This is a genomic window from Herbiconiux sp. VKM Ac-1786 (assembly GCF_015350805.1).
Classification (GTDB): domain Bacteria; phylum Actinomycetota; class Actinomycetes; order Actinomycetales; family Microbacteriaceae; genus Herbiconiux.
The window spans coordinates 505,479-561,154 of sequence record NZ_JADKSG010000002.1 but is presented as its reverse complement, the minus strand read 5'-3'; the positions used below and the strand labels follow the sequence as shown (position 1 = coordinate 561,154).

Genomic DNA, 55,676 nt, shown 5'->3' with positions numbered 1-55,676 from the left:
GCTCGCCTGCCTCGAGGCGGTCGAGCAGCTGCTTCTTCTCGGGGTTGGCGGCGGCCCAGGCGTCGAAGCCCTTCTGCCACTCGGCGCGCTCCTCGGAGCCGCGCTGGAGCGCCTTGCGGGTGTGCTCGATGACGTCGTCGTCGACCTGGAAGTGCTGCTCAGGGTCGAAGCCGACGACCTCCTTGAGACCCTTCAGCTCGTCGGCGCCGAGCGCCGAGCCGTGGATCTTGCCGGTGTTCTGCTTCTTCGGCGACGGCCACCCGATGATGGTCTTCAGGATGATCAGCGAGGGCTTCGAGGTCTCGGCCTTGGCCTCCTCGATCGCGTCGAAGAGGGCCTGCACGTCTTCGACGTACTCGCCCGTCTTCTTCCAGTCGACGACCTGCACGTGCCAGTGGTAGGCCTCGTAGCGGGCCTTGACGTCCTCGGTGAAGGCGATGTTCGTGTCGTCCTCGATCGAGATCTGGTTCGAGTCGTAGATCGCGATCAGGTTGCCGAGCTGCTGGTGGCCGGCGAGCGAGGAGGCCTCGCTGGTGACGCCCTCCTCCATGTCGCCGTCGCCGGCGATCACGTAGGTGAAGTGGTCGAACGGGCTGGTGCCGGGCTGCGCATCCGGATCGAACAGACCGCGCTCGAAGCGCTGGGCGTAGGCGAAGCCCACCGAGGAGGCGAGGCCCTGGCCGAGGGGGCCGGTGGTGATCTCGACGCCCTTGGTGTGCCCGTACTCGGGGTGGCCGGGGGTGAGCGAGCCCCAGGTGCGGAGCGCCTTGAGGTCGTCGAGCTCGAGACCGTAGCCGCCCAGGTAGAGCTGGATGTACTGCGTCAGCGACGAGTGGCCCACGGAGAGGATGAAGCGGTCGCGACCGAGCCAGTCCTGATCGGCGGGGTCTTTGCGCATGACCTTCTGGAACAGCAGGTACGCGGCCGGGGCGAGGCTGATCGCCGTGCCGGGGTGCCCGTTGCCGACCTTCTCCACGGCGTCGGCCGCGAGGATCTTGGCGGTGGTAACTGCTTTGTCGTCAATGGGTTCCCATTGGAGTGTAGCCACGAGGAAAATCGACCCCTTCTCGAGTGTGCGAGCCAGTTCCCGGCCCGGGTTCTCCAATCATATCGAGGCGGACGGGCGCAGCCGTTCGATCCAATAGACTTGGTGCCGGGGATAGCGACGGTCACGTAACGAGGAGTAATGGACGTAGCGGTAGACGGCCGGGTGGCCGAGCGGCAGATCAGCCCGATGGACAAGGTGCGGGGCTACATCTCCCTCACCAAGCCACGGGTGATGGAGCTGCTGCTCGTCACGACCTTCCCCGTGATGATCCTGGCGCAGGGCGGGATCCCGAACCTCTGGCTGGTGCTGGCGACGCTCGTCGGCGGCGCGCTCTCCGCGGGCAGCGCCTCGGCGTTCAACTGCTACATCGACCGCGACATCGACCGGCTGATGGATCGCACCTCGCAGCGCCCGCTGGTCACCGGTGTGCTCTCCGACCGCGAGGCCCTCGTCTTCGCCTGGGCGACCGGCGTCGTCTCGATCGTCTGGCTCGCGCTCACCACGAACCTCCTCGCGGCCGGCCTCGCCCTGGTCGCCATCCTCATCTACGTGCTGCTCTACACGCTCGTGCTGAAGCGCCGCACCCCGCAGAACATCGTCTGGGGCGGCACCGCGGGCTGCATGCCGGTGCTCATCGGCTGGGCGGCCGTCACGAACTCCCTGTCCTGGGAGGCGCTGATCCTGTTCGGCATCATCTTCCTCTGGACCCCGCCGCACTACTGGCCGCTGTCGATGAAGTACCGCGACGACTACAAGACCGCCGGCGTGCCGATGCTCGCCGTCGTGCGCGGCCGCGTCGTCGTGGGCCTGCAGATCGTGCTCTACGCCTGGGCGATGGTGGCGTGCTCGCTGCTGCTGATCCCGGTCGGGCAGATGGGCCTCGTCTACACCGCGACCGCGATCATCGCCGGCGCCTGGTTCCTCTACGAGTCGCACCGCCTGTACAGCCGCTCCATCCGCGACCTCAGCATCAAGCCGATGCGCGTGTTCCACGGCTCGATCACCTACCTCACGCTGGTCTTCCTCGCCGTCGCGATCGACCCGCTGCTGCCGTTCTGATGCCCACGCCGTTCAGCTGGCTCGCCGCCCGCGTGACGTTGACGCCCCGCGCCCTGCGCTGGGGCACGACCGCGGCGCTCGTCGTGAGCATCCTCATCATCGTCACCGGCGGTGTCGTGCGCGTGACCGGCTCGGGGCTCGGCTGCCCGACCTGGCCCACCTGCGACGGCTCCTCCATCGCCACCACCCCCGAGCTGGGCATCCACGGCTTCATCGAGTTCGCCAACCGCGCGCTCACCGGCGTGCTGATCGTGGCCGTCGGCTGGGCGATCGTCGCGGCGCGGCTGCAGAAGCCGCGCGTGCGCAGCATGACCCGCCTGGCCTGGTCGCAGTTCTGGCTCGTCGTCGCCAACGCCATCGCCGGGGGAGTGACGGTGCGCACCGACCTGAACCCCTGGGTCGTCGCGATGCACTTCGTGATGGCCATGGCGCTGCTCACCACGACGACGCTCACCTGGCACCGTGCGCATCGCGGCCAGTCCGCCGCGGTGACGTTCCCGCGCGGCGTCGGCCTGCTGGCCTGGGTGCTCGTCGCCGTCACCGCCGTGCTGATCATCGTCGGCACCCTCGTCACCGGCACCGGCCCGCACGCCGGCGACTCGGCCGACGTGCCGCGCATGCCCTTCGTCTGGGAGCACGTGACGGTCGCGCACGGCGTGCTCGGCACGCTCTCACTGGTGCTGGGCGTCGCCCTGCTGGTGCTCGTCTCCAAGGTTCCGGGCGCCACGCTCGCCCGCCGCCGCGCCGCCACCTTCGTCGCCGTCGTGCTGCTGCAGGCGGTGCTCGGCGTCGCCCAGGCACTGCTCGGTCTTCCCGAGTGGATGGTCGTGCTGCACCTGCTCGGCTCGGCACTGGTCTGGGTCGGTGCGCTGCGCGTGCTGCTGGACGTGCATCCGCAGCTCTGGGCCCCGCCCGCACCCAGCACGTATACAATGAAAGATCAGGAACCCGCCCTCAAGGCGTGAGTCCCCCTCCCGACACACAATCTGCTCCGAGTCCGCGAATCGACGGGCATTTCGGTGTGACGATGGAATGTCGAAGACCTCTGCCCGGTTGAACCCTGGGCAGGAGCAGGTCGCCAGCTGCAAGGAATGGAGTCAGCCATGTCAGACGTATTGATCGACCGGCCAGAACTCGAGAACCTCGGCGTGTACGAATTCGGCTGGTCGGACTCCGACACGGCCGGCGCGAGCGCGAAGCGCGGCATCAACGAGGCCGTCGTCGAGAACATCTCGGCGCTGAAGAACGAGCCCGAATGGATGCTCAAGACGCGCCTGAAGGCGCTGCAGATCTTCGGGCGCAAGCCCATGCCCACCTGGGGAGCCGACCTCTCGGGCATCGACTTCGACAACATCAAGTACTTCGTGCGCTCCACGGAGAAGCAGGCCACCACGTGGGACGACCTGCCCGACGACATCAAGAACACCTACGAGAAGCTCGGCATCCCCGAGGCGGAGCGCCAGCGCCTCGTCTCCGGCGTGGCCGCGCAGTACGAGTCCGAGGTGGTGTACCACCAGATCCGCGAAGACCTCGAGGCCCAGGGCGTCATCTTCATGGACACCGACACCGCGCTGCGCGAGCACCCCGAGTTCTTCGACGAGTACTTCGGCTCGGTCATCCCCTCGGGCGACAACAAGTTCGCCGCGCTGAACACGGCCGTCTGGTCGGGCGGCTCGTTCGTCTACGTCCCCAAGGGCGTGCACGTCGAGATCCCGCTGCAGGCCTACTTCCGCATCAACACCGAGAACATGGGCCAGTTCGAGCGCACCCTGATCATCGCCGACGAGGGCTCGTACGTGCACTACATCGAGGGCTGCACGGCGCCGATCTACAAGAGCGACTCGCTGCACTCCGCGGTCGTCGAGATCATTGTCAAGAAGAACGCCCGCGTGCGCTACACGACCATCCAGAACTGGTCGAACAACGTCTACAACCTCGTCACCAAGCGGGCCATCGCCCACGAGGGCGCGACGATGGAGTGGATCGACGGCAACATCGGCTCCAAGGTGACGATGAAGTACCCGTCGATCTACCTCGCGGGCGAGCGCGCCAAGGGCGAGACGCTCTCGGTGGCCTTCGCGGGCCCCGGCCAGCACCAGGACGCCGGCGCGAAGATGATCCACATGGCGCCGTACACCCAGTCGTCGATCGTCTCGAAGTCGATCGCGCGGGGCGGTGGCCGAGCCGGCTACCGCGGTGAGGTGCGGGTCGACGCGAACGCGCACCACTCGGCCAACACCGTGCGCTGCGACGCGCTGCTCGTCGACACGATCTCGCGGTCGGACACCTACCCGGCCATCGACATCCGCGTCGACGACGTGCAGCTCGGTCACGAGGCCACGGTCTCGAAGGTCTCCGAGGAGCAGCTGTTCTACCTCATGTCCCGGGGTCTCCCCGAGGACGAGGCCATGGCCATGATCGTGCGCGGCTTCATCGAGCCGATCGCCCGCGAACTGCCCATGGAGTACGCCCTCGAGCTCAACAAGCTGATCGAGATGGGCATGGAAGGCTCCGTCGGATGACCGTCCCGCCCCTCGTGCACCCGGGCACCCTCGCCCAGCCGACCACCCGGTCGACCCCGCCGAAAGGAAACGCAGGCTAGATGGCCCTCGCTTCACCGTCCGTCGTTCCCGTCCAGACGCGATCGGAGCGGCCCTCGTCGACCGACGTGACTGACTTCCCCGCCGTCACCGGCCGGGAGTTCGAGTGGAAGTTCGCACCCCTCGACCGCATCCGTCCCCTCATCGAGGGCGTGCTCGACGGCAGCCCCGTCGCCTTCCAGTACTCCGAGTCGGCGGGCACCACCGTCGAGTGGGTCGACCGCGCGACCGCCGTGGTCGGCGTGGCCGGCACCCCGGAGGACCGGGCCTCGGCCAACGCCTGGGGCGCGGTCGAGAAGGTGCTGCAGATCCGGGTCACCTCCGAGGAGGCCGAGGAGCTGCTGGTGCGCCGGGAGCACTTCGACCAGAACCCGCGCGCGGCGCACGTCGTGATCGAGGCGCTGCCGAACAGCAGCGGAACGGTCATCCTGGAGCATCGCGGTGACGCCGACCTCAGCGAGAACGTCGAGATCGTCGTGGGGGAGGGCGCCCAGCTCACCGTCGTGACGGTGCAGGAGTGGAACGACTCGGCCGTGCACGTGTCGAGCCACTTCGCCACCGTGGGGCGCGACGCGAACCTGCGGCACGTGATCGTGTCGCTCGGCGGCGGTGTCGTGCGGGTGAACCCGTCGATCCACCTCGCGGGCCAGGGCTCGTCGACCGACGCGTTCGGCCTCTACTTCGCCGACGCCGGACAGTACCTCGAACAGCGCCCGTACATCGACCACCAGGCCGCCAACACGCGCAGCCGGGTCAACTACAAGGGCGCGCTGCAGGGCGCGAAGGCGCACACGGTGTGGGTCGGCGACGTGCTGATCGGCCCGCACGCCGACGGCACCGACAGCTACGAGCAGAACCGCAACCTGGTGCTGAGCGACGGCACGCGCGCCGACAGCATCCCGAACCTCGAGATCGAGACGGGCAACATCGTCGGCGCCGGGCACGCCTCGTCGACCGGGCGCTTCGACGACGAGCAGCTGTTCTACCTGCAGTCGCGCGGCATCTCGGAGGAGGAGGCGCGACGCCTCGTCGTGCGCGGGTTCCTCGCCGAGATCATCACGCAGATCGGCTCGCCGGCACTCGAGGAGCGGCTGACGGCCGCGGTCGAGGCCGAGCTGGTCGAGGCCGAGGTGGTGCGGGCTGCGGCCGGTGTCGCGTCCGATGCAGCTGCCGCCGCTTCTGCCGATGCCGCTGCCGCGGGTGCCGCCTCGTGAGCGCCGAGAAGGTCTGCGCGATCGACGAGGTCCCCGTGAACCAGGCGCTGCGCGTGGTCGTCGGCGGCGTCGCGATCGCCCTGGTGAAGGACTCGGCGGGGGAGTGCCACGCCATCGGAGACACCTGCACCCACGGCGACATCTCGCTGGCCGAGGGCTTCGTCGAGGACGACACCCTCGAGTGCTGGGCCCACGGCTCCAAGTTCTCGCTCGAGACGGGCAAGCCGCTGACGCTGCCCGCCTACGAGCCCGTTCCCGTCTTCTCGATCGAGGTGGTCGACGGGGACATCTACATCGACCCAACCGTGACGAAAGTGATTGATTAGCATGTCGGTTCTGAAGATCGAAGACCTCCACGTGAGCGTCGAGACCGAGCAGGGGACCAAGCAGATCCTGCGCGGCGTCGACCTCGCGGTCGGCGAGGGCGAGACCCACGCCATCATGGGCCCGAACGGCTCGGGCAAGTCGACGCTCGCCTATGCGATCGCCGGCCACCCGAAGTACCACGTCGAGGGTGGCTCGGTCACGCTCGACGGCGTCGAGATGCTCGACAAGTCGGTCGACGAGCGCGCCCGGGCCGGGCTGTTCCTCGCGATGCAGTACCCGGTCGAGATCCCGGGCGTGTCGGTGTCGAACTTCCTGCGCACCGCGAAGACCGCGATCGACGGCCAGGCGCCGGCGATCCGCGGCTGGATCAAGGACCTCGACTCGTCCATGACCGCGTTGCGGATGGACAAGTCGTTCCGGGAGCGCAACGTCAACGAGGGCTTCTCGGGCGGCGAGAAGAAGCGCAACGAGATCCTCCAGCTCGAGCTGCTGAAGCCCAAGTTCGCCGTGCTCGACGAGACCGACTCCGGTCTCGACGTCGACGCGCTGAAGATCGTGTCGGAGGGAGTGAACCGGGCCAAGGAGAACACCGGCCTGGGCATCCTGCTGATCACGCACTACAACCGCATCCTGCGCTACGTGAAGCCCGACTTCGTGCACGTGTTCGTCGCGGGCAAGGTCGCCGAGCAGGGCGGCCCCGAGCTCGCCGTGCGCCTCGAGAACGAGGGCTACGATCGCTTTCTCCAGGGCGCGAACGTAGGATAACGGTATGGTCACGACACTCGAACCGAAGCTCTTCGACCAGGTCGAAGAGGCTCTCAAAGACGTGATGGACCCTGAGCTCGGCGTGAACATCGTCGACCTCGGCCTCATCTACGACCTCAACTGGGACGACGAGCAGAACGCGCTCGTCATCTCCATGACGCTCACGAGCGCCGGCTGCCCGCTGACCGACGTGCTCGAGGAGCAGACGGCCGAGGCGCTCGACGGCGTGGTGGAGCAGTTCCGCATCAACTGGGTGTGGATGCCGCCGTGGGGCCCCGACAAGATCACCGACGACGGGCGCGACATGATGCGCGCCCTCGGCTTCTCGATCTAGCCCCGCGCTTCACGCACGTCTCGCGGCCCCCGACCTCCTCACGGAGTCGGGGGCCGCGTCGCGTGCGCGAACCGCTCCTCCACGACCAGCCCTCGCGGCTCGTCCACTCACAGCTCGGCCTAACGGCCTCCGGCCCGCAGGGTAGCGTGGAACTCTGGCCCGATGCAGAGCACCATCGTCGAAACCCTGTCCCGGTACCGCGGCGTCGCGCGCGTGTCCGAGCTCGCTGCGGACGGGCACCCTTCGGCGGCGATCGACCGCATCGTGGCCCGGGGCGGGCTCGTCCGGCTGCGGCGAGGATGGGTGGCGCTGCCCGACGCCCACGGCGACGTCGTGCGAGCCGCCCGCCTCGGGGGAGTGCTGAGCTGCGTCTCGGTGCTGCGACCGCTCGGCGTGTGGACGGGCGAGGATGCTCGGCTGCACCTTCAGGTGCGCCGGCACTCCCACGTGCCCGATCACGGCGCCGACGTCGTGACGCACCGGCACCACGGCCTGGGTGTGCGACTGCCACGCGGTGCCGCCGACTCGGTCGAGTCGGCACTCGTGCACGCGGCGCGGTGCCTTCCGCGCCTGGATGCGATCGGCGCCCTCGACTCCGCGCTCAACCGACGGCTCGTCTCTGAGTCCCGCCTCGCCGTGCTTCTGGCCGAGCTGCCTCGCTGCTACCGCTCCCACCTCGACTTCGTCGACGGGGCGGCCGAGTCGGGGTTGGAGTCGCGGGTGCGGGTCGGTGTGCGCGCCGTGGGAATCGGCCACCGCGTGCAGGTCGAGATCGACGGCGTCGGGCGGGTGGACATCCTGATCGGCGAGCGGCTGGTCGTCGAGGTCGACGGAAGCGCCTGGCACTCGGGGCACGAGGCCTTCGTGGCCGATCGGCGCCGCGATCTGGCGCTCGCCCGCCGAGGCTATCTCGTGGTGCGGCTGAGCTACGCGCAGGTGATGCACGGGTGGCCCGCGACGCTCGAGGTGCTGCGGGGGATCGTCGCTCGGGGCGAACACCGGTGGGCGGCTCGACACGGTCGGAGCCTCGCGCACGCAGGGCGGCCGCCGGCCCCGTGAGGAGGTCGGCGGCCGCTGTGGGTGCGTCTGCGCGGGGCTACTTGCGGCGGGAGGTGAGCTTCCAGGCCAGGGGGATGATGCCCGCGGCGAGGAGCGTCTTGACGATGCCGCCGACGATGAAGGGGTAGAGGCCCGCCTCGAGGGTCTGCGAGAGCGTCAGGCCGAGCGAGGCCGCGAGCCAGGGGAGACCGACCGCGAAGGTCACGAGGGTGCCCGCGGCGAAGGAGGCGACGGCGCCGAGCACCTTGCGGTCGAAGCTGCGCTGCGCGAGCCAGCCGGTGAGGCCCGCCGCGATGACGAAGCCGATGATGTAGCCGCCCGTGGGCCCGGCCACGACGTGCCAGCCGGAGGCGGCCTCGCTGAACCACGGGACGCCCACGATGCCGAGAACGGCGTAGACGGCGAGGGAGACCATGCCGCGCAGGGCGCCGAGCGTCGAGCCGACGAGCAGCACCGCGAGGGTCTGCCCGGTGATCGGCACCGGCCAGAGCGGAACGGAGATCTGGGCGAGCAGGCCGGTGAAGGCCGCGCCGCCCGCCACGAGCATGACGTCGGTCAGGATGCTGCGGCTGACCAGGCGGTCGGCGAGGGTGGGGCGGCCGAGAGCAGAACGGCCCGGGGCCGCAGTGAGGGAGGACATGGAAATATACTAGAGAGATTCCCCCTCCCCCCGCGTTGTGGCGACGCAACGAAAGAATTGGATATCTCTGTGCTCAGCGTTACTGACCTCGCGATCCGGGTCGGCGCACGAACCCTCATGGAGGACGTGTCGTTCCGAGTCGGTTCCGGCGACAAGGTCGGGCTGGTGGGCCGCAACGGAGCGGGCAAGACCACTCTGACCAAGGTCCTCGCCGGTGACCTCCAGCCCGCCGAGGGCGCCGTGCAGCGCTCGGGCGAGCTCGGCTACCTGCCGCAGGACCCGCGCTCGGGCGACCCCGAGGAACTGGCGCGCACGCGCATCCTGAACGCCCGAGGGCTCGGCTCGCTGCTCGAGGGCATGCAGGAGTCCTCCATCGCGATGGCGAGCGACGACCCGAAGGTCAGCGCCGCCGCGATGAAGAAGTACGGCAACCTCACCGAGCGCTTCGATGCGCTCGGCGGCTACGCGGCCGAGGCCGAGGCGGCGTCGATCGCGAGCAACCTGAGCCTGCCCGACCGCATCCTCGACCAGCAGCTGAAGACGCTCTCGGGCGGCCAGCGGCGCCGCATCGAGCTCGCGCGCATCCTCTTCTCGGATGCGGAGACGCTCATCCTCGACGAGCCGACGAACCACCTCGACGCCGACAGCGTCGTGTGGCTCCGCGAGTTCCTGAAGAGCTACAACGGCGGCTTCATCGTGATCAGCCACGACATCGAGCTGGTCGGCGAGACCGTGAACCGCGTGTTCTACCTCGACGCCAACCGCCAGGTCATCGACATCTACAACATGAACTGGCGCAACTACCTGCGTCAGCGCGCCGCCGACGAGGAGCGCCGCAAGAAGGAGCGCGTCAACGTCGAGAAGAAGGCCGGCCAGCTGCAGATGCAGGCCGCGCGCTTCGGTGCGAAGGCCTCGAAGGCCGCCGCCGCGCACCAGATGGTGGCGCGCGCCGAGAAGATGCTCTCCGGGCTCGAGGAGGTGCGCGAGGTCGACCGCGTGGCGAAGCTGCGCTTCCCGACCCCGGCGGCCTGCGGTCGCACCCCGCTGATGGCGTCGAACCTCTCGAAGAGCTACGGCTCGCTCGAGATCTTCACCGCCGTCGACCTCGCGATCGACCGCGGGTCGAAGGTGGTCATCCTCGGGCTGAACGGTGCGGGCAAGACGACGCTGCTGCGCATCCTCGGCGGCGTCGACAAGCCCGACACGGGGCAGCTCGAGCCCGGCCACGGCCTGCGCATCGGGTACTACGCCCAGGAGCACGAGACCATCGACGTGAAGCGATCGGTGCTCGAGAACATGGTCTCCGCCTCACCGAACCTCACCGAGACCGAGGCGCGGCGCGTGCTCGGCTCGTTCCTGTTCACCGGCGACGACGGCCACAAGCCCGCCGGGGTGCTCTCGGGCGGCGAGAAGACGCGGCTCGCGCTGGCGATGATCGTGGTCAGCGGCGCCAACGTGCTGCTGCTCGACGAGCCCACGAACAACCTCGACCCGGCGAGCCGTGAAGAGATCCTGGATGCCCTCGCGCACTACGAGGGAGCGGTCGTGCTGGTCAGCCACGACGAGGGCGCGGTCGAGGCGCTGAACCCCGAGCGCGTGCTCATCCTGCCCGACGGCGTCGAAGACCACTGGAACAAGGACTACGCCGACCTGATCTCGCTGGCATAGCGGCCACGGTCTAGCGCGGCAGGGCTAGCGGGGCTGCGACTCCGAGTCGAGGATCTCGTCCTCGACGTCGGCGTCGCTGCGCTTCGCGGCCCGCCGGCGCTCGCGCTCGGCCGCGCGCTCCTGCTCCTCGGGGTCGTCCTCGTTCAGCCGCCGGAACTCCTGCCGCACGATGTAGCCGAGCCCCACGAAACCGAGCAGCCCGAAGCAGAACCACTGGAACGTGTACGACAGGTGCGCACCCTCGTCGGGCGTCGGCTTCGGCATCGCCATCGGCCGGGAGGCGGGCGCCGGGTCCTCCGACGCCATCAGCCCGTAGGCGCCCGTGTAGGTCGGCAGCTCGAGCTGATCGGCGATGCGCGGCAGCTCGATCGTCGCGATCTGCCCGGGCACGGCACCGCGGCCCGCGAGCTCGGGCTCCCCGGCCTTCAGTCGCGCGACGACGGTGACGGTGCCCGTCGGGGCCGCCGGCACCACGTCGGGCACGTCCTGCGTCTGGCCCGTCGGCACCCAGCCGCGGTCGACGACGAACACGTCGCCGTTCGCGAGCCGCAGCGGCACGAGCACGTCGAAGCCGACGTCGCCGCCGAGCGGCCGGTTGCGCACCAGCAGCTGGTCCTCGACGAGGTACTCGCCGGTCATCGACACGGTCAGCCACTCCTGCGACTCGTCGTAGGAGTCGAGCTCGGGCAGCACCGAGGTGAGCGGCGTGGGGGAGGCGTCGAAGTTCGTTTCGACCCGGTTGATCTCGGCCACCGCCTCGTCGCGGCGGGCGAGCTGCCACATGGCGAGCAGTACGCAGACCAGCGCGAAGACGATCGTGAGGGCGAGGTAGCCGGCCCAGCGCCGCGAGAGCAGGAAGCGCCACCCCGTCATACGGGCATCACCTCGAGCGGGAAGTCGCGCGCGGCGAGGAACTCCCGCAGGAACTCCTCGTGCTCGTCGCAGGCGAGCCACACCTTGCGCCGGTCGTCAGAATGGATGCGCGGGTTGCGCCATTCGATGCGGTGCGACGCCCGAGCGCGGCAGCCCGCCCGCGAGCACTCCTCGGGGGAGGGCTCGAGGCCGAGCGAGATCACGACCGGGGCCCGTCTCCGGGAACCGGGCGGTACACCTCGATCGCCGTGGGCTGCTCGTGGCGCTGGATGTTCGAGGTGCCGACGTTGCCGAGCACGACGGCGAAGTAGGGCAGCAGGATGGCCCCGGCGGCGCAGACGGCCAACCACCAGCCGTGCACGAACAGCATCAGCACCAGGCAGAGCACTCGGATCGACATGGTGATCAGGTATTTGACCATGCGGGCGTGCCGCTCGGCATCGGGTGACGGCGGCAGACTCGTGAGGGACTGCTGGCTGCTCTTCATGGTCACCTCAGCCTACGCTTCTCCAACTGCTTCTAAGCTGGTATCCGGCCGATTGCCCCGACGGGTTCGCCGGCCGTCTCCTGCCCCGCCCCATCCCGTGAGGACCAGCTCTCCGTGACTTCTGCCACCACCCCCCGAACCGTGCTCATCACCGGCGGAAACCGCGGCATCGGCTATGCCATCGCCGAGGAGTTCGTGGCCCAGGGCCACCGCGTCGCGGTGACCTCGCGGACGGGGGAGGGCGGCCCCGCCGGAGCGCTCACGGTGAAGGGCGACGTCACCGACTCGGCCTCGATCGACGCCGCGTTCAGCGAGGTCGAGAGCGAGTTCGGCCCGGTCGAGGTCGTCGTGGCGAACGCCGGCATCACCCGGGACATGCTGCTCATGCGCATGGGCGAGGACGACTTCACCAGCGTCGTCGACACCAACCTCACGGGCGCCTTCCGCGTCGTCAAGCGCGCCTCGAAGGGCATGCTCAAGGCACGCTTCGGCCGCATCGTGCTGATCTCGAGCGTCGTCGGACTCTACGGCGGCCCGGGCCAGGCGAACTACAGCGCCTCGAAGGCGGCGCTCGTGGGCTTCGCCCGCTCGATCTCGCGCGAGCTCGGTGCCCGTGGCATCACCGCCAACGTCGTGGCCCCCGGCTTCATCGAGACCGACATGACCGCCGAGCTGCCCGAGGCGCAGCAGGCCGAGTACAAGAAGTCGATCCCGGCCGGCCGCTACGGCTCGGCCGCCGAGGTCGCGAAGGTCGTCGCCTGGATCTCGTCCGACGACGCCGCCTACATCACCGGTGCCGTCGTGCCGGTCGATGGCGGTCTCGGCATGGGCCACTGATCGTGACACCGCACCTCGTGGTGCTCGACGTCGACTCGACCCTGATCGAGAACGAGGTCATCGAGATGCTCGCCGACTGCGCGGGCCGGCACGCCGAGGTGGCCGCGATCACCGAGCGGGCCATGCACGGCGAGCTCGACTTCGCCGAGAGCCTGCGCGCCCGGGTGGCGCTGCTCGAAGGGCTCAGCACCGACTGCTACCGCGAGATCGGCGAGCAGATCGTCGTGACCGCGGGCGTGCCCGCGATGATCGCCGGGCTGCACGAGCAGGGCAGCCTGGTGGGCGTCGTCTCGGGGGGCTTCCACGAGCTGCTCGACCCACTGGCCGAGGGTCTCGGGCTCGACCACTGGCGGGCGAACCGCCTGCACTCGGCCGACGGCCGGCTGACCGGCGCGGTGAGCGGCCCGATCGTCGACCCGCAGAGCAAGGCCGATGCGCTGATCGAGTGGGCCGACGCCCGCTCGATCCCGCTCGCCCGCACGGTCGCCGTCGGTGACGGCGCGAACGACCTCCGCATGATGGAGATCGCCGGACTGTCCGTCGCGTTCGACGCGAAGCCCGTCGTGCGGGCCCAGGCCGACGTCATCATGGACGTGCGCGACCTGTCGCAGCTGCTCCCGCTCCTCGGCCTCCGCGGCTAGCCGAGCGAGGCAGGCGGATGCGCGGCCGATCAGCCGCGCATCCGGAGACCTGCTAGGGCAGCACCCGCTCGCCCTTGCCCACGACGGTGATGCCCGAGTCGGTGACCGTGAAGCCCCGCTCGCGGTCGCGCTCGGGGTCGACGCCGATCTGGGCCCCGGCCGTGACGACGACGTTCTTGTCGAGGATCGCCCGCCGCACCACCGCATCCGGCTCGACGTGCACGCGGTCGAAGAGCACGGACTGCTGCACGAGGGCGCCGGAGTCGACCGTGGTCCACGGCCCGACGACGCTGCCCTCGACGCGGGCGCCGGAGATGAGGCAGCCGAGCGAGACGATCGACTCGACCGTGACCCCTGGGTTGCCCTTGGAGTCGCGCACGAACTTCGCCGGCGGCGAGTTCAGCTGCTGGGTGAAGATGGGCCAGCGCTCGTTGTAGAGGTTGAACACCGGCAGGGCCGAGATGAGGTCTTGGTGGGCGTCGTAGAACGACTCGATCGTTCCCACGTCGCGCCAGTAGTACCGGTCGCGGTCGGTCGACCCCGGCACCTCGTTGCGGTTGAGGTCGTAGACCGCCGCGTTGCCGCGCGCCACGAAGTCGGGGATGATGTCGCCGCCCATGTCGTGGCTGGACTCGGGCCGCTCGCCGTCGCGGATGACGGCGTCGATCAGCTGGTCGGCGTCGAACACGTAGTTTCCCATCGAGGCGAGCACCTCGTGCGGCGCGTCGTCGAGCCCCACCGGGTTCTTCGGCTTCTCGAGGAACTGGCCGATGCGGGTGGGGTTGGCCGGCTCGGTCTGGATGACGCCGAACTGGTCGGCCAGCTCGATCGGCTGGCGGATCGCGGCGACGGTCGCGCCGGCGCCGGAGTCGATGTGGGCCTGGATCATCTGCCCGAAGTCCATGCGGTAGACGTGATCGGCACCGACCACGACGACGATGTCGGGGTTCTCGTCGCGGATCAGGTTGAGCGACTGCAGGATGGCGTCGGCCGAGCCGCTGAACCAGCGCTTGCCGAGCCGCTGCTGCGCGGGTACCGAGGCGATGTAGGAGTTCAGCAGGCCGTCGAGGTGCCAGGTCTGCGAGACGTGGCGGTCGAGCGAGTGCGACTTGTACTGGGTGAGCACGACGATCTGACGGAGCCCGGAGTTCACGAGGTTCGACAGGGCGAAGTCGATCAGCCGGTAGCCGCCGCCGAAGGGCACACCGGGCTTGGCCCGGTCGGCGGTGAGGGGCATGAGGCGCTTGCCCTCGCCACCGGCGAGGACGATGCCGAAGATCTTCTTTGATGGTGCCATGGGACAAACCCTACTGAGGTTTCGTCGCAGGCGTACTACGGTTCGACTATGCGAGTCGATGTGATCACCAAGGAGTATCCGCCCGAGATCTACGGAGGGGCCGGCGTGCACGTCGCCGAGCTCGTCAAGGGCCTGCGCGCCCATCTCGACGTGGCCGTGCGCTGCTTCGGCGCGCCGCGCGACGAGCCGGAGGTCTACGCCTACCGGGTGCCCGCCGAGCTCGAAGGCGCGAACGGCTCGCTCTCCACGCTCGGCGTCGACCTGCAGATCGCCGACGCGGTCGCCGGCACCAGCCTCGTGCACTCGCACACCTGGTACGCCAACGCGGCCGGCCGGCTCGCCGCTCTGCTGCACGACGTGCCGCACGTCGTGACCGCGCACTCCCTCGAGCCGCTGCGCCCCTGGAAGGCCGAGCAGCTCGGCGGCGGCTACCGCATCTCGTCGCTGATCGAGAAGACGGCGTTCGAGTCGGCGGATGCGGTGATTGCCGTCTCGAACGGCATGCGCCGCGACATCCTGCGCTCCTACCCCGCGATCGACGAGTCCCGGGTCGTGACGGTCTACAACGGCATCGACCTCGAGCGCTGGAAGCCGAACCACGACACCGCGGTGCTCACCGAGCACGGCATCGACCCCGACCGCCCCACCGTGGTCTTCGTCGGGCGGATCACCCGGCAGAAGGGCCTGCCCTACCTGCTGCGCGCGCTCGCACTGCTGCCCGCCGAGGTGCAGGTGGTGCTCTGCGCCGGCGCACCCGACACCCCGGCCATCCTCGAGGAGGTCTCGAGCGCCGTGCGCACGCTGCAGGAGACGCGCTCGGGCATCGTCTGGATCGACGAGATCCTGCCCCAGCCCGCGCTGACCGCGATCCTCACCGCCGCGACCGTGTTCGTCTGCCCGAGCGTCTACGAGCCGCTCGGCATCGTGAACCTCGAGGCGATGGCCTGCGGGCTGCCCGTGGTGGGCACCGCCACCGGCGGCATCCCCGAGGTCGTCGACGACGGCGTCACCGGGCTCCTCGTGCCGATCGACCAGCTGCAGGACGGCACCGGAACCCCCACCGACCCCGACCGCTTCGTCGCCGACCTGGCGCGCGCCCTGACCGAGGTCGTCTCCGACCCGGTGCGCGCGAAGGCGATGGGGGAGGCCGGGCGCGCCCGCGCCGAGGCCGAGTTCAGCTGGGGCGCGATCGCCTCCCAGACCGCCGACATCTATCGCTCATTGGTCAAGTAGACGGCTGTCGCTGGGTAGGCTTGGAGCATGCCCAATGTGCTCGATTTCGAAGACGTTTCGGTTGTCCGCGATGGGAATCAGATCCTCAGCGGCGTGAACTGGAAAGTCGACGGCGATCAGCGCTGGGTGGTGCTCGGGCCGAACGGCGCGGGCAAGACCACGCTGCTGCAGATCGCCGCGGCGATGAACCACCCCTCCGAGGGCACCGTGCAGGTGCTCGAGGGCACGCTCGGCGAGGTCGACCTGTTCGAGCTGCGTCCCCGGGTGGGTTTCGCCTCGAGCGCGATGGCGCGTCGTTTCCCGGCCAACGAGACCGTGCTGAACGTCGTGCTCACCGCGGCGTACTCGGTCACGGGCCGCTGGAACGAGTCCTACGAAGACATCGACCTCCGCCGCGCCCAGCGCGTCCTGAACGAGTGGAAGCTCGACCACCTCGCCGAGCGCCTGTTCGGCTCGCTCAGCGACGGCGAGCAGAAGCGTGTGCAGATCGCCCGCTCGGTGATGACCGACCCCGAGCTGCTGCTGCTCGACGAGCCGGCCGCGAGCCTCGACCTCGGCGCCCGCGAGGAGCTGCTGCAGCTGCTCGGCGGCTACGCCTCGGCCCCCGAGGCGCCCGCGATCGTGATGGTCACCCACCACGTCGAGGAGATCCCGCGCGGCTTCACCCACGCCCTGCTGCTCGGCCCTGACGGCATCGTCGCGACCGGTCCGCTCGGCGAGGTGCTCACCGCCGAGAACCTCGGCTCCGCGTTCGGCCTGCCGATCGAGCTGACCGAGACCGACGGGCGCTACAGCGCCCGCGCGGCGTGATCGGCTGCACCGAGCATCCGAGCTTTCTGCTAAACTGACTAGCTGGCCCTGTGCTACGTCACCGGGGCCTCTGACTTCACTCTCACCCACCGCCGTGAACCAAGGACACAACAATGAAGACTGACACCCACCCCACGTACGAAGCAGTGGTCTTCCGCGACCTCGCCTCCGGTGCGACCTTCCTCACCCGTTCGACCGTGTCGTCGTCGAAGACGATCGAGTGGGAGGACGGCAACACCTACCCCGTCATCGACGTCGAGATCTCGTCGGAGTCGCACCCGTTCTACACGGGCAAGCAGCGCATCATGGACTCGGCCGGCCGCGTCGAGAAGTTCAACAACCGCTACAAGGGCTTCGGCGGCGGCAGCAAGTAGGCTGCAGCCCCCAGAACGTCAGAACCCCCGTCGACTCCGGTCGGCGGGGGTTCTTCGTGTTCGAGGCAGCAGGCCCGGCGGGCGACGGATGCCCGGCGGCGGCCTCAGGGACGCAGCGGCACCTCGGGCCACCCGCGGCGCGCGGTGAAGGAGGGATCGCGCACCCGGCGCATGTAGTCCTCGAAGGAGTCGCACTGCGCCTCGTGCCAGGCGATCTGCTGCTCGTGCAGCTCGCTGGGGGAGAGGTCGAGCTCGGCGGCGTACTGCACCGCGATCGCACGGGCGACGAGGCCGGCCGCGATGGCGTCGGCACCCGCGTCGTGCGCGTCGGTGAGCGAGACGCCGTAGTGCTCGGCCGAGGCGGTGAGCGTGCGCTTGCCCTTGCGGTAGCGGTCGATCTGCTTGTCGATCACCAGCGGATCGACGACCGGCAGCGGGCCCTCGAGCGGGGCGATGCCGTGACGGAGCGCCTCGCGGTGCAGCAGCGTCAGGTCGTAGGGAGCGTTGTAGACGACGAGCGAGTAGCCGTCGTCGAACGCGGCACGGAGGGCGGCCACGATCTCGGCGACCACCTCGGCCGCGGGGCGGCCCTCGGCCCGCGCGCGCTCGGTGGTGACGCCGTGCACGGCCGTGGCCTGCTCGGGGATCTCGACGCCGGGGTCGGCCAGCCAGTCGTGGCGGCGCGACGGCGCTCCCGCGTCGTCGAGCAGGGTGACGTTCGCGGTGACGACGCGACTGGTGTCGACGTCGATGCCGGTGGTCTCGAGATCGAAGACGGCGAGCCGCGCGGCCCAGGCGGGCAGGGGCGAGGTGAGCCGTGCATCCGGAACCACCTCGGCCGAAGCCTCGACCTCGGCCTCGACCTCGACCAGGGTGTCGATCTCGAACAGGGGCACCTCGACGATGGTCATGCAGCCAGTCTGCCCGTGACCACCGACAGCGCCGGTGACCGACACCCCGGTCACCGGCGACGCGCGGCCGGACGAGCCGCTAGCGCAGCTCCTGCTGCTCGGGCGTCTGCCGCACGTGCAGCCAGTAGAACGCCTGGGTGCCGAAGGTCAGCGTGACCGTGCCGTTCTCGTCGAAGGCGGGGAACTCGGCCCGCCCGAACAGGTCGAACAGTCGCCGTCCGGCGAACTGCGGCGCCGTGATCGTCGCCGAGACCGGGTTGTGCGAGAAGCTGAACACGCAGAGCACGTCCTCCGGCCCGTCGCCGAAGTAGTCGTTCGTGCCCGAGTAGGAGCGCACGAACGCGAGTACCGACTCGTGGTCGCTCTCGAGCACCTCCATCGTGCCGAGGCCGAAGGTCGGGTGCGCCTTCCGCACGTGGATGACGTTGCGCACCCAGTGCACGAGCGAGCGCGACTGCGCCAGCTGCGACTCGACGTTCACCAGCGTGTAGTTGTAGACCAGCGACTGCACGACCGGGAGGAACAGCTTGCCCGGGTCGGCGGTGGAGAAGCCCGCGTTGCGGTCGGGCGTCCACTGCATCGGCGTGCGGGAGGAGTCGCGGTCGGGCAGCCAGATGTTGTCGCCCATGCCGATCTCGTCGCCGTAGTAGAGGAACGGCGACCCCGGCAGCGCGAACAGCAGCGCGTGCGCCAGCTCGAGCTCGGCCCGCGAGTTGTCGAGCAGGGGGGCGAGCCGGCGCCGGATGCCGATGTTCGAGCGCATGCGCGGGTCGTAGGCGTACCAGCCGTACATCGCCTGCCGGTACTCCTCGGAGACCATCTCGAGAGTGAGCTCGTCGTGGTTGCGGAGGAACACGCCCCAGGCCGCCGACTTCGGGATGTCGGTCGTCTCGCTGAGCACCCGGATCAGCTCGTCGGCCTTCTGCGACCGCAGCGAGTAGTAGATGCGCGGCATCACGGGGAAGTCGAAGGCCATGTGGCACTCGGGCTCCTCGTCGCTGCCGAAGAACGCGGCGACCTCGCGCGGCCACTGGTTCGCCTCGGCCACGAGCAGGCGGCCGGGGTACTCCTGGTCGATCATCTCGCGCAGCTTCACGATGAACTCGTGGGTCTTCGGCTCGCCCTCGCCGTTGCCCTCGTCGCTCTCGTAGAGGTAGGGGATGGCGTCGAGCCGGATGCCGTCGACGCCCATGTCGAACCAGAACCGCACGGTGTCGAAGATGGCCTCGTGCACGGCCGGGTTCTCGAAGTTGAGGTCGGGCTGGTGCGAGAAGAAGCGGTGCCAGAAGAACTGCCGGCGCACGGGGTCGAACGTCCAGTTCGACTCCTCGGTGTCGACGAAGATGATGCGGATGTTCTCGTACTTCTCGTCGGTGTCGCTCCAGACGTAGAAATCGCCGAAGGGGCCGTCGGGATCTTCCCGCGACTGCTGGAACCAGTCGTGCTGGTCGCTGGTGTGGTTCAGCGGGAAGTCGATCACGATGCGCATGTTGCGCTCGTGCGCCTTCGTGACGAGGTCGCGGAACTCCTCGACCGTGCCGTAGTCGGGCAGCACGGCCTTGAAGTCGGAGACGTCGTAGCCGCCGTCGCGCATCGGCGACTGGTAGAACGGCGGCAGCCAGAGCGCGTCGATGCCGAGCCACTGCAGGTAGTCGAGCTTGGAGATCAGCCCGGCGATGTCGCCGAAGCCGTCGCCGTTGGAGTCGACGAACGAGCGGATCATCACCTCGTAGAAGACCGACCGCTTGTACCACTCGGGGTCGAGTGCGAGTCCGGGCATCTGGATCGGTGCGGTGAAGCTCACGGGCGTCCTTTCGGAGGGGGTGGCCGGCGCTGCCGGGAGTGCTCCGTACCGACGTTAGTCCAAAGCACCGGGTGCGAAAGGGCGAGGTGCCAGGGTCGGGCCAGTGGCCGCGTCTATGCTGGTCCGGATGACCGTCGCCTCGCCCTTCGCCGAACAGCTCGCCCGACTCCCGACGACCGAGCGGAGCCTCTCGCTCGCGGGCGGCGAGACCCAGTTCTGGGAGTACGGAGCAGGCGCCCTGGGCGCCGGGGAGCGGCACGACGCCCCGACGCTCGTCATCGTCGTGCACGGCTACCGCGGCGACCACCACGGCCTCGAGCCCGTGATCGCCCAGCTCGACCGCCCCGGCTACCGCATCGTCGCCCCCGACCTGCCCGGCTTCGGCGTCTCGACCCCCATGGCGGCGACGCACGACCTCGCGGGCTACGAGGCGTGGCTGCAGGAGTTCGCCGCGGCCGTCCGCGCCGAGTCACCCGCGGCCCGGGTCGTGATCATCGGGCACTCCTTCGGCTCGATCCTCGTCTCCGCGGCGCTGGCGGGTGGCCTCGAGGTCGACGACGCGGTGCTGATCAACCCGATCGCGGCTCCGGCGCTGAAGGGCCCGCGCGGCGTGATGACCCGGGTGGCCATCGGCTACTACCGGCTCGGCGCCGCGGTTCCCGAGAGGCTCGGACACGTCATCCTGTCGAGCCCCGTGATGGTGCGGGTGATCAGCATCACCATGGCCAAGACGAAGGACCGGGCGCGCCGCCGCTGGATCCACGACCAGCACGACCGCTACTTCAGCGCCTTCGCGAACCGCACGGTGGTGCTCGACGCGTTCCGCGCCTCGGTCGGTCACGACATCAGCGAGTTCGCCGCGCGCATCCAGGCCCCGACCCTGCTGATCGCCGCCGACCAGGACGACATCACCCCGCTCGCCGCGCAGCACCGCCTCGCCGAGCTGCTGCCGGATGCGCGGCTGGTCGTGCTCGAGGGAGTGGGCCACCTCATCCACTACGAGCGCCCGGTCGAGGCCGGCGAGGCCATCACGGCGTTCCTCGACCGCGCAGACGGCGCACGCGGCGCACGCGGCGCACGCGGCGCACGCGGCGCACGCGGCGCACAGGACGGGCGCGTCGCATGAGACTCGCGATCGACTGCCGCTACACCCGCATCGGCCGGCACGACGGCATCAGCCGCTACACCGCCGGCGTCGTCACCGCGCTGAAGGCCCTGAGCGACGCGGGCGACCCCGCCCTCGACGGCGTGCAGCTCGCGATGATCGTCAGTGACGAGCGCCAGCTCGAGATGCTCCCCGAGCTGCCCTGGGCGAAGGTCTCCGGGCCGACCAGCCTGCTCGAGCCGCTCGTCGCCCTGCAGGTGAACCGGCTGCGCCCCGACGCCGTGATCAGCCCCATGCAGACGATGGGCACGCTCGGCCGCCGCTACCGCCTGGCGCTCACGGTGCACGACCTGATCTACTACTCCAACCCCGAGCCGCCGCACGATCTGCCTCGCTTCGTGCGGGTGCTCTGGAGGCTCTACCACAAGGCCTGGTGGCCGCAGCGGCTGCTGCTGAACCGGGCGGATGCGGTGGTCACCGTGAGCGAGACCACCCGCTCCCTGATCGCCCGGCACGAGCTCACGACGAAGCCCGTCGTGGTGGCGAGGAACGCGGCCGAGCTGCCCACCGCATCCGTCGCCGCCCTGGCCGCCGACCAGGCCGAGTCGCGCGCCGCCGCGAAGACGCTCGTCTACATGGGCTCGTTCATGCCCTACAAGAACGTCGAGACCCTCGTGCGTGCGGCCGCTCTGCTGCCGGAGTACACGCTGCACCTGCTCAGCCGCTCGACGCCCGCCGACGAGGAGCGCCTGCGTGCCATCGCCCCCGCGGCCCGGCTCGAGTTCCACGGCGGGGTCACCGACGAGGAGTACCACGCGCTGCTCCAGCGCTCGACCGCGCTCGTCACCGCCTCGCTCGACGAGGGCTTCGGCATCCCGCTCGTGGAGTCGATGGGGCACGGCACGCCGGTGGTCGTCAGCGACATCCCGGTCTTCCGCGAGATCGGGGGAGAGGCGGCTCTGTTCGCCCCGGCCGAGGATGCGCGGGCCTTCGCCGACGCGGTCACCGCCCTCGAAGACGCGGCGCTCTGGCGCGCACGCTCGATCGCCTCGCGCGCCCAGGCCGAGACGTTCAGCTGGGAAGCGTCAGCTCGAGCGCTAGCGGAGCTCGCGACCGGATGGAGCGGTCGAGCTCGACGCCGTTGAAGCTCGCCAGCGACACCTCGCCGTCCTCGATCAGGAAGTCGTGCGCCGAGCCGTTGGCGATCAGCTCGCCCTTGCCGGGCAGCCGCTTCTCGGTGATGTAGCGCACGAGCGACCCGATCACGCCGCCGTGCGAGACCACGATCAGTGCGGCGTCCGGATGCTCGTCGGCCAGCGCCTGGAGCGCCGGCAGCACGCGGGCGACGACGGCCGAGCGCTTCTCCCGCCCGGGCACCGGTGCGGTCGGGTCGGGGAAGCGGGCGGCGATCTCCTCGCCGTTCAGCCCCTCGACCTCGCCGTAGCGGCGCTCGACCAGGGCGTCGACGAGCTCGACCTCGGGGATGCCGACGAACGAGCCGATGATCTCGGCGGTCTCGCGGGCTCGGCTCAGCGGACTGGCGACGATGCCGTCCCACCGGCGCTCGGCGAGCACGCGGCCGGTCTCGCGGGCCTGCTCGCGGCCGGTCTCGTTGAGGGGGACGTCGGTGGCGCCCTGGATGCGGCGCTCGAGGTTCCAGTCGGTCTGGCCGTGGCGCACGAAGGTGAAGGTAGTCATCGCGTCCAGTCTGTCATCTCCGCACCGGGTGACCGGGCGGGCCGCTACCCGGGCGGGCTGCGACGGCTCAGGCCAGGAGGCCCTCGAGCGCGACCAGCGTCTCGGACGCACCGGCGTCGACCTTGACGGTCGCGCGGTTGTCGCCCTTGGTCACGCCGCGGTTGACGATGACGATGGGCAGCCGCCGCCGTCGGGCCTGCTCGAGCAGCCGGATGCCCGAGTTCACCACGAGTGACGAACCCGCGATGACGAGGGCGTCGGACGCGGCGACGATCGCGCTCGCCTCGGCGAACTTCTCGGTGGGCACGAACTCGCCGAAGAACACCACGTCGGGCTTCAGCACGCCGCCGCAGACGGTGCACGACGGCACCACGAAGGCCTCGTACTCGGCCACGTCGGCGTCGCCGTCGGGGGCGATGCGGATGAGCTCGGGCTCGGACAGCTGCGGGTTGGCGGCGGTGATGCGCTCGGAGACACTCGCGCGGGCGAAGGTCTGGCCGCAGCGCAGGCAGTTCACGCGGTCCATCGAGCCGTGCAGGTCGACGAGCCGCTGGGTGCCGGCGCGGGCGTGCAGACCGTCGACGTTCTGCGTGACGACGCCGCTCGCGAACCCCGCCTCCTCGAGCCGGGCGAGGGCGCGGTGGCCCTCGTTGGGACGCGCGGCGTCGAACATGCGCCAGCCGAGGTGGCTGCCCGCCCAGTATCGCTTCCGGAACGACGGGCTGCCGAGGAACTGGTCGAAGGTCATCGGGTTCCGCTGCGGCGCACCCTCGCCGCGGTAGTCGGGGATGCCCGAGTCGGTGCTCACCCCCGCACCCGTGAGCACGGCGAATCGCCGGCCGCGCAGCACCTCTGCGGCCTCGGCGACAGCGGTCTCGACGGCCTCCGGGGTCGGACGACCGGGCGGAGACGACACCAGCGGAACCATGGAACCTCCACGCCGGCGACGGACACCGGCCTCAGCAGTCTAAACACCGCAGTTTTCGAGAATGTTTCCGCGACTGGCAGAGTTGGTGGGAATCCGTCCCGCCGACGGATCCGTTCCCGGCGGATCCGTCACCCACAGATCCGTTGCCGACAGAGAAGGCTCCCGTGCCCGTCATCCCGATCGACTCGCTCGACCGCCCCGAGCTCGCCGACTACCGCGGGCTGACCGACGTCGCGATGCGGCGCCTGCTCGAGCCCGCCGGGGGGCTCTACCTCGCCGAGTCGGGCAAGGTGATCGAGCGGGCCGTCGCCGCCGGGCACCGGCCGCGCTCGGTGCTGCTGCAGCAGAAGTGGCTGGCCGACCTCGAGTGGCTCGTCGAGCGGTTCCCCGAGGTGCCCGTCTTCGTCGCCGACGACGCCCTGCTCGAGCAGCTGACCGGCTTCGCGATGCACCGCGGCGCCCTCGCGGCGATGCATCGCCCCGCGCTGCCCGACCCGCGCACCCTGCTTCAGGATGCCCGCACCGTCGTCGTGCTCGAGGACATCGTCGACCACACCAACGTCGGCGCCGCCTTCCGCTCCGCCGCCGGCCTCGGTGCCGACGCCGTGCTGATCACCCCGCGCTGCGCCGACCCGCTCTACCGCCGGAGCGTGCGGGTGAGCATGGGCACCGTGCTGCAAGTGCCCTGGACGCGGATCGGGGAGTGGAGCGAGGCCGCCCCGCTGCTGCACGACGCCGGCTTCACGATCGCCGCCCTCGCGCTCGGCGACGACTCGATACCCCTGCCGGAGTTCACCCGGAAGCTGCCCGAGCGGGTGGCGATCGTGCTCGGCACCGAGGGCGACGGCCTCAGCCGGCGCGCCCTGGCCGCCGCGGACGTGCGGGTGGAGATCCCGATGCTGCACGGCGTCGACTCGCTGAACGTCGCCGCCGCCGGCGCCGTGGCCCTGTACGCGGTGGCGGCTGCGAAGCACTAGTCTTTCGGCACACCGTTCCGAAGGAGGCCCGTCGTGGCAGACACCAGCGCCGTTTCGACCGAGGCCCCGCGGCCGCCCGCCGGCAAGGGCCTCGCTGTCGGCAAGCTCGGTCTCGTCGGCTCCACGGTGATCGGTCTCGCCTCGACGGCGCCGGTCTACTCCCTCGCCGCCACCGTCGGCTTCGTGGTGCTCGCCGTCGGCGCCCAGGCACCGATCGCGATGATCCTCGCGTTCATCCCGATGTTCCTCACGGCCTACGCCTACCGCGAGCTCAACCGGGCCGTGCCCGACTGCGGCACCGCCTTCACCTGGGTCACGAAGGCCTTCGGGCCGTGGACCGGGTGGCTCGCCGGCTGGGGCGTGGCGGTCGCCGGCATCATCGTGCTGGCGAACCTCGCCCAGATCGGCAGCAAGTACCTCTGGCTCCTCACGAACAACCCCGACCTCTACGAGAACGTGCCGCTCGTCACCGCCACCGGTGTCGTGTTCATCGGCCTGATGACCTTCGTCAGCGTGCGCGGGCTCGAGATCGGGGAGCGGCTGCAGAACATCCTGCTGGCCGTGCAGTACGTCGCCCTCGCGCTCTTCGTCGTGCTCGCCCTCTGGGCCGTGTTCACCGGCACCGCTCCGGAGGGCTCGACCGCGCCGCAGCTCGACTGGTTCAACCCCTTCGCCTTCACCTCGCTTTCCGGCTTCACCGAGGCGATCCTGCTCTGCCTGTTCATCTACTGGGGCTGGGACACCTGCCTCGCCCTGAACGAGGAGACGAAGGACCCGGCACGCATCCCCGGGCGGGCCGCCGTGCTCTCGACGGTCATCCTGCTGGTCACCTACGTCTCCGTCACCGTCGCCGCCATGGCGTTCGCCGGCCTCGGCACCTCCGGCATCGGCCTCGGCAACGAGGGCAACGCCGAGGACGTCTTCCTCGCGCTGAAGGACGCGATCTTCGGCCCCTGGGCCTGGCTGCTCGTGATCGCCGTCTGCGTCTCGGCGATCTCGTCCACCCAGACGACGATCCTGCCGACCGCGCGAGGCACCCTCGCGATGGCCACCTACAAGGCGCTGCCCGCCGCCTTCGGCCGCATCTCGCCGAAGTTCCAGACCCCCCGGTTCGCCACGATCTTCATGAGCGTCGTCGCCGTCACCTTCTACGTGGGCATGACCCTCGTGAGCGAGAACATCCTGGCCGACACGATCCTCTCGATCGGGCTCGCGATCGCGTTCTACTACGCGCTGACCAGCTACGCCTGCATCTGGTACTTCCGCCGGGAGATCTTCACCACCGTGCGCAACTTCCTGTTCAAGGGCCTGTTCCCCCTCCTCGGCGGCCTGATGCTGACGGCCGCGTTCATCCAGTCGGCCATCGACATGTACGACCCCGACTACGGCTACACGGTCATCTTCCGCATCGGCGGCGTCTTCGTGGTGGGCGTCGGCTCCCTCGCGCTGGGCGTGGTGCTGATGGTCGTCTGGGCCTTCTTCCCCCGCTCGAAGGACTTCTTCGCCGGCCGCAGCCTGAACCGGGAGACCGAGGTGCTCGTGCCCGACAGCGACCAGGTGGTGCCGCGTTCGGTCGACGGCGGGCTGATGTAGGCGATTCGCTCCGGCCGTCCGGTTGTCCTGCCGTCCAGCCGCCCGCCTGGCTGAGCGGCGCCCATCGGCCGCCTGGCTAGGATGTGCGGGTGAGTCCCGCCAGCCCCGCCGTCTACCGGCGCCGACGCATCGTGGTGGGCGCGGCGCTCGTGCTGATCGCCCTCGTCGCCACCTATTTCCCGGTGGCGCTGCTCGGCCCCGTGCCGCAGGCCTCGGCGTCGGTGACGGATGCTCCGCCCACCGTCACCCCGGCGACCCCCCTCGTCACGCCCGGCGCGGGCACCAGCGCCATCGGCCTCGTCACCGACGGCTCGGCGCAGGCGCTCGGCGGCAGCGGATCCACCGATCCCCTCCCCATCGCCAGCATCACGAAGACCATCACCGCCCTCGTCGTGCTCGACGCGAAGCCGATCGCCGAGGGGAGTGTCGGCCCGTCGATCACGATGACCGACGCCGACCTGGCCATCCTGCAGGCCACCCAGGCCGAGAACGGCTCGTGGGCCTCGGTGTACCCGGGCCAGGTGCTGAGCGAGCGCGAGGTGATCGAGATCATGCTGCTCGAGTCGGCCAACAACTACAGCGTGACCTTGACGAACTGGGCCTTCGGCGACACGGCCTCCTACCTCGCCGCGGCCACCGCGTGGCTCGCCGGGCAGGGGCTCGGCGGCACCGCCGTCGTCGACACCTCCGGGCTGAACCCGGGCTCCCGCAGCACCACGGCCGACCTGCTCACGCTCGCCCGGCTGGTGCTCGCCGACCCGGTGCTCTCGGGCATCGTCGGCACCGCCTCGCTCGAGCTGCCCCAGCTCGGCACGGTCGAGAACACCAACGACCTGCTGGGCATGAACGGCATCGACGGCGTCAAGACGGGCACCACCGACGAGGCCGGCTTCTGCCTGCTCTTCTCGGCCGACTACACCGTCGCCGGCGAGACCCTCCAGCTCGTCGGCGTCGTGCTGGGAGCCCCCGAGGAGGACACGCTGCACGCCTCGGTGCTCGCGCTGCTGCAGAGCGCCGAGGCGGGCTTCCAGACCGTTCCGCTCGTCACCGCGGGCGACGTGCTCGGCTCGTACACGACGCCCTGGGGGGCGAGCGCGGACATCGTGGCGGAGGAGTCGGTGGAGGCGACCGTGTGGTCGTCGGCGACCGTGACCCGCAGCGCTGAGGCGGCGGAGATCGGCTCGGGCGCATCCGGAACCGAGGTGGGCACCGCGCGCTACACCGTCGAGGGCATCACGCTCGGCAGCGGGGAGTACACGGTGCCGCTGGAGCTCGCGAGCGGGCTCGACGGCCCCGACGCGGGCTGGAAGCTCGCGAACCCGTTCCGCTAGCGACGGGGCGGGCCTTCAGGCCTGCGGCTCGCCCGGCTCGGCGTACACCGGCGAGGGGATGGGCCGCTTCGCCGTGATGTTGTCGCCGCTCGAGCGGTGCGTGATGCGGCGGATGACCCAGGGCACGAAGTGCACGCGCGCCCACACCAGGTCTTCGCTGCGGGCGGCGCGCCAGGTGCGGCCGGGCAGGGGCTCGGGCTCGCCGGCCTGCAGGCCGTTCTCGACGTTCAGCGTGCGGAGCACCATCCGCGCCACCTCGTGGTGGCCGAGCGGGTTCAGGTGCAGGCGGTCGGGCGACCAGAGCCGGGTGTCCTGGATCTCCTTCAGGCCCCACTGATCGGCGACGAGGCAGTCGTAGCGGTCGGCGATCACCCGCAGGTTCTCGTTGTAGATCGCGACCTTGCCGCGGATGCCGCGGAGCACGGGCGAGAAGCTGGTGTCGACGCCGGTGAAGATGACCACGGTGGCGTCGCTCTCGCGCAGCCGCCGGATGCCCGCCTCGAACCGCGCGGCGATGTCGTCGGGGTCGGTGCGCGGCCGCAGCACGTCGTTGCCGCCCGCCGAGATGGTGATCAGGTCGGGCTTCAGCTCGAGCGCCGGCTCGACCTGCTCGGCCAGGATCTGGTTCAGCAGGCGGCCGCGGATGGCGAGGTTCGCGTAGGAGAACTCCTCGTCGGTGGTCTCGGCCAGGTTCTCGGCCACCCGGTCGGCCCAGCCCCGGAAGCCGCCGGGGCTGCTCGGCTCGGGGTCGCCGATGCCCTCCGTGAACGAGTCGCCGAGGGCGACGTAGCGCCGCCAGGGGTGCGTCTCGGGCATCGGCTGGACCTCCTCACAACAGGTGTCGTTCTCACGACGTGAACACTCTAGACCCGTCGTCCGGGCGACGCGCCCGGGCGGCGGCCGCCACGGCTCCGCTGTCGGATGCGCAGAGTATCCTCGAACATCGTGACCAACCTGCCCCTCTTCGAACCCGCACCCGGGACGAGCGCAGCCGGTCACCTCTCGCCGTCGTTCCCGGCGCGCGCCCCGTGGGGCACCGCGGGCCGCCTGCGCGCCTGGCAGGAGGAGGCGCTGACGCTCTACTTCGAGAAGGAGCCGCGCGACTTCCTCGCCGCCGCGACCCCCGGCGCCGGCAAGACGACCTTCGCGCTCCGCCTCGCCTCCGAGCTGCTGCACCGGCGCACCGTCGACCGCGTGATCGTGGTCGCCCCCACCGAGCACCTCAAGCGCCAGTGGGCCGACGCGGCCGACCGCGCGGGCGTGCGGCTGAACCCCGGCTTCCGCAACAGCGAGTCGCGCTTCGGCCGGCACTTCCACGGCGTCGCCCTCACCTACGCGCAGGTCGCCGCGCGGCCGTCGCTGCACCGCGAGCTCACCGAGGGCGCGAACACCCTCGTCATCCTCGACGAGGTGCACCACGGCGGCGACGCCCTGAGCTGGGGCGACGCCGTGCGCGAGGCCTTCGCGCCCGCGACCCGCCGCCTCGCCCTCACGGGAACGCCGTTCCGCTCCGACACCGCGCCCATCCCGTTCGTGGAGTACCTGCCCGACGAGCACGGCATCCGCATCTCCCGCAGCGACTACAACTACGGCTACGGCCGCGCGTTGAAGGACGGGGTCGTGCGCCCCGTGCTCTTCATGGTCTACGCCGGCCACATGCGCTGGCGCACCAAGGCCGGCGACGAGATGGAGGCCCGGCTCGGCGAGGGCAACACGAAGGACATCACCTCGCAGGCCTGGCGCACCGCGCTCGACCCGAACGGAGAGTGGATCCCGCAGGTGCTCGGCGCCGCCGACAAGCGCCTCACCGAGGTGCGTCAGGCGATCCCGGATGCGGGCGGCCTCGTGATCGCGACGGATCAGACCGTGGCGCGCGCCTACGCCGCGATCCTCGAGCAGATCTCCGGGCAGCCGGTCACCGTGGTGCTCTCGGACGAGAAGGAGGCCTCCGACCGCATCGAGCAGTTCTCCAAGAGCGACCGGCGGTGGATGGTGGCCGTGCGCATGGTGTCGGAGGGCGTCGACGTGCCCCGGCTCGCGGTCGGCGTCTACGCCACCAGCGCCTCGACCCCGCTGTTCTTCGCCCAGGCCGTGGGCCGCTTCGTGCGGGCCCGCCGGCGCGGCGAGACGGCGTCGATCTTCCTGCCCAACGTGCCGTCGCTGATGGCGCTGGCCGAGAAGCTCGAGCTCGAACGCGACCACGCCCTCGACAAGCGCGACGACGGCGAGAACCCCGAGGGCGACTTCTACAACCCCGAAGACGCGATGGTGGCCGAGGCCAACCGCAGCGAGAAGGCGTCGGAGGGGCTGCTCGAGGAGTACAGCTTCCAGGCCATCAGCTCGGGCGCGACCTTCGACCGGGTGGTCTACGACGGCGGCGAGTTCGGCTTCGAGGCCGTCGTCGGCAGCGAGGAGGAGCTCGACTTCCTCGGTCTCCCCGGCCTCCTCGAGCCCGAGCAGGTGCGCGACCTGCTGCAGCACCGGCAGGCGCGCCAGCAGAAGCACGCGAAGACGGGGATGCCCAAGACCGACACCCCCGACCAGGGGGGAGTGCCGGCACCGCTCTACCGCACCCTCAAGGAGCAGCGGAGCCTGCTGAACTCCCTCGTCGGCATCTGGGCGAAGCAGTCGAACGAGCCGCACGGCATGATCCACGCCGAGCTCCGCCGCATCTGCGGCGGCCCCGCCGTGGCCCAGGCCAGCGTCACCCAGCTGCAGTCCCGCATCGTCACGGTGCGCAAGTGGATGGGCGCCGCGAACCACTGACCGCGCCCGAACGTGGGGTAGGCGAGCCGTCGCCTCCGGTCGGACACCGTGCCACTATGGCGGGATGACAGAGACCGTCGCCACGAAGGAACGAACCTTCTTCGGCCAGCCCTTCTCGCTCGTGCACATCTTCGGCGTCGAGATGTGGGAGCGGTTCTCGTTCTACGGCATGCAGGGCATCCTGCTGCTGTACATGTTCTACACCGCCGCCGAGGGCGGGCTGGACATCCCCAAGGCCGTCGCGGTCGGCATCATCGGCGCCTACGGCGGCTCGGTCTACCTCGCCACGATCCTCGGCGCCTGGGTGGCCGACCGGCTGCTCGGCTCGGAGCGCACGCTGTTCTTCAGCGCCATCGTCGTGATGGCGGGGCACATCGCCCTGTCGCTGCTGCCGGGCGTCGTCGGTCTCGGAGCCGGGCTCGTCCTGATCGCCCTCGGCTCGGGCGGGGTGAAGGCGAACGCGACCTCGGTGGTCGGCACGCTCTACTCCGAGAAGGATCCGCGCCGCGACGCCGGCTTCTCGATCTTCTACCTCGGCATCAACCTCGGGGCCTTCTTCGGACCGCTGCTGACGGGCCTCCTGCAGAGCACCGTCGGCTTCCACTGGGGCTTCGGGCTCGCGGCCGTCGGCATGGCGATCGGGCTCACGCAGTACGCCTTCGGGCGCCGCTCCCTGCCGGCCGAGGCCAAGGAGGTGCCGAACCCGCTGCCGGCGAAGAGCAGGGTGCGGATGGCGCTGATCGGCGTGGCCGCGATCGCGCTGATCGTCGTGCTCGTGCTCGTCGGGCTGCTCACCGCCGACAACCTCGCCACCGCGGTCGCGCTCGTCACCCTCGCGGCCTCGATCGCCTACTTCGTGGTGATCCTCACGAGCTCCCGGATCAGCGGCACCGAACGCAAGCGGGTCGTCTCGTTCATCCCAATGTTCATCACGAGCGTCGCGTTCTGGGCCCTCTACCAGCAGCAGTTCACCGTCGTCACGATCTACGCCAACGACCGGCTCGACCTGAACCTGTTCGGCTGGTCGATGCCCGTCGCGTGGGTGCAGTCGATCAACCCGATCTTCATCATCATCCTGTCGGGCGTGTTCGCCGCGATCTGGACGAAGCTCGGCTCGAAGCAGCCGCCGACCCCGATCAAGTTCGCCGCGGCCGCGATCGTGATGGGCCTCGCGTTCCTGCTGTTCATCCCGTTCTCGGGCACCGGCGCCCACGGCACGCCACTGACCGCGCTGGTCGGCATCCTGTTCGTCTTCACCGTGGCCGAGCTGCTGCTCTCGCCCGTGGGGCTGGCACTGTCGACGCGACTCGCCCCGAAGGTGTTCCGCACGCAGATGGTGGCGCTGTTCTTCCTGTCGATCGCGCTCGGCACCGCGCTGTCGGGCATCCTCGCGACGTTCTACGACGAGAACGACGAGCTGCCCTACTTCGGCATCTCGGGGCTCGTGGCCATCGTCGTCGGCGTGCTGCTCCTCGTCGCGACGCCCTGGGTGCGCAAGCTCATGGTCGGCGTGCGCTGACCGGTCGGAGGCGGCGCTGAAGGATCAGACCGCGCTGAAGGATCAGGCGCCGCCGAAGCGCTCCGTGCGGATCGTCATGGGGTCGACGCCCGTGGCCACGAGGGCGTCGGAGGCGAGCTCCACGAAGCGGGTGGGGCCGCAGATGTAGGTGGAGGCGTCGGGGGCGTCTCCGGCGGCCCAGGCGGTGATGCGGGCGGCGTCGATGCGGCCGAGGGCGCCCGTCCAGCCCTGGGGCGCGTGCCGGGTGTACTGCAGGGTGACCTCGGCCTTGGCCGCATCCGTCAGCTCGGCGAGCTCGTCGCGGAAGTAGACGAACTCGGGGGAGCGCACCGAGTAGAGGAGTTTCACCGGTGCGGTGTTGCCCGACGCGATGTGGGTGCGCAGGATCGAGACGAGGGGGGCGACGCCCGAGCCGCCGCCGATCATCCGGATCGGCTCGGTCTGCTCGGGCCGCCAGACGAACCAGCCGCCGAGCGGGCCGATCACCTCGAGCTGGTCGCCGACGGACACCCCGCGCACGAGGTAGGGGGAGACCTCGCCGTCGGGCATCAGCTCGACGCTCACCGCGACGACCGGGTCGCCCGCGGCCGAGGACAGCGAGTACGAGCGCGCCGCCTGGTAGCCGTCGGGCGCGGTGAGGCGGATGTCGATGTGCTGACCCGCCAGGGCGCCCTTCCAGTCGGGCACGCGCAGCATCAGCGTGCGCGCGGTGGGTGTCTCTTCACGGATTCCGACGACGTCGGCTACGGCCCAGTTCACCCTAGGAATCGTAGTAGTAGCGCTCTTCCTTCCAGGGGTCGCCGTAGGCGTGGTAGCCGTTGACCTCCCAGAAGCCGAGCTCTTCGGTGTCGTGCAGGGTGATGCCGTTGACCCACTTGGCGCTCTTCCAGAAGTAGAGGTGCGGCACCAGCAGGCGGGCGGGGCCACCGTGCTCGGGGTCGAGCGGTTCGCCGCCGAACTCGAACGCGACCCAGGCCTTGCCGTCGAGCAGGTCTTCGAGCGGCACGTTCGTGGTGTAGCCACCGAAGGAGTGCGCCATCGTGTAGCCGGCGCTCGTCTCGACGTCCTCGAACAGCGTGTCGAGGGAGACGCCGCGCCAGGTGGTGTCGAACTTCGACCAGCGGGTGACGCAGTGGATGTCGGTGTCGACCGTCTCGATGGGGAGCTTCATGAACTCGTCCCAGGTCCAGCTGGTCTTCTCACCCGACTCGTTCGTGATCGTGAACGACCACTCGCCCTGGTGGATGTTCGGCGTCGGACCGGCCGAGAGCACGGGGAAGTCCTTGGTCTCGTACTGCCCGGGAGGCAGCTTGGGGTCTTCTTCCCGCTTCTTGCCGAAGAATCCCGGAGTGATGATGCCCATGACGGCTCCTCTCGTCTCGTCAAAGCCTAGGGCGATCAGGCCCCGCGCGACTCCGACATATCGTGAATGAGCTCGCGCTCGTCCTCGGCGCTGAGCGAGGTCTTGATGACCGTGCCGTTGTAGGGCGCGAGGGCGGCCGCGAACTTGTCCTCGGTGATCTTGGTGGCGTAGAGCACGACCGCCGACTTGCCCTGGCTCACCGCATCCTTCACCTGGCCGCGGAACTCGGCGTTCAGACCGGTGCGGTCGATGCCCGCGAACAGCGCGCCCATCAGGCCGCCGAAGACGAGACCGACGAAGGGCACGAAGAACAGGATGCCGATCAGGGTGCCGAAGAGGGCTCCGCCGGCGGCCCCGACGCCGATGTTGCCGACGCCGCCCGGGTAGTCGACGTGGCTCTTGCCGTCCTCGTCGACCTTCACGACGGCGAGGCCCGCGAGCTGCACGATCAGGTCGCCCTGCAGCTCCTGGATCTTCTCGTAGGCGCCCTCGGCGTCGGTCTCGGTGTCGAATGCGATGACGATCAGATCGGCCATGTGCCGGCTCCCTCGGTCTGGTGGAGGAGCGGAATCAGCTCCCGGCACCGAGCGTAGCGCGCGAGACCGCCTCGACGGCAGTGTCGATGTCGCGGGCATCCGTCGACCAGTTGCTGACCGAGAGGCGCAGCACGTCGCGGCCCGCCCAGCGGGAGCCCGACATCCACACGGCACCGTCGGCGATCACCCGGCGGGTCACCTCCCGGGTGCGCTCGTCGCTGCCGAACGAGAGGCAGACCTGCGTGAACGCGACCTCGTTCAGCACCTCGACGCCGGGCAGCCTGCCCAGGCGGTCGGCGAGCTCGGCCGCGGTGGCCGCGAGCCGCTCGACGAGCTCGGCCGCACCCGAGCGGCCGAGCGATCGGAGGGCCGCCCAGACGGGCACCCCGCGGGCGCGGCGGGACATCTCGGGCACCCGCTCGAACGGGTCGGTCGCGGTGCCGTCCCGCAGCAGATAGGCGGTGTGCGCCGAGAAGGCGGCGAGCACCGGCTCGGAGCGGCGCACGATCACGACGCCGCAGTCGTAGGGCACGTTGAGGGTCTTGTGCGCATCCGTCGCCCAGCTGTCGGCGAGCTCGACGCCGTCGAGCCGGGGCCGGAGCACGGGGCTGGCCGCCGCCCAGAGCCCGAAGGCGCCGTCGACGTGCACCCAGGCGCCGTGGCCGTGCGCGAGCCCGATCGCCTCGCGCATCGGGTCGAAGTCGCCCGAGTGCAGGTCGCCGGCCTGCAGCACGACGATGCACGGGCCGTCGACGTCGTCGAGGGCCTGCCTCAGCGCGTCGAGTCGGATGCGCCCCTGATCGTCGGCGTCGACCGCGCGCGGCGTGCCGAGCCCCAAGCAGCGCAGCGCCAGATCGACCGAGGCGTGGTGCGAGGCTCCGGCGAGCACCGTCACCCGGGGGCCGCCGGTCAGGCCGTCGGCGTCGACGTCCCAGCCGGCCCGCCGCAGCACCTCGCTCCGGGCGGCGGCGAGGCCGACGAGGTTCCCGGTCGTGGCGCCGGTGGGGAAGCCGACGAGCGCGTCGCGGGGGAGGTCGAGCAGCTCGAGCAGCCACGCCCCGGCCTGCTCCTCGAGAGCGGCGGTGGCCGGGGTGGCGACGCGCATCGCGGCGTTCTGGTCCCAGGCCGAGACGAGCCAGTCGGCGGCCAGCGCGGCGGGCAGCGTGCCGCCCATCACCCAGCCGAAGAACCGGCCGGAGGGGATCGCCATCAGCCCCGGCTCGGCGATATTGGCCAGCTCGTCGACCACCTCGACGGGGGCGAGCGGATGCTCGGGCAGCTCCCTCGCGATCGAGGACTGCAGCGCTTCGGCGGTGACGCGGGGGCCGACCGGCCGCGTCGGGATCGACGCGAGCCACGCCTCCGCGTGCTCCCGCGCCCTCTGCAGGGCTTCGCCGTATTCGTCACCGTCGGCCGACACGGGGCCAGAGTACGCCTGCGCGGGGCTCGTGTTAAGAGCCCGATCGACCGGAAAAGCAGAAGGCCCGGTCTCTCGACCGGGCCTTCGTCACTGTCTCAACCAGTGTGTCCGAGGGGGGACTTGAACCCCCACGCCCTATACGGGCACTAGCACCTCAAGCTAGCGCGTCTGCCATTTCCGCCACCCGGACCGGATGCCGACCGGAGCTGTGCGCTACCGGCCAAGAGAAGACATTAGCACGGATGCGGAGCGTGCAAATCCACTCGCCGTCGTGGGCGCCCGGTAGCGTGTTCGCATGACGTCCACGCCTGGGAACGACCCGCTCGACCTGACGACGACCATCGCCCGCGACCTCATCCGGTTCGACACCTCGAACTACGGCGAGGGCCGGTCCAACGGCGAGACGGAGGCCGCGGAGTACCTCGCGGCGCACCTCGAGCGGCTCGGTCTCACGGTGCAGTCCTTCGACGCCGCGCCCCGGCGCACCAGCATCGTCACCCGGGTCGAGGGCCGCGACCGCTCGAAGCCCGCGCTCGTCGTGCACGGCCACACCGACGTCGTGCCGGCCATCGCCGCGGACTGGTCGGTCGACCCTTTCGGCGGGGTCGTGAAGGACGGGATGCTCTGGGGCCGCGGCGCCGTCGACATGAAGAACATGGACGCCATGATCGTGACGGCGCTGGATCGCATCCTGGGTTCGGGGCGCCAGCCGGAGCGCGACCTCGTGGTGGCGTTCTTCGCCGACGAGGAGGCCGGCGGAGTGCTCGGGTCGGGGTACCTGGTGCGCGAGCATCCGGAGCTCTTCGCCGGCGCGAGCGAAGCGATCAGCGAGGTCGGCGGCTATTCGATCGACCTCGACGGCAGGCGCGCCTATCTCGTGCAGACGGGCGAGAAGGCGCTGATCTGGATGACGCTCGTCGCGCGCGGCACCGCCGGCCACGGCTCGCAGGTGAACGGCGAGAACGCCGTCACCCGCCTCGCCCGGGCCGTCGCCGCGATCGGCGGTCGGGAGTGGCCGCTGCACCTCACCGCCACTACCCGGCAGCTGCTCGACCGCGTCGCCGAGCTGCTCGGCAGCCGGGCACAGAACCTCAGCCCCGACGAGATCGCGATCGCCACCGGCACGGCCTCGCGCTTCATCTCGGCGACGCTGCGCACCACCGCCAACCCGACGGGCCTGACCGCGGGGTACAAGCACAACGTCATCCCCGATCGGGCCGAGGCGATGATCGACGTGCGCGTGCTGCCGGGGGAGGAGGACGCGGTGCTCGCCGAGATCCAGGAGCTGGTGGGAGACGACATCGAGATCCTCATCGCGCACCGCGACATCGGGCTGGAGACGAGCTTCGACGGGGAGCTGGTCGACGCCATGATCGGCTCGCTGCAGCGCCACGATCCCGGCGCCGAGGTGCTGCCGTACCTGCTCTCGGGAGGCACGGACAACAAGGCGCTGAGCCTGCTCGGCATCCGCGGATTCGGCTTCGCGCCGCTGCAACTGCCGCCGACTCTCGACTTCCCGGCGATGTTCCACGGGGTGGACGAGCGGGTGCCGCTCGACGCGCTAGGGTTTGGCGCAGACGTTCTGACCGATCTCTTGCTGCGGTACTGATCCGCGAGACCACACCACCTCAACGACCACACCATCCCAAAGGGAGACATGGACTTTCTCAACGCCGTCATCCTCGGCTTCGTGCAGGGCCTGACCGAATTCCTCCCCATCTCCTCGAGCGCCCACCTGCGCATCCTGGGGGAGTTCCTGCCGGGGGCGAAGGACCCGGGGGCGGCGTTCACCGCCATCACCCAGCTCGGCACCGAGACCGCGGTGCTGGTGTTCTTCTGGCGTGACATCACCCGCATCGTCTCGCGCTGGGCCAAGTCGCTCGCGGGCCGCGTGCCCCGCAACGACCCCGACGCGCGGATGGGCTGGCTGATCATCATCGGCTCGCTGCCGATCATCGTGCTCGGACTTCTCTTCCAGGATGCGATCGAGACCACGCTCCGCTCGCTCTGGATCGTCGCCGTGATGCTGATCGTCTTCGGTGTGCTGCTCGGCATCGCCGACTACGTCGGAGCCAAGCGCCGCCGTCTGAAAGACCTCACCGTGCCGCACGGCGTGATCTTCGGCTTCGCCCAGGCCCTCGCCCTGATCCCGGGCGTCTCGCGCTCGGGCGGCACCATCACCGCCGGGCTCTTCATGGGCTACGAGCGCCGAGCCGCAGCGCGCTACTCGTTCCTGCTGGCCATCCCAGCCGTCTTCGGCAGCGGGCTGTACCAGGTCTACAAGTCGATCGGCGAGCCGAGCGTCTACGGCCCGGTCGAGACCCTGGTCGCGACCGTGATTGCGTTCATCGTCGGCCTCGTGGTGATCGCGTTCTTCATGAGCTACATCTCCAAGCGCAGCTTCCTGCCGTTCGTGATCTACCGCATCGTGCTCGGCGTGGTGCTGATCGTGCTGCTGTCGGCGGGCCTCATCGCGGCTTGACGCCTGCCGGAGCGCCTAGGCTTGTGCGGTGCGTTCCTGGACCCGTCCCGTCATCCCCTCCCTCCCCGGCCGCGGCACGCCGCCCCGGCTGCACGACGACGCGAGCGGACGGTTCCTCGACAGCGCCGACCCCGCGGCGCGCGCCACGCTCTACGTCTGCGGCATCACGCCCTACGACGCCACGCACATCGGGCACGCGGCCACCTACCTGGCCTTCGACACCCTGCTGCGCAGCTGGCTCGACGCCGGGCTCGAGGTCGCGTACACCCAGAACATCACCGACGTCGACGACCCGCTGCTCGAGCGCGCGGCCGCGACCGGGGTCGACTGGCAGGAGCTGGCCACCAGCCAGATCGAGCTGTTCCGCACCGACATGGCCGCGCTCGGCGTGGTGCCGCCCGACGCCTACGTCGGCGTCACCGAGACCATCGGCAGCATCGCCCGGGCCGTCGACGAGCTGCGGGCCCGCGGGATCGCGTATCCGGTGCCGACGCCCGACGCGCTGACCCCCGACGCGACGGACTGGTACTTCGACATCGCTGCCGCCGAGCGGGCGACGCCCTGGGTGCTCGGCTCCGAGAGCGGGCTCGACATCGAGACCATGAGCCGGCTGTTCGCCGAGCGCGGGGGAGACCCCGCCCGCCCCGGCAAGCGCGACCCGCTCGACCCCCTGCTCTGGCGCGTCGAGCGCGACGGCGAGCCCGCCTGGGACACCGGCGCCGAGCAGATCGGCCGCGGCCGACCCGGCTGGCACATCGAGTGCTCGGTGATCGCCCGCGAGACCCTCGGCGACACGATCTGCGTGCAGGGCGGCGGGGGCGACCTCGTCTTCCCGCACCACGAGTTCAGCGCGGCGCACGCCACGGCGCTCACCGACGAGCGCTTCGCGCGGGTGAACGCGCACGGCGGGCTGGTGGCGTTCGACGGCGAGAAGATGTCCAAGTCGCTCGGCAACCTCGTGCTGGTGTCGCAGCTGCGGGCCGCGGGCGTGGAGCCGGCCGCGGTGCGGCTGGCGGTGCTCGGGCATCCGTACCGCGACGACTGGGAGTGGCACCGCGGCGACGAGCTGCTCGCGGCCGAACGCCTGGCCGGCTGGCGCGCGGCCGCCGCCCGCGACGCGGCCGAGGCGCCCGGTGGCGACGCCGACGAGGCGCTGCCGCTGCTCGAGCAGGTGCGGTCGCGGCTGCACGACGACCTCGACACCCCGGGCGCGCTCGAGGCGTTCGACGCGTGGTTCGACGAGCCGCACCCCGAGGCGGCCACCGCCCTCGCGGCCGACGCCCTCGACGCCCTGCTCGGCATCCGCCTCTAGTCGCCCGCCCCGCCGTCGAGTTGCCGATAAACGCCCTAAAGCGAGCGATTTAGGGCGGAAATCGGCAAGTCGTTGGAAGTTGGCCGAGGGCTAGTCGCGGCGCCAGGGCTCGTCGGGGCGAGAGTCGCCGCCCGCGCGGCCGTCGCCGCGCTTGCGGAGGTAGCGCTCGAACTCCTGCGCGATCGCCTCGCCGCTCGCCTCGGGGGAGTCGACCGTGTCGCGCGCCTGCTCCAGCTGCTGGATGTAGGCCGCCATGTCCTCGTCCTCACCCGCGAGGGCGTCGATGCCCGTCTCCCAGGCGGTCGACTCGTCGGCCAGCTCGCCGCGCTCGACCGAGACGCCGATCAGCTCCTCGAGCTTGTCGATCAGCGCCAGCGTCGCCTTGGGCGAGGGCGCGTTGTGCACGTAGTGCGGCACCGACGCCCAGACCGAGACGGTGGGGATGCCCGCGTTCTCGGTGGCCTCGGCGATCGCGCTGAGGATGCCGACCGGCCCCTCGTAGCTCGAGCGCTCGATGTCGAGCTCGCTGCGCACGACCGGGTTCTCGCTGGTCGAGAAGACCGAGATGGGCCGGGTGTGCGGCACGTCGGCCAGCATCGCACCGAGCAGGATCACGCCCGTGACGTCTTCGGCGATCGCCGTCGACATCACCTCGGCCACGAAGCGCCGCCAGTTGCGGGAGGGCTCGGTGCCGAGCAGCAGGTAGACCTGCGGACCCTCGGCCGGCGCCGTCGCGTCGCCCGGGCCGAAGATCTCGGCGCCGGGCCAGACGAGCACGCGCTTGCCGTCATCGTCGACCGTGACGTTCGGCCGGTTGAACTGGTAGTCGAAGTACTCCTCGGCGTCGACCTCGGCGATCTGCACGACGTCGAGCTGATCCTTCAGCACCTTCAGGGCTCCGGTAGCGGCCTCGCCGGCGTCGTTCCATCCTTCGAACGCGACCAGGAGAAGTCGTCCACGCTGGAATCCGTTGTCTGTCACCGTGATGGGTTACCTCACTGCCTTCCGGACCTCCGCACGGTGCGGGTGCCGTGCAACAAGGATAGGCGTTCGCCGGGATTCCCGAGGCGGGGCCCGTAGACTGTTCGCCCGTGACTGAATCCACCTCCGCCGCCCGGCTCCGCCCCACGGCCCTCCTCTGGGACATGGACGGCACGATCGTCGACACCGAGCCGTACTGGATGCGCGCGCAGGAGGAGCTCGTCTCCTCGTTCGGCGGCACCTGGAGCCACGAGGCCGCGATGACCCTCGTCGGCTCCGGCCTCGACCGCACCGCCCGCATCCTGCAGGAGCACGGCGTCGAGATGGAGTCGCAGCCCATCATCGAGCTGCTCTCCACCCGCGTGATGGAGCAGATCAGCGAGCGGATGCCCTGGCGACCCGGTGCCCTGGAGCTCCTCACCGAGGCGCACGAGGCGGGCATCCCGATGGCCCTCGTCACCATGTCGATCGGGCGGATGGCGCAGCACGTCGCCGACCACATCCCGTTCCCCGCCTTCTCCACCGTCGTCTCGGCCGACGTCGTGACGATGTCGAAGCCCCACCCCGAGGCCTACCTCACCGCCGCCGAGCGCCTCGGCATCGACATCGCCGGCGCGGTCGCGATCGAGGACTCGCCCACCGGCGTGGCCTCCGCCGTCGCCTCGGGCGCCACGGTCATCGGCGTCGAGCACCTGCTCACGCTCGCCGGCACCGACGCCCACGTCGTCTGGCCGACGCTGGCCGGCCGAGGCCTCGCCGAGGTCTCCGCCGTGCTCGAGGGCGTCGACGCGTGAGCGCCCAGTACAGCGGGCCGTTCCGCGAGGGCGACCGCGTGCAGCTGACCGGCCCCAAGAACAAGCTGAATTCGATCACGCTCGAGTCGGGCAAGGTGTTCCACTCGCACCGCGGCTACATCGACCACGACGCGCTGATCGGCCTGCCCGACGGCTCGGTCGTCGAGAACTCCGTGGGCGTCGAGCACCTCGCGCTCCGCCCGCTGCTGACCGACTTCGTGATGTCGATGCCCCGCGGCGCCGCCATCATCTACCCGAAGGACGCGGCGCAGATCCTCGGTCAGGCCGACGTCTTCCCCGGCGCGACCGTGGTGGAGGCGGGCGTCGGCTCCGGCGCGCTGTCGCTCTGGCTGCTGCGCGCGATCGGGCCCGGCGGCCGGCTGTCGAGCTTCGAGCGGCGCGAGGAGTTCGCCGACGTCGCGCGGGGCAACGTCGCCGCGTACTTCGGCCGCGAGCCCCACGAGTGGACGGTGACGGTCGGCGATCTCGTCGAGGCGCTGCCGGCCGTGCATCCGGAGCACACCGTCGACCGCGTCGTGCTCGACATGCTCGCGCCCTGGGAGTGCGTCGACGTCGTCGCCGACGCGCTGAAGCCCGGCGGGGTCGTGCTCTGCTACGTCGCCACCGTCACGCAGCTCTCGCGCACGGTCGAGGCGTTCCGCGACACCGGCCTGTTCACGAACCCGGTGCCGAACGAGACGATGATCCGCGGGTGGCACGTCGAGGGTCTCGCCGTGCGCCCCGACCACCGGATGATCGGCCACACCGGCTTCCTGGTCAGCGCTCGGCGGCTGGCGCCCGGCGCCGTGCTGCCCGAGCTGAAGCGCCGCGCCTCGAAGAGCGACTTCTCCGACGAGGACATGGAGGCCTGGACTCCCGGCGCCCTCGGCGAGCGGGGCATCAGCCCGAAGAGCCTGCGGAAGCGCGTGCGGGCGGCGACCGCCACCGCGAACGCGGCGCTCGCGCGCGAGGCCCGCGAGGGCGACGCCACCGGGGCCGGCGACTCCGCCGACTCCGCTCACGAGGCGTCCGAGACCGCCCCGCGGGATGAAATAGGATGATCTCGCTCACCGGGCCGTCGGCTCGTCGAACGCAGGAAAGAGGATCCGTGCGCAAGTTCCCCGCGCTCATTCTGTCGGCAGGTCTCCTGCTCTCGCTCGCCGCGTGCTCCACCGGCGCGAACGCCGCCGACGGGTGCTCCGACATCACCGCGCCCGGCAACGCCAGCGAGTCCGTCGACGTGACCGGCGACGTGGGCGGCACCCAGACGGTGTCCTTCCCGTCGCCCCTCGTGGCCGACTCGGCCGAGCTGTCGACCGTCGTCGCGAGCGACGACCCCGACGCGGCCGTGGCCGGCTTCGGCGGCATCGTGAACGTCAGCTACTCGGTCTACGACGGCCAGACCGGCTCCGCCGTCGGCTCGCCCTCGACCGGCCTGATCGCCGTCTCCGACACCCTGCCGCAGGGCCTCCAGGACGCCCTGGCCTGCTCCTCCGCCGGCGAACGCGTCGCCCTGGTGCTGCCCAACGAAGACGCCGCCAAGATCGTCAGCGGCGCCCCCGGCTCGATCGTCATGGTCTTCGACGTCGACCGCACCTACCCGAACCGCGCGAGCGGCGCCCCGCAGCCCGCCCAGTCGGGCTTCCCGGTCGTCACGCGCGACGAGAACGGCCGCCCCGGCATCACGGTCACCTCGACCGAGGCTCCGGATGCCGCCGAGTCCGCGCTCCTGATCGAGGGCGACGGTGACACGGTCGCCGACGGCGACGCCCTGCTCGTGCAGGCGACCTCGGTCTCCTACGCCGAGCCGCGCCGCACCGCGGTCAACACCTGGGAGGACGGCTCGCCCCAGCTCTGGCTCGCCTCCGACGACACCGCGCAGACGAGCGGCTCGGCCCAGCCGGCCGGCATCGCGCAGTTCCTGGTCGGCCAGCCGGTCGGCTCGCAGGTGCTCGTGGTGCTCCCGACCGACGACGGCAGCTCGGCCACGGCCTGGGTCGTCGACATCCTCGGCGTCGTCCCGCCCGCCGCGGGCTGACGCGGGGCGCGGGCTGACGCGCGCCGCGGGCTGACGCCGGGCCCGGGCAGACGCCCGGCCCGGCCTAGAATGGACGGGTGCCCTCGCGTAGCAAGACCCCGCCTCCGGTGCCGGTCGAGGAGCGTCTGTTCAGCCTCGTGCTCGCGCTTCTCGCGACCGAGGCCGGTCTGACCAAGAGCGAGATCCTCTCGACGGTGCAGGGCTACCGCCAGCGGTACTCGGCGAACGGCGACAACGCGAGCCTGGAGCGCCAGTTCGAGCGCGACAAGGACGACATCCGCGAGCTCGGCGTGCCGCTCGAGGCGATCGACACCCCGGGGGAGCCCGGCAACAACCAGTCGCAGCGCTACCGCATCCCGCGCACGGCCTACGAGCTGCCCGCCGACATCAGCTTCTCCGACGCCGAGACCACGCTGCTGAACCTCGCGGCCATGGCCTGGCGCGAGGGCTCGCTCTCGCGGGAGTCCCGCCGGGCGCTGCTGAAGCTGCGCTCGATCGGCGTCGAGACGAGTGATCCGGTGCTCGGCTACGCCCCGCGCATCCGCACCCGGGACGCCGCGTTCGAGCCGCTGAACGACGCGCTCTCGCGCGGGGTCAGCGCGTCGTTCGCCTACCTCAAGCCCGGTGACGCCGCCGCCCGGCTGCGCTCCGTGACGCCGCTGGCGCTCGTGCAGCACCAGGGCCGCTGGCACCTGAAGGCAATCGACCAGGGCGTCGGCGAGTCGCGCACCTTCCTGCTCGCGCGCATCACCGGGCCGGTGAAGCTCGGCCGCAGCCCGGTCGACGTGCCGCCCGGCGACTACGCCGCGATCGCCCTCGCCGAGCTCGACGCGATCTGGGAGGCCAACGTCGCCGAGCTCGAGGTGGCCGCCGGCAGCGACGCCGAGGTGCGCCTCGGCCGGCGCCGCGGCGCCACCAGCCGCGGGGAGGGCCGCCTGCTGCTGCACTTCACCGACCTCAACCTGCTCGCCGACGAGCTCGCCGGCTTCGGCCCCGAGGTGCTGGTCACCGGCCCGGCGCACCTGCGCGACGCCGTGATCGAGCGCCTCGAGACCGCGGTGCGCGCCCACACCGCCGAGGAGGCCCGCTGATGGCCCGCGACGCCCAGCCCTTCGCCTTCGCGCAGGACAAGCTGACCTTCCTGCTCGCCCTCGTGCCCTACCTGATCGACCTCGGCCGGGTCTCCGTCGCCGAGGCGGCCGCGCACTTCCAGGTCACCGAGAAGCAGATCCGCGACGCCGTCACGCTGATCGCCGTCTCGGGCGTGCCCGGCGAGACCACGCAGTACCAGCACGGCGACCTCTTCGACATCTCCTGGGACGACTTCGACGAGCGCGACGAGATCGTCATCACTCACATGGTCGCCCTCGACGACTCGCCCCGCTTCTCGGCCCGCGAGGCCGCCGCGCTGATCGCCGGCCTGCAGTACCTGCAGTCGCTGCCCGAGAACGTCGACAGCGGCGTGTACTCCTCCCTGATGGACAAGCTGGCCCGCGGCGCCTCCGAGCGGCCGAGCCAGGTCGCGATCGCCGGCTCCGACACCACGGCCTCCCTCGCCGAGGTGCGCGACGCCGTCGCCCGCCGGGTGCAGATCGAGTTCGACTACCTCTCGGCCCGCGGCTCGCGCGAGCGTCGCACGGTCGATCCGCTCCGCATCGACTCCGACGACGAGAACTGGTACCTCCGCGCCTGGGACCACGCCCGCAGCGCCGTCCGCACCTTCCGCCTCGACCGGATGACCGGTATCGCCGTCACGGCCACCCCGGCCACGGGCGCCCACGACGACGTGCCGCTCGGCGACCGCCTGTTCGTCGGCGGCGACGACGACCTGATGGTGACGATCGAGCTCGATCCCTCCGCGATGGCCCTGCTCGGCGAGTTCGTGTCGAGCGTCGACGAGACGGCACCGGCGGGTGCGCCGGGGGCGGATGCGCGGCAGACCGCCTCGGGACGGGTGCGCACGCGCATCCGCGTCGCCCACATGCACAGCCTGAAGCGCCTCGTCACCGCGATGCCCTCGGCGGTCACGATCGTCGACCCGCCGGAGGCCAGGGCCGCCGTCGTCGACTGGGCGACCGCCGCCCTCGACCGCTACCGGACGGCCTAGGCTTACGGCATGGCGTGGTGGGCGTGGCTGATCATCTGGACCGTGCTGGTGCTCGGTCTCCTCGGCATGCTCGCGCTCGTGGGGCTGCGGCTCTGGCGCAAGTTCCGCGGGGCCCTCGCCGCGCTCGAGGAGCTGACCGAGAAGGTCGCCCGGCTCGCCGAGAACGTCGAGTCGCTGCAGCCCGAGCAGCCCACGGAGCGCGCCATCCTGACCGGCTACGCCGAGATCGCGAAACGCCACGACATCCGACAGGAGCGTCGCTCCGAATACCGTGAGGACCGCAGAGCGGCCCGACTGGCCCGAGGTAAACTCCTCATCAGGCCCGACACCGTACCGACCCTAAGGAAGTAAGACCGATGCTCGGAAACGCATTCTCCGGATGGCACCTCATCGCCATCCTGGTCGTCATCCTGCTGCTGTTCGGTGCGACCCGCCTCCCCGCCCTGTCGAAGAGCCTCGGTCAGTCGATGCGCATCTTCAAGAACGAGACCCGGGCCATGAAAGAGGAGAACGCGGCCGACAAGGCCGACGCTCCCGGCCCGGCCGACCCCGGCTACCAGGCCGGGTCGACGAACCCCTCCGAGCACCCGAAGCCGTAGGGGTCATGGCCGCAGCCTCCACGCGGCCGAAGCGCTCCCGTGACGGGCGGATGTCTCTCGGCGCCCACCTGATCGAGCTGCGCAAGCGGCTGTTCCTCGCCGCCCTCGGGCTGATCGTCGGCATGGTCGTCGGCTGGATCGTGTCCGACTTCGTGCTCAACGCGCTGATCCAGCCGATCACCGAGATCTCCGCCGAGCAGGGGCGCGACGCCTCGCTGAACTTCACCGACATCTCCTCGGCGTTCGACCTGCGCATCCAGATCGCCTTCACCGTCGGCGTCGTGCTCTCCTCCCCGGTCTGGCTCTACCAGATCTGGGCGTTCGTGATGCCGGGGCTGAAGAAGAGCGAGAAGCGCTACGCCGTCGGCTTCCTCGCCTCGGCCGTGCCGCTGTTCCTCGGCGGCTGCGCGGCGGGCTGGTACGTGCTGCCCCACATGGTGGTGCTGCTCACCGGCTTCGCGCCCGAGGGCACGACCGCGCTGCTCACCGCTCGGTCGTACTTCGACTTCGTGCTGAAGCTCGTGCTCGTGATCGGCGTCGCCTTCGTGCTGCCCGTGTTCCTCGTGCTGCTGAACTTCGCCGGGGTGCTCTCGGCGGTCGCCATCCTGAAGTCGTGGCGCATCGCGATCCTCGCCATCACCGTGTTCACCGCCATCGCGACCCCGGCGGCCGACGTGATGTCGATGTTCCTGCTCGCGGTGCCCATGGTGCTGCTCTACTTCGCCGCGGCGGGCATAGCCTGGTTGCACGACCGGCGCGTGCGCCGGACGCAGCAGAGCTACGACGTGGAATTGGCGGTCTGATGGCAGGCAAGCAGAACACCCCGGTCGCGGCGACGGCCGGCGACGAGGGCCTGAGCCCGGCGGAGCGCTTCGCGGCGAGCCGCAAGCGGGCCGGGCATCCGCTCGTCGACCAGTTCCGGGCGGGGCTCGGCTTCGACCTCGACCCGTTCCAGATCGAGGCGGCCGGGGCGCTCGAGGACGGCCGCAGCGTGCTCGTCGCGGCCCCCACCGGTGCCGGCAAGACCGTCGTCGCCGAGTTCGCCGCGTACGTCGCGATGCAGTCGGTGCGCGACAAGATCTTCTACACCGCCCCGATGAAGGCGCTGTCGAACCAGAAGTTCAACGAGTTCGTCACCGAGTACGGCCCCGACGAGGTGGGCCTGCTCACCGGCGACACCAACATCAACGCGGATGCCCGGATCGTCGTCATGACGACCGAGGTGCTGCGCAACATGCTCTACGCCGACTCGGCGCTGCTGACGAACCTGCGCTTCGTCGTGATGGACGAGGTGCACTACCTCGCCGACCGGTTCCGCGGGGCGGTGTGGGAGGAGGTCATCATCCACCTGCCGCAGAGCGTCAAGCTCGTCTCGCTCTCGGCGACCGTGTCGAACGCCGAGGAGTTCGGCGACTGGCTGCAGGCGGTGCGCGGCGACACCGAGGTGATCGTGTCCGAGGAGCGGCCCGTGCCGCTCGACCAGCACGCGCTGGTCAAGACCAAGCTGATCGACCTGTTCGACTCGAGCGGGCGCGCGGCGACGAACCGGGTGAACCCGGAGCTGGCGCAGCTCGTGCGCGGCGGGGCCTCGTACGGCAACGACCGGCGCAGCGGGCCCGGCGCCTACCGCGGAGGCGGCGGCGGGGGAGGCGGCGGTCGCGGCCGCGGGGGTCGTGGCGGCCGGTTCAACGGGCCGTCGCACGGCCTCGAGCGGATGGACCGGCCCGAGGTGATCGCCCTGCTCGAGGAGCACCGGCTGCTGCCGGCGATCTTCTTCGTGTTCAGCCGGCTCGGCTGCGACCAGGCCGTCAAGCAGGTGCTCCGTGCCGGCGTGCGGCTGACGACCTCCGACGAGCGTGAGGAGATCCGCCAGATCGTCGACGAGCGCTGCCGCACCCTGCTCGACGAGGATCTCGCCGTGCTCGGCTACTGGGAGTGGACCGAGGGCCTCCAGCGCGGGGTCGCCGCCCACCACGCCGGCATGCTGCCCGCCTTCAAGGAGGTCGTCGAGGAGCTCTACCAGCGGAAGCTGGTCAAGGTCGTCTTCGCCACCGAGACCCTCGCCCTCGGCATCAACATGCCCGCGCGCACGGTCGTGCTCGAGAAGCTCGAGAAGTTCAACGGCGAGGCCCGCGTGCCGATCACGGCGGGGGAGTACACCCAGCTCACCGGGCGTGCCGGCCGACGGGGCATCGACGTCGAGGGCCACTCGGTGATCCAGTGGCGCGACGGGCTCGACCCGCAGGAGGTCGCCTCGCTCGCCTCCCGGCGCACCTATCCGCTGAACTCCAGCTTCCGGCCCACCTACAACATGGCCGTCAACCTGATCGACCAGTTCGGCCGGCCGCGCACCCGGGAGATCCTCGAGTCGTCGTTCGCGCAGTTCCAGGCCGACCGGGCCGTCGTCGACCTCGCCCGCAAGGTGCGCCAGCAGGAGGAGTCGCTGAAGGGCTACGAGGAGGCCATGACGTGTCACCTCGGCGACTTCCGCGAGTACGCGAAGATCCGCCGCGAGCTGACCGACCTCGAGCGATCGGGGGCGGGGAAGGCCGACACGCTCTCCCGCGGCGACCGGGAGAAGCGCCAGCGCCACATCGCCTCGCTGCGGCGGCAGCTGCGCGCGCATCCGGTGCACGGCTGCAAAGACCGCGAGTCGCACGCCCGCTGGGCCGAGCGCTGGTTCACGCTGAAGCGCGACACCGACAAGCTGACGCAGCAGATCCAGACCCGCACCAACGTGATCGCCAAGGTCTTCGACCGCGTCACCGACGTGCTGCTCGGCATGGGCTACCTGCGCCGCGACGAGCACGGCGCCACCGAGCTCACCGAGCACGGCAAGACGCTGAAGCGCATCTACGGGGAGCGCGACCTGCTGGTGGCGGAGTGCATCCGGCAGAAGGTCTGGCACGACCTCGACCCGGCGTCGCTCGCCGCGATGGCCTGCGCGCTGGTCTTCGAGCCGCGCCGCGAGGAGGCGGAGGGCAACGACCGCAACCTGCCGCGGGGCGCGTTCCGCGAGGCGCTCGACAAGACCCAGACGCTCTGGGCCGAGATCGACGACATCGAGCGCGAGCACCGGCTGCCGGGCAGCAAGCCCGTCTCGACGGGGCTGGCGGCGCCCATGCACCGCTGGGCCCGCGGCGGCTCGCTCGACGACGTGCTGTTCGAGGCCGACCTGGCCGCCGGCGACTTCGTGCGCTGGTCGAAGCAGACGATCGACCTGCTCGACCAGCTGCAGGGCACCGCGGATGCGCGGCTCGCCACCCTCGCCCGCTCGGCCATCGACGCGGTGCGCCGCGGCATCGTCGCGTACTCGTCGGTGGCGTGAGGCTGCCGTGACGCGCGTTCTCGATCCCACTCCGCCCACTCCGCCCACTCCGCCCACCGGCGCGCCCGGGGGGGCCGGGGGGTCCGCCCGCTCGTCCGCTCGACCCGGCAGGTCCCTACTGAGGCGTCACCGCGTGGCCGGCCTCGGCGCCGCGGCCTCGCCCCTGGTCCTGCCTCCGGCCGTGCCGATCCTGCCGCTCTGGCTGGCCGTGCTCGCGGCGGTCGGCGCCGGCATCACGCTCGACGCCGGCTTCCCCGACAAGAACCTCTGGCCGCTGACGCTCCTCGGCGTCGGGATCGTGCTCGTCTCGCTCGTCGGCCGCACCTGGGGCGGCGCGCTGCTCGTCGGCCTCGTCGGGGGTGCCACGTTCTGGGGCACCCACATCATCTGGTTGACGCTCTACCTCGGCCCGGTGCCGTGGCTCGGGCTGACGCTGTTCGAGGCGGTCTACTTCGCGCTCGGCGCCATCCTGATCGCCCTCGTCTACCGGCGCGCCGACCGGGTCTGGCCGGGCCGCTGGGGCCGCCTCGGCCTCGTGCCGATCGTCATCGCCGGCCTCTGGACGCTCCGCGAGGGCATCAACGCGATCTTCCCCTACGGCGGCTTCTCCTGGGCGCGGGTGGCGATGTCGCAGTCCGACAGCCCGTTCACCTCGCTCATCGCGTGGGTCGGCATGGCCGGGCTGAGCTTCCTGCTGGTCTGGCTGGTCGCGTTCACCGTGCAGCTCTGCCGTGAGGGCCGCTGGGCGACGGATGCCCTCGGCCGCCCCGCGCGCATCCTGGCCGCCGTGACGGCCGCCGTCGCCCTCCTCGCGGTGCCGGCGTGGTCGGCGCCCACCTCGGGCACCTCGCGCATCGGGGGAGTGCAGGGCGACTCCGACGCCGGACTGTTCGCGGTGCACGAGCGCGGCGACATCCTGAACGACCACGTCTCGGCGTCCCGCTTCCTCGAGGGGCAGGACCCGGACATCGTCGTCTGGCCCGAGAACGGCTCGGACATCGACCCGACCACCAACTCCCTCGCGGCCGGCACGCTCGACGCGGTGAGCCGCGAGCTCGGCGACGTGCCCCTCGTGGTGGGCACCATCCAGGTGCGCGACGACAAGGTCTACAACACCTCGCTGCTCTGGCAGAACGGTGCCGCCACCGACCACTACGACAAGCGGCACCCCGTCCCCTTCGCCGAGTGGATGCCCAACCGCGCCTTCTTCCGCAGCCTCGCCCCCGACCTCGTCGACCTGGTCACCCGCGACTACGAGTTCGGCACGACCGACCTCACCTTCGACATCGACGGACTGCGCGCCGGCATCTCGATCTGCTTCGACATCACCGACGACGCCGTGATGCGCGCCATGTCGGCCGAGGGCGCGCAGGTGGTGCTGGCGCAGACGAACAACGCCGACTTCGGGCAGACCGACGAGAACCTGCAGCAGCTCGCCATCGCGCGGCTGCGGGCCGTGGAGTTCGGGCGGAGCGTGGTGAACATCTCCACCGTCGGCACCTCGGCGATCATCGGGCCCGACGGGCAGAACATCACGACGATCCCGGCCTACGAGGCGGGGGCGATGATCGCCGACGTGCCGCTGGCCACGGTGGCGACGCCGGCCGCGGTGCTGGGGTTCCAGATCGAGTGGCTCGTGGGCGGCCTCGGCCTCGGCGGCCTCGTCGTCGCCCTCTGGGCGGGCCGCCGCCGCGCCTGACCCGCCCACGGGCACAGAAACGCCGCCCGGGCTCGTGCCGAGCGGCGTTCGTGCGTGCGGGCGATCTGCCCGCGGGGTGGCGGGGCTAGGCGCCGATCTTCTGCGTGCCGCGACGGGCGCGCAGGTACTGCAGGCGCTCCTCGAGCAGCTCCTCGAGCTCGGCGCGCGTGCGCCGTTCGAGCAGCATGTCCCAGTGGGAGCGCGGCGTCTTCGCGTCGCTGTGGTCGATGACGACGGGCTCCGAACCCACCATCAGCAGGGCCTCATGGCTGCAGAACTTGCATTCCCAGCTCTCGGGGGCCTCCGCCTCGGCCGAGAACACCATGTCGGTGTCACGGCCACATGTCGCGCAGCGGTACGTGTACGTCGCTCGGGGCGAGAAAACGACGCCCTCTTCGCTCTGCAGGCTTTGTGCGCCCAGACGCATTCCGCGCAAACTGCGATCTGCCATTGTGTGGTCTCCTCTCGCGTTGCTTATTCGTTATAACGGCGTGCGCGGCGGAATCCTTTCCCGAGCCGGGTATTGCCAGACGTCTCCCAGTCAAGCGCGCCATTCCCCTTTCGGGGGCCACTGCAGCTCGGGCGTGTCGGGCCGGATGCTCTACTGCTGTCGCCCTCGGCCGCGCGCCCGGCGGCGGAACTCGGCGGCCAACGGCAGCATCAGGTCGACCCGGTCGGTGACGATCCCGTCGACTCCGCGCTCGAGCAGCAGGCGGGCCTCGTCGACGTCGTTGATCGTCCAGACGTGCACCTCGACCCCCGCCGCCTGCAGCCGCCGGACGGTGCGCGCGGTCACCGTCTCGATGCGGCCGATGCGCCGGGGGATCTGCACGGCGTCGACCCGGCGGAGGAACAGCCGGGCCAGGGGAGTGAGCCCCAGCTTCGCCGCCACCAGCGCCGGAACGAACTCCTGCGCCGAGGCCGAGGTGGCGACCCCCGGCAGCAGCACGCTCGCCGAGCGGCGACGTCTCGCCGAGAACGACGTCAGCAGCACCCGGTCGCGTGCACCGGCGGCCTCGATCGCGGCCGCGGCCGGCGCCGCGGCCGCCTCGGCCTTGACGTCGATGTTGAAGCGGCTCGCCGGGAGGGCGACCAGCAGCTCAGCGAGCGTGGAGAAGCGCTGGTCGCCGCCGAGGTCGACGGCGGCGAGCTGCTCGAGCGTCAGGGCCGCGATCTCCTCGTCACGTCCGGCGATGCGGTCGAGCGTGGGGTCGTGGGCGGCCACGGCGATGCCGTCGGCGGTGGCGTGCACGTCGGTCTCGAGGTACTCGGCCCCCGCCGCTACGGCCGCCTCGAAGGCGGCCAGCGTGTTCTCGGGCACGCTCGTCGCGAGCCCGCGGTGCGCGAGCACCCGGGGGAGCGGCCCCGCGAAGTACCCGCTCCGGGCCGCCGCGCGCCGCTCCGCCCGGCTAGCGCCCGGGCGTCCCGGCATCCCCGGCTTCGTCGCCCGCGCCGGTGCCGGCGTCGCCCGGCTCGTCGGCGGCGTGCGCCCCCGACCCGCCGCCCGCCGTGCCGCCGGCTGCCGACTCGCTGCCGCCCGAGGCGGTGCCACCCGTGGTGCTGCCACCCGAGGTGCTGCCGCTCGGGGTGGTGCCGTCGCCGATGCCCGCGCCGGCGGGGCGGCCGGCCGCGGACGCGTTCGCGGCGTTGCGCGCGGCGGCGGTGGCGTCGCGCACGGCGGCCTGAGCATCCGCCAGCGCCGACGACGTGGTGCCACCCGCCGCGTCGCCACCGGTGAGCCCACCGTTCTTCGCGGCCTCGCTCGGGCCGGAGCGCTGCCCGCCGCCGAGACCGGCCGCGACCGCTCCGCCCTTCTCGCCGAACGCTTGCCCGATGCCCTTCAGCGCCTCGGTCAGCTCGCTCGGGATGACCCAGAGCTTGTTCGCGCTGCCCTCGGCCAGCTTCGGCAGGGTCTGCAGGTACTGGTAGGCCAGCAGCATGTTGTCGGGCTCGCCCCGGTGGATGGCGCCGAACACCGTGGTGATCGCCTCCGCCTCACCCTGCGCCCGCAGCACCTGCGCCTTGGCGTCACCCTCGGCCCGGAGGATCTGCGACTGCCGCGCACCCTCGGCCTCGAGGATGGAGGACTGCTTCGTTCCCTCGGCGGTGAGGATGACGGCGCGACGCTCCCGCTCCGCGCGCATCTGCTTCTCCATCGAGTCCTGGATGGAGGCGGGCGGGTCGATCGCCTTGAGCTCCACGCGCGACACGCGGATGCCCCACTTGCCGGTCGCCTCGTCGAGCACGATGCGCAGCTGCCCGTTGATCTCGTCGCGGCTGGTCAGCGCCTCTTCGAGGTTCAGACCACCCACCACGTTGCGGAGCGTGGTGGTGGCGAGCTGCTCGACGGCACCCAGGTAGTTCGCGATCTCATAGGTCGCGGCCCGTGCATCCGTCACCTGGAAGAAGACGACCGTGTCGATCGAGACGACCAGGTTGTCTTCGGTGATCACCGGCTGGGGCGGGAACGAGACGACCTGCTCACGCAGGTCGATCAGCGGCCGCAGCCGGTCGATGAAGGGCACCAGGATGTTCAGGCCCGGCATGAGCGTCTTGTGGTAGCGGCCCAGCCGCTCCACGACGCCGGCCCGCGCCTGGGGGATGATGCGCACGGAGCGCGCCAGCACCACCAGGGCGAAGACGACGACGATCGCGATGACGACGAACAGCACGATCTGACCCACGGAGTCGTTCACGGTGTCGCTTCCTTCCGGTTTCCGGGCGTCAGCCCGTCGGGGGGAGTGGAGGCCGAGGCCGGCACGACCATGGCGGTGGCGCCGTCGATGGCGGTGACGAGCACGCGCTCGCCCCGCTCGAGCTCGCGCTGCTCGACGAGGGGGGAGACCCGCGCCGTCCAGGTGTCGCCGTTCGAGAGCTTGACGTGGCCCGCGGTCGGCGTGAGCCGGTCGAGCACGTGGCCTTCGAGGCCGAGCAGGGCGTCGACGTTGCTCTTCGCCGGGTCGCCGCCGCGCTTCAGTCGCTTCAGCAGCGGAGGCCGCAACGTCAGGAGGAGGAGGAGCGAGACGGCCGCCGCGACCACGATCTGCGCCCACCACGGAGCGCCGAGCACCCCGGCGATCAGACCGCCGAGACTGCCGATGGCGATCATCAGGAACGTGAACTCGAGCGTGAAAATCTCGATGACGATGAACAGCAGGATGAGGCCCAGCCAGACGATCCAGGCATAGCTGTCAAGGAATTCGAGCATCTGCGGTCTCCTCCCGTGTGCGACCTGTGCGGTCTCGATCGGTACCTCCGACGCTATCAGGCGGCGCCGACATCGGGTCGGGTGCACGCCGAGTTGGTAGTCTCGACGGGTTCGCCACCCCGAGTTCCAAGGAGTCCCCGTGTCCAACCCCCTCGCCCCCGGATCGCTCGACGGCAAGCGCGTTCTCGTCACCGGATCGTCCCGCGGCATCGGCGCCGACACCCTCGGCTACTTCGCCGAGGCGGGCGCCTCGGTCGTCATCAACTACCGCAACAAGGAGGCGCGCGCGGTGAAGCTCGCGAACTCCATCCGCGAGAACGGCGGCACCGCCGTCGTCGCCGGGGCCGACCTCACCGACCCCGAGTCGGTCGCCGGCCTGTTCGACCAGGTGCAGTCCGAGCTCGGCGGCCTCGACATCCTCGTGCTGAACGCCTCGGGCGGCATGGAGAGCGGCATGGCCGAGGACTACGCCATGAGCCTGAACCGCGACGCCCAGGTGAGCGTGCTGACCTCGGCGCTGCCCCTGCTCGCCCCCGGCTCGCGCGTCGTGTTCGTCACGAGCCACCAGGCGCACTTCATCCGCACCACGCCGACCATGCCCGAGTACGAGCAGGTCGCCCTGTCCAAGCGCGCCGGCGAGGACGCCCTGCGCGACCTCATCCCGCGCCTCGACGAGGCGGGCGTCGAGTTCGTCGTCGTCTCGGGCGACATGATCGAGGGCACCATCACGGCCACGCTGCTCGAGCGCATGAACCCCGGCGCGATCGGCGCCCGCAAGGAGGCCGCCGGCCGCCTCTACAACGTCAGCGAGTTCGCCGCCGAGGTCGCCGCCGCGGCCGTCGAGCCCATCCCGGCCGACCACACCCGCCTCGTCGGCGACGTGAGCGACTTCGAGCAGAACGGGGTCTGAGCGTGGGCGGGGCAGCGGATGCGGCCGTGCCGGAGGGCACGATCATCCTGAAGTCGCGGGTGCTCGTGACCGACGCCGAGGGTGCGGCCCTGCTGTTCTTCACGAGGGCGGATGCTCCCGCGAACCCCACCCGCTGGCTGACCCCCGGCGGCCATCTCGATCCGGGGGAGACCCACGCCGAGGCGGCCGTGCGAGAGCTGTTCGAGGAGACCGGACTGGTGCTCACCGAGGCGGAGCTGGGTGACCCCGTGTGGGCGCACGACTTCGTGGGGGAGCCGGCCGAGGGCATCCGCCGCTCGTATCACGAGGAGTGGTACCGGCTGCGCACCGAGCGGTTCGAGCCGGTCGATACGAACTGGACGGACGACGAGCGGGTCGACGTGGAGGGGTGGCGGTGGTTCGCTCCGTCGGAGCTCGCGGCGACGACGGACGCGGTGGAGCCCGCCGGGCTCGCGGAGCTGGTGGAGCGGCTCGCGTAGCCCTGCGGGTGTGCGGGTCTTTACCGGACGGTCTTCGGCGCCTTGCCGAGCATGACCGCGGTGATCGCGGCGAAGACGCCGGTGACGATCAGGCTGATGCCGGTGAACAGCACCAGGATGCCGATCGATTCCAGCGGCAGGAAAATGACGACGATGCCGGCGACCACCGAGATGACGCCGAGGATCGTGCCGAACCACTGCGAGGAGTCCTTCGCGGTCTCCATCACGGCGAGGGTGCCCTCGATGATCCAGGAGAAGCCGATCACGAAGGCCAGCGCGACCAGCGAGACGACCGGGTTGCGGATCGCGACGACGCCCGCGACGATCAGCAGCACACCGAGGATGATGCCGAGCGCGCGGATGCCACCCGTCATGCCCGTGCTGACGATGCCCTGCACGATGCGCATGAGGCCGATGATCCAGAAGTAGATCGCGAACAGCAGGGCGATCGTGGAGACGATGGCGTCGGGGTTGTTGAACGCGAGCACCAGCACGACGATGCCGAGCACGACCGAGAGCACG

56 protein-coding genes, 1 tRNA gene and 1 pseudogene (2 of these 58 cut by a window edge) are annotated in these 55,676 nt (G+C 70.7%); 36 read left to right on the top strand and 22 right to left on the bottom strand.

Annotation, left to right across the window (positions count from 1 at the left end; translation table 11 throughout):
• On the bottom strand, positions 1–1,048 hold the 5' portion of the coding sequence (tkt, locus tag ITJ64_RS13630) for a transketolase (protein WP_173180985.1). The gene continues 1,046 nt to the left of window position 1, outside the view; 1,048 of the gene's 2,094 nt are visible here — the first part of the coding sequence; the start codon lies at positions 1,046–1,048; its stop codon lies beyond the left edge, outside the window.
• Positions 1,049–1,186: 138 nt separating this feature from the next.
• On the opposite strand from tkt, the gene ITJ64_RS13625 reads away from it, so the two are divergent.
• The 8 genes from ITJ64_RS13625 (at position 1,187) to ITJ64_RS13590 (ending at position 8,406) form a co-directional block, all read left to right on the top strand.
• The gene (locus tag ITJ64_RS13625) at positions 1,187–2,107 is read left to right on the top strand and encodes a heme o synthase (RefSeq protein WP_194681309.1); all 921 of its coding nucleotides are present in this window, start codon (positions 1,187–1,189) and stop codon (positions 2,105–2,107) included.
• On the top strand, positions 2,107–3,072 hold the full coding sequence (locus ITJ64_RS13620; protein WP_194681308.1) for a heme A synthase: 966 nt from the start codon (positions 2,107–2,109) through the stop codon (positions 3,070–3,072). The genes ITJ64_RS13625 and ITJ64_RS13620 overlap by 1 nt, the downstream gene beginning before the upstream one ends.
• 138 nt (positions 3,073–3,210) lie before the next feature.
• Positions 3,211–4,629, top strand: coding sequence for a Fe-S cluster assembly protein SufB (gene sufB, locus ITJ64_RS13615; RefSeq protein ID WP_179548370.1), 1,419 nt, complete (start codon positions 3,211–3,213; stop codon positions 4,627–4,629).
• Positions 4,630–4,775: 146 nt separating this feature from the next.
• Positions 4,776–5,921, top strand: coding sequence for a Fe-S cluster assembly protein SufD (gene sufD / locus ITJ64_RS13610; RefSeq protein WP_370545189.1), 1,146 nt, complete (start codon positions 4,776–4,778; stop codon positions 5,919–5,921).
• Positions 5,918–6,247: a non-heme iron oxygenase ferredoxin subunit gene (locus ITJ64_RS13605; RefSeq protein ID WP_173180980.1), complete on the top strand. Its 330-nt coding sequence runs from the start codon at positions 5,918–5,920 to the stop codon at positions 6,245–6,247. The genes sufD and ITJ64_RS13605 overlap by 4 nt, the downstream gene beginning before the upstream one ends.
• A gap of 1 nt (position 6,248) precedes the next feature.
• Positions 6,249–7,013, top strand: a complete 765-nt coding sequence (gene sufC, locus ITJ64_RS13600; RefSeq protein ID WP_173180979.1) for a Fe-S cluster assembly ATPase SufC — start codon at positions 6,249–6,251, stop codon at positions 7,011–7,013.
• Between the two features lie 4 nt (positions 7,014–7,017).
• The gene (locus ITJ64_RS13595; RefSeq protein WP_173180978.1) at positions 7,018–7,347 is read left to right on the top strand and encodes a metal-sulfur cluster assembly factor; all 330 of its coding nucleotides are present in this window, start codon (positions 7,018–7,020) and stop codon (positions 7,345–7,347) included.
• Positions 7,348–7,509: 162 nt separating this feature from the next.
• Positions 7,510–8,406, top strand: a complete 897-nt coding sequence (locus ITJ64_RS13590) for a type IV toxin-antitoxin system AbiEi family antitoxin domain-containing protein (protein ID WP_194681306.1) — start codon at positions 7,510–7,512, stop codon at positions 8,404–8,406.
• Positions 8,407–8,443: 37 nt separating this feature from the next.
• Here ITJ64_RS13590 and ITJ64_RS13585 read toward each other — a convergent pair whose 3' ends face one another.
• Positions 8,444–9,046, bottom strand: coding sequence for a biotin transporter BioY (locus tag ITJ64_RS13585; protein WP_194681305.1), 603 nt, complete (start codon positions 9,044–9,046; stop codon positions 8,444–8,446).
• Positions 9,047–9,115: 69 nt separating this feature from the next.
• Here ITJ64_RS13585 and abc-f point away from each other — a divergent pair, with 69 nt between their 5' ends.
• Positions 9,116–10,714, top strand: coding sequence for a ribosomal protection-like ABC-F family protein (abc-f, locus tag ITJ64_RS13580; RefSeq protein ID WP_179548365.1), 1,599 nt, complete (start codon positions 9,116–9,118; stop codon positions 10,712–10,714).
• Positions 10,715–10,738: 24 nt separating this feature from the next.
• On the opposite strand, the gene ITJ64_RS13575 is transcribed toward abc-f, so the two are convergent.
• Genes ITJ64_RS13575 through ITJ64_RS13565 form a run of 3 tightly spaced genes read right to left on the bottom strand, consistent with a single transcriptional unit; the run spans position 10,739 to position 12,074 of the window.
• Positions 10,739–11,587: an SURF1 family protein gene (locus ITJ64_RS13575; RefSeq protein WP_194681304.1), complete on the bottom strand. Its 849-nt coding sequence runs from the start codon at positions 11,585–11,587 to the stop codon at positions 10,739–10,741.
• Positions 11,584–11,790, bottom strand: a complete 207-nt coding sequence (locus tag ITJ64_RS13570; RefSeq protein WP_194681303.1) for a hypothetical protein — start codon at positions 11,788–11,790, stop codon at positions 11,584–11,586. The genes ITJ64_RS13575 and ITJ64_RS13570 overlap by 4 nt, the downstream gene beginning before the upstream one ends.
• Positions 11,787–12,074: a DUF3099 domain-containing protein gene (locus ITJ64_RS13565; RefSeq protein WP_173180971.1), complete on the bottom strand. Its 288-nt coding sequence runs from the start codon at positions 12,072–12,074 to the stop codon at positions 11,787–11,789. The genes ITJ64_RS13570 and ITJ64_RS13565 overlap by 4 nt, the downstream gene beginning before the upstream one ends.
• Positions 12,075–12,188: 114 nt before the next feature.
• Here ITJ64_RS13565 and fabG point away from each other — a divergent pair, with 114 nt between their 5' ends.
• Positions 12,189–12,911 carry a 3-oxoacyl-ACP reductase FabG gene (fabG, locus tag ITJ64_RS13560; protein WP_194681302.1) on the top strand — a complete coding sequence of 241 codons (723 nt, stop codon included), beginning with the start codon at positions 12,189–12,191 and terminating at the stop codon, positions 12,909–12,911.
• Between the two features lie 2 nt (positions 12,912–12,913).
• The gene (serB, locus tag ITJ64_RS13555) at positions 12,914–13,552 is read left to right on the top strand and encodes a phosphoserine phosphatase SerB (protein ID WP_194681301.1); all 639 of its coding nucleotides are present in this window, start codon (positions 12,914–12,916) and stop codon (positions 13,550–13,552) included.
• A 52-nt stretch (positions 13,553–13,604) separates the two neighbouring features.
• Here the strand turns inward: serB and ITJ64_RS13550 are convergent, their stop codons facing one another.
• Positions 13,605–14,849: a glucose-1-phosphate adenylyltransferase gene (locus tag ITJ64_RS13550; RefSeq protein ID WP_194681300.1), complete on the bottom strand. Its 1,245-nt coding sequence runs from the start codon at positions 14,847–14,849 to the stop codon at positions 13,605–13,607.
• 48 nt (positions 14,850–14,897) lie between these two features.
• Here ITJ64_RS13550 and glgA point away from each other — a divergent pair, with 48 nt between their 5' ends.
• From glgA to ITJ64_RS13535, 3 genes are all read left to right on the top strand, one after another.
• Entirely contained in the window at positions 14,898–16,082 is a 1,185-nt protein-coding gene (gene glgA / locus ITJ64_RS13545) for a glycogen synthase (protein WP_194681299.1), read from the top strand.
• 27 nt (positions 16,083–16,109) lie between these two features.
• Entirely contained in the window at positions 16,110–16,892 is a 783-nt protein-coding gene (locus ITJ64_RS13540; RefSeq protein ID WP_194681298.1) for an ABC transporter ATP-binding protein, read from the top strand.
• A 113-nt stretch (positions 16,893–17,005) separates the two neighbouring features.
• The gene (locus ITJ64_RS13535; RefSeq protein WP_173180965.1) at positions 17,006–17,266 is read left to right on the top strand and encodes a type B 50S ribosomal protein L31; all 261 of its coding nucleotides are present in this window, start codon (positions 17,006–17,008) and stop codon (positions 17,264–17,266) included.
• Positions 17,267–17,370: 104 nt separating this feature from the next.
• Here the strand turns inward: ITJ64_RS13535 and ITJ64_RS13530 are convergent, their stop codons facing one another.
• Positions 17,371–18,177: an exonuclease domain-containing protein gene (locus tag ITJ64_RS13530; protein WP_194681297.1), complete on the bottom strand. Its 807-nt coding sequence runs from the start codon at positions 18,175–18,177 to the stop codon at positions 17,371–17,373.
• 79 nt (positions 18,178–18,256) lie between these two features.
• Complete coding sequence (gene treS, locus ITJ64_RS13525; RefSeq protein WP_271206562.1) at positions 18,257–19,981, bottom strand: maltose alpha-D-glucosyltransferase; 1,725 nt, start codon at positions 19,979–19,981, stop codon at positions 18,257–18,259.
• Positions 19,982–20,108: 127 nt separating this feature from the next.
• Between treS and ITJ64_RS13520 the strand changes: the two genes are divergently transcribed.
• Together ITJ64_RS13520 and ITJ64_RS13515 are read left to right on the top strand one after the other, a co-directional pair.
• Positions 20,109–21,107 carry an alpha/beta fold hydrolase gene (locus ITJ64_RS13520; protein ID WP_194681296.1) on the top strand — a complete coding sequence of 333 codons (999 nt, stop codon included), beginning with the start codon at positions 20,109–20,111 and terminating at the stop codon, positions 21,105–21,107.
• Positions 21,104–22,231 carry a glycosyltransferase family 1 protein gene (locus tag ITJ64_RS13515; protein ID WP_194681295.1) on the top strand — a complete coding sequence of 376 codons (1,128 nt, stop codon included), beginning with the start codon at positions 21,104–21,106 and terminating at the stop codon, positions 22,229–22,231. The genes ITJ64_RS13520 and ITJ64_RS13515 overlap by 4 nt, the downstream gene beginning before the upstream one ends.
• Here ITJ64_RS13515 and ITJ64_RS13510 read toward each other — a convergent pair.
• Positions 22,158–22,784, bottom strand: coding sequence for a histidine phosphatase family protein (locus ITJ64_RS13510; RefSeq protein WP_194681294.1), 627 nt, complete (start codon positions 22,782–22,784; stop codon positions 22,158–22,160). The two genes, ITJ64_RS13515 and ITJ64_RS13510, sit on opposite strands and share 74 nt — an antisense overlap.
• A 67-nt stretch (positions 22,785–22,851) precedes the next feature.
• Positions 22,852–23,712: an NAD-dependent protein deacetylase gene (locus ITJ64_RS13505; RefSeq protein WP_194681293.1), complete on the bottom strand. Its 861-nt coding sequence runs from the start codon at positions 23,710–23,712 to the stop codon at positions 22,852–22,854.
• 164 nt (positions 23,713–23,876) lie between these two features.
• Here ITJ64_RS13505 and ITJ64_RS13500 point away from each other — a divergent pair, with 164 nt between their 5' ends.
• From ITJ64_RS13500 to ITJ64_RS13490, 3 genes are all read left to right on the top strand, one after another.
• On the top strand, positions 23,877–24,689 hold the full coding sequence (locus ITJ64_RS13500; RefSeq protein ID WP_370545188.1) for a TrmH family RNA methyltransferase: 813 nt from the start codon (positions 23,877–23,879) through the stop codon (positions 24,687–24,689).
• 33 nt (positions 24,690–24,722) lie between these two features.
• Complete coding sequence (locus tag ITJ64_RS13495; protein ID WP_194681292.1) at positions 24,723–26,282, top strand: APC family permease; 1,560 nt, start codon at positions 24,723–24,725, stop codon at positions 26,280–26,282.
• An 89-nt stretch (positions 26,283–26,371) separates the two neighbouring features.
• Positions 26,372–27,613 carry a D-alanyl-D-alanine carboxypeptidase gene (locus tag ITJ64_RS13490; RefSeq protein ID WP_194681291.1) on the top strand — a complete coding sequence of 414 codons (1,242 nt, stop codon included), beginning with the start codon at positions 26,372–26,374 and terminating at the stop codon, positions 27,611–27,613.
• A 15-nt stretch (positions 27,614–27,628) separates the two neighbouring features.
• On the opposite strand, the gene ITJ64_RS13485 is transcribed toward ITJ64_RS13490, so the two are convergent.
• Positions 27,629–28,429, bottom strand: a complete 801-nt coding sequence (locus tag ITJ64_RS13485) for an SGNH/GDSL hydrolase family protein (protein ID WP_194681290.1) — start codon at positions 28,427–28,429, stop codon at positions 27,629–27,631.
• A 129-nt stretch (positions 28,430–28,558) separates the two neighbouring features.
• On the opposite strand from ITJ64_RS13485, the gene ITJ64_RS13480 reads away from it, so the two are divergent.
• Both ITJ64_RS13480 and ITJ64_RS13475 read left to right on the top strand, forming a co-directional pair.
• Complete coding sequence (locus ITJ64_RS13480) at positions 28,559–30,379, top strand: DEAD/DEAH box helicase (protein ID WP_370545187.1); 1,821 nt, start codon at positions 28,559–28,561, stop codon at positions 30,377–30,379.
• Positions 30,380–30,443: 64 nt separating this feature from the next.
• The gene (locus ITJ64_RS13475) at positions 30,444–31,898 is read left to right on the top strand and encodes a peptide MFS transporter (protein ID WP_194681288.1); all 1,455 of its coding nucleotides are present in this window, start codon (positions 30,444–30,446) and stop codon (positions 31,896–31,898) included.
• 42 nt (positions 31,899–31,940) lie between these two features.
• Here ITJ64_RS13475 and ITJ64_RS13470 read toward each other — a convergent pair whose 3' ends face one another.
• From ITJ64_RS13470 to ITJ64_RS13450, 5 genes are all read right to left on the bottom strand, one after another.
• The gene (locus ITJ64_RS13470) at positions 31,941–32,657 is read right to left on the bottom strand and encodes a ferredoxin reductase (RefSeq protein WP_194681287.1); all 717 of its coding nucleotides are present in this window, start codon (positions 32,655–32,657) and stop codon (positions 31,941–31,943) included.
• Between the two features lies 1 nt (position 32,658).
• Entirely contained in the window at positions 32,659–33,261 is a 603-nt protein-coding gene (locus ITJ64_RS13465) for a sulfite oxidase-like oxidoreductase (protein WP_194681286.1), read from the bottom strand.
• Between the two features lie 35 nt (positions 33,262–33,296).
• Entirely contained in the window at positions 33,297–33,797 is a 501-nt protein-coding gene (locus ITJ64_RS13460; RefSeq protein ID WP_194681285.1) for a DUF1269 domain-containing protein, read from the bottom strand.
• A 34-nt stretch (positions 33,798–33,831) separates the two neighbouring features.
• Positions 33,832–35,217, bottom strand: coding sequence for an aminotransferase class V-fold PLP-dependent enzyme (locus tag ITJ64_RS13455; RefSeq protein WP_194681284.1), 1,386 nt, complete (start codon positions 35,215–35,217; stop codon positions 33,832–33,834).
• Between the two features lie 105 nt (positions 35,218–35,322).
• Positions 35,323–35,407: transfer RNA gene (locus tag ITJ64_RS13450), tRNA-Leu, on the bottom strand.
• Positions 35,408–35,512: 105 nt separating this feature from the next.
• On the opposite strand from ITJ64_RS13450, the gene ITJ64_RS13445 reads away from it, so the two are divergent.
• From ITJ64_RS13445 to mshC, 3 genes are read left to right on the top strand one after another with little or no spacing between them, the layout of a single operon-like run.
• Positions 35,513–36,826 carry a M20/M25/M40 family metallo-hydrolase gene (locus ITJ64_RS13445; RefSeq protein ID WP_194681283.1) on the top strand — a complete coding sequence of 438 codons (1,314 nt, stop codon included), beginning with the start codon at positions 35,513–35,515 and terminating at the stop codon, positions 36,824–36,826.
• Positions 36,827–36,874: 48 nt separating this feature from the next.
• Positions 36,875–37,699, top strand: a complete 825-nt coding sequence (locus ITJ64_RS13440; protein ID WP_194681282.1) for an undecaprenyl-diphosphate phosphatase — start codon at positions 36,875–36,877, stop codon at positions 37,697–37,699.
• 28 nt (positions 37,700–37,727) lie between these two features.
• On the top strand, positions 37,728–39,011 hold the full coding sequence (gene mshC / locus ITJ64_RS13435; protein ID WP_194681281.1) for a cysteine--1-D-myo-inosityl 2-amino-2-deoxy-alpha-D-glucopyranoside ligase: 1,284 nt from the start codon (positions 37,728–37,730) through the stop codon (positions 39,009–39,011).
• A gap of 90 nt (positions 39,012–39,101) precedes the next feature.
• On the opposite strand, the gene ITJ64_RS13430 is transcribed toward mshC, so the two are convergent.
• Complete coding sequence (locus ITJ64_RS13430; RefSeq protein WP_194681280.1) at positions 39,102–39,992, bottom strand: PAC2 family protein; 891 nt, start codon at positions 39,990–39,992, stop codon at positions 39,102–39,104.
• Positions 39,993–40,102: 110 nt separating this feature from the next.
• On the opposite strand from ITJ64_RS13430, the gene ITJ64_RS13425 reads away from it, so the two are divergent.
• From ITJ64_RS13425 to lnt, 10 genes are all read left to right on the top strand, one after another.
• A complete protein-coding gene (locus ITJ64_RS13425; protein WP_370545186.1) occupies positions 40,103–40,786 on the top strand; it encodes an HAD family hydrolase in 684 nt (227 codons plus the stop codon).
• Entirely contained in the window at positions 40,783–41,847 is a 1,065-nt protein-coding gene (locus ITJ64_RS13420) for a tRNA (adenine-N1)-methyltransferase (protein WP_194681279.1), read from the top strand. The genes ITJ64_RS13425 and ITJ64_RS13420 overlap by 4 nt, the downstream gene beginning before the upstream one ends.
• 47 nt (positions 41,848–41,894) lie before the next feature.
• Positions 41,895–42,824 carry a hypothetical protein gene (locus tag ITJ64_RS13415; RefSeq protein WP_194681278.1) on the top strand — a complete coding sequence of 310 codons (930 nt, stop codon included), beginning with the start codon at positions 41,895–41,897 and terminating at the stop codon, positions 42,822–42,824.
• Between the two features lie 77 nt (positions 42,825–42,901).
• On the top strand, positions 42,902–43,915 hold the full coding sequence (locus tag ITJ64_RS13410; RefSeq protein ID WP_194681277.1) for a WYL domain-containing protein: 1,014 nt from the start codon (positions 42,902–42,904) through the stop codon (positions 43,913–43,915).
• Positions 43,915–44,931, top strand: coding sequence for a YafY family protein (locus ITJ64_RS13405; RefSeq protein ID WP_194681276.1), 1,017 nt, complete (start codon positions 43,915–43,917; stop codon positions 44,929–44,931). The genes ITJ64_RS13410 and ITJ64_RS13405 overlap by 1 nt, the downstream gene beginning before the upstream one ends.
• 9 nt (positions 44,932–44,940) lie before the next feature.
• A complete protein-coding gene (locus ITJ64_RS13400; protein ID WP_194681275.1) occupies positions 44,941–45,282 on the top strand; it encodes a hypothetical protein in 342 nt (113 codons plus the stop codon).
• Positions 45,283–45,287: 5 nt separating this feature from the next.
• Positions 45,288–45,530, top strand: a complete 243-nt coding sequence (tatA, locus tag ITJ64_RS13395; RefSeq protein ID WP_194681274.1) for a Sec-independent protein translocase subunit TatA — start codon at positions 45,288–45,290, stop codon at positions 45,528–45,530.
• A gap of 50 nt (positions 45,531–45,580) precedes the next feature.
• Positions 45,581–46,333 carry a twin-arginine translocase subunit TatC gene (gene tatC / locus ITJ64_RS13390; protein ID WP_194682149.1) on the top strand — a complete coding sequence of 251 codons (753 nt, stop codon included), beginning with the start codon at positions 45,581–45,583 and terminating at the stop codon, positions 46,331–46,333.
• The gene (locus ITJ64_RS13385) at positions 46,333–48,858 is read left to right on the top strand and encodes an RNA helicase (protein WP_194681273.1); all 2,526 of its coding nucleotides are present in this window, start codon (positions 46,333–46,335) and stop codon (positions 48,856–48,858) included. Before tatC ends, ITJ64_RS13385 begins: the two co-directional genes overlap by 1 nt.
• A gap of 133 nt (positions 48,859–48,991) precedes the next feature.
• On the top strand, positions 48,992–50,557 hold the full coding sequence (lnt, locus tag ITJ64_RS13380; RefSeq protein ID WP_370545185.1) for an apolipoprotein N-acyltransferase: 1,566 nt from the start codon (positions 48,992–48,994) through the stop codon (positions 50,555–50,557).
• An 85-nt stretch (positions 50,558–50,642) separates the two neighbouring features.
• On the opposite strand, the gene ITJ64_RS13375 is transcribed toward lnt, so the two are convergent.
• From ITJ64_RS13375 to ITJ64_RS13360, 4 genes and pseudogenes are all read right to left on the bottom strand, one after another.
• Positions 50,643–51,008, bottom strand: coding sequence for an RNA polymerase-binding protein RbpA (locus ITJ64_RS13375; RefSeq protein ID WP_194681272.1), 366 nt, complete (start codon positions 51,006–51,008; stop codon positions 50,643–50,645).
• A gap of 150 nt (positions 51,009–51,158) precedes the next feature.
• Positions 51,159–51,989: a glycerophosphodiester phosphodiesterase family protein gene (locus ITJ64_RS13370; RefSeq protein ID WP_194681271.1), complete on the bottom strand. Its 831-nt coding sequence runs from the start codon at positions 51,987–51,989 to the stop codon at positions 51,159–51,161.
• A gap of 337 nt (positions 51,990–52,326) precedes the next feature.
• Positions 52,327–53,232: pseudogene (locus ITJ64_RS13365) on the bottom strand (SPFH domain-containing protein); the annotation flags it as partial.
• 17 nt (positions 53,233–53,249) lie between these two features.
• Positions 53,250–53,765 (bottom strand): NfeD family protein, encoded by a 516-nt coding sequence (locus ITJ64_RS13360; RefSeq protein ID WP_194681270.1) that lies wholly within the window; start codon positions 53,763–53,765, stop codon positions 53,250–53,252.
• A 139-nt stretch (positions 53,766–53,904) separates the two neighbouring features.
• Between ITJ64_RS13360 and ITJ64_RS13355 the strand changes: the two genes are divergently transcribed.
• Positions 53,905–54,675, top strand: coding sequence for an SDR family oxidoreductase (locus ITJ64_RS13355; protein WP_194681269.1), 771 nt, complete (start codon positions 53,905–53,907; stop codon positions 54,673–54,675).
• A 2-nt stretch (positions 54,676–54,677) separates the two neighbouring features.
• Positions 54,678–55,154: an NUDIX hydrolase gene (locus ITJ64_RS13350; RefSeq protein WP_370545184.1), complete on the top strand. Its 477-nt coding sequence runs from the start codon at positions 54,678–54,680 to the stop codon at positions 55,152–55,154.
• A 20-nt stretch (positions 55,155–55,174) separates the two neighbouring features.
• Here ITJ64_RS13350 and ITJ64_RS13345 read toward each other — a convergent pair whose 3' ends face one another.
• Positions 55,175–55,676, bottom strand: partial view of an HdeD family acid-resistance protein gene (locus ITJ64_RS13345; RefSeq protein ID WP_194681268.1) — the 3' portion only. 119 nt of this gene lie beyond the right edge of the window; 502 of the gene's 621 nt are visible here — the last part of the coding sequence; the start codon falls outside the window, past its right edge — the gene reads right to left on this strand; it ends in the stop codon at positions 55,175–55,177.

Bases quoted from the DNA above. Each gene is read 5' to 3' on its own strand.
- ITJ64_RS13625 (WP_194681309.1), top strand. From the start codon at position 1,187: ATGGACGTAGCGGTAGACGGCCGGGTGGCCGAGCGGCAGATCAGCCCG.
- ITJ64_RS13620 (WP_194681308.1), top strand. From the start codon at position 2,107: ATGCCCACGCCGTTCAGCTGGCTCGCCGCCCGCGTGACGTTGACGCCC.
- sufB (WP_179548370.1), top strand. From the start codon at position 3,211: ATGTCAGACGTATTGATCGACCGGCCAGAACTCGAGAACCTCGGCGTG.
- sufC (WP_173180979.1), top strand. From the start codon at position 6,249: ATGTCGGTTCTGAAGATCGAAGACCTCCACGTGAGCGTCGAGACCGAG.
- ITJ64_RS13595 (WP_173180978.1), top strand. From the start codon at position 7,018: ATGGTCACGACACTCGAACCGAAGCTCTTCGACCAGGTCGAAGAGGCT.
- ITJ64_RS13590 (WP_194681306.1), top strand. From the start codon at position 7,510: ATGCAGAGCACCATCGTCGAAACCCTGTCCCGGTACCGCGGCGTCGCG.
- ITJ64_RS13585 (WP_194681305.1), bottom strand. From the start codon at position 9,046: ATGTCCTCCCTCACTGCGGCCCCGGGCCGTTCTGCTCTCGGCCGCCCC.
- ITJ64_RS13575 (WP_194681304.1), bottom strand. From the start codon at position 11,587: ATGACGGGGTGGCGCTTCCTGCTCTCGCGGCGCTGGGCCGGCTACCTC.
- ITJ64_RS13565 (WP_173180971.1), bottom strand. From the start codon at position 12,074: ATGAAGAGCAGCCAGCAGTCCCTCACGAGTCTGCCGCCGTCACCCGAT.
- ITJ64_RS13550 (WP_194681300.1), bottom strand. From the start codon at position 14,849: ATGGCACCATCAAAGAAGATCTTCGGCATCGTCCTCGCCGGTGGCGAG.
- glgA (WP_194681299.1), top strand. From the start codon at position 14,898: ATGCGAGTCGATGTGATCACCAAGGAGTATCCGCCCGAGATCTACGGA.
- ITJ64_RS13540 (WP_194681298.1), top strand. From the start codon at position 16,110: ATGCCCAATGTGCTCGATTTCGAAGACGTTTCGGTTGTCCGCGATGGG.
- ITJ64_RS13535 (WP_173180965.1), top strand. From the start codon at position 17,006: ATGAAGACTGACACCCACCCCACGTACGAAGCAGTGGTCTTCCGCGAC.
- ITJ64_RS13530 (WP_194681297.1), bottom strand. From the start codon at position 18,177: ATGACCATCGTCGAGGTGCCCCTGTTCGAGATCGACACCCTGGTCGAG.
- ITJ64_RS13520 (WP_194681296.1), top strand. From the start codon at position 20,109: ATGACCGTCGCCTCGCCCTTCGCCGAACAGCTCGCCCGACTCCCGACG.
- ITJ64_RS13515 (WP_194681295.1), top strand. From the start codon at position 21,104: ATGAGACTCGCGATCGACTGCCGCTACACCCGCATCGGCCGGCACGAC.
- ITJ64_RS13510 (WP_194681294.1), bottom strand. From the start codon at position 22,784: ATGACTACCTTCACCTTCGTGCGCCACGGCCAGACCGACTGGAACCTC.
- ITJ64_RS13505 (WP_194681293.1), bottom strand. From the start codon at position 23,712: ATGGTTCCGCTGGTGTCGTCTCCGCCCGGTCGTCCGACCCCGGAGGCC.
- ITJ64_RS13485 (WP_194681290.1), bottom strand. From the start codon at position 28,429: ATGCCCGAGACGCACCCCTGGCGGCGCTACGTCGCCCTCGGCGACTCG.
- ITJ64_RS13475 (WP_194681288.1), top strand. From the start codon at position 30,444: ATGACAGAGACCGTCGCCACGAAGGAACGAACCTTCTTCGGCCAGCCC.
- ITJ64_RS13465 (WP_194681286.1), bottom strand. From the start codon at position 33,261: ATGGGCATCATCACTCCGGGATTCTTCGGCAAGAAGCGGGAAGAAGAC.
- ITJ64_RS13460 (WP_194681285.1), bottom strand. From the start codon at position 33,797: ATGGCCGATCTGATCGTCATCGCATTCGACACCGAGACCGACGCCGAG.
- ITJ64_RS13445 (WP_194681283.1), top strand. From the start codon at position 35,513: ATGACGTCCACGCCTGGGAACGACCCGCTCGACCTGACGACGACCATC.
- ITJ64_RS13440 (WP_194681282.1), top strand. From the start codon at position 36,875: ATGGACTTTCTCAACGCCGTCATCCTCGGCTTCGTGCAGGGCCTGACC.
- ITJ64_RS13405 (WP_194681276.1), top strand. From the start codon at position 43,915: ATGGCCCGCGACGCCCAGCCCTTCGCCTTCGCGCAGGACAAGCTGACC.
- ITJ64_RS13400 (WP_194681275.1), top strand. From the start codon at position 44,941: ATGGCGTGGTGGGCGTGGCTGATCATCTGGACCGTGCTGGTGCTCGGT.
- tatA (WP_194681274.1), top strand. From the start codon at position 45,288: ATGCTCGGAAACGCATTCTCCGGATGGCACCTCATCGCCATCCTGGTC.
- tatC (WP_194682149.1), top strand. From the start codon at position 45,581: ATGTCTCTCGGCGCCCACCTGATCGAGCTGCGCAAGCGGCTGTTCCTC.
- ITJ64_RS13385 (WP_194681273.1), top strand. From the start codon at position 46,333: ATGGCAGGCAAGCAGAACACCCCGGTCGCGGCGACGGCCGGCGACGAG.
- ITJ64_RS13375 (WP_194681272.1), bottom strand. From the start codon at position 51,008: ATGGCAGATCGCAGTTTGCGCGGAATGCGTCTGGGCGCACAAAGCCTG.
- ITJ64_RS13370 (WP_194681271.1), bottom strand. From the start codon at position 51,989: ATGCCGGGACGCCCGGGCGCTAGCCGGGCGGAGCGGCGCGCGGCGGCC.
- ITJ64_RS13360 (WP_194681270.1), bottom strand. From the start codon at position 53,765: ATGCTCGAATTCCTTGACAGCTATGCCTGGATCGTCTGGCTGGGCCTC.